Raw genomic sequence first — 54279 nt, 5'->3', positions numbered from 1 at the left:
TCATTGACGACCACCTTGACCACTGGGTGGTCCTTCAACCAGCGTTCTTCGCGTTGTGTCAGTTGCAGTTTCTGATCGGTCAGCAAGATGTCGCTGCCGGCGCTCCAGCGCTTGGCGATGCTCTCTCGCTCAGTGATGGGCACGGCGGTCAGCACCGCGTCGACGATACTCAGGAGCATGGGCTGATCGCGATGCAGGGCGAAGCTGAATCCATAAGCCTCGTGCTTGCCGAAGTTGGCCATGCGGATGTTCTTCAGGTAGCCCTTGTTGATCATGTAGTGGGTGGAAATCGTGTCGCCGAGGAACACGTCGGCCTGGTCGAACGCCACGGCGTTCAGGGCATTCTGATAGGACGGATAGGCACGGATGATCGCTTTGGGGTAAAGCTTCTGCACCTCTTCCAGCGGCAGGTAGTGGTACACCAGGCTCAGTCGCAGGCCGGCCAGGCCGTCGCTGAGGCTGCGGGTTTCGCCTTCACGGGTCACCAGTACCGGCTGGTCCACGGCATAGGGCTCTGAGAGCACGAGATCGGGATTTGCCGCCTCAAAGCCATTGGAGGAGCCCAACAAGTCGATGGCGCCTGCTTCCAGGGCCTGAATGGCGGCTTGCCGGGTGGGGTAGCGCAGTACTTTGACCGGAAGGGCCAGTGCCCTGGCCAGCAGCCCTGCGTAATCAGCCGTCAGCCCCTCGTAGTCGTGCCCGCTGGAGGTGAGGTCGAAAGGTGGGTAGTCAGGGGTGGCAGTGCCGAGTACCAGTTCGCGCTTGTTTTGCAACCACTGGCGTTGAGCCTTGTTCAGTTGCGTGTCCAGTTGAACGGAGCCGGCTCGGCTTAACAGGGTAAAGTGTTCCGGGTCCGTTTGGAGGGCGAGCACTGGAGTGCTGAAGCACAAAACGGCACTCACAATAATCAGATAGTCCTTTATACACCTGAGCATCCGCTTTCTCACACTAGCGCGTTTCGTTTTGCCATCTCGATAAGTTCTACCAAGGAATTGGCTTTCAGTTTTTGCATCAGCCTTTTTTTGTAAGTACTTACTGTCTTGTTGCTGAGAAACATGCCTTTGGCTATTTCCTTGTTGGTACGGCCTTGTGCAAAAAGTTGTAATACCATCAACTCGCGGTCGTTCACTGTCTTGAATAATTCAAGTTCTTCGCAATCCACGCCTTCGCTTCCATTGGCATTCAACGCCTGGCTGGGGAAGTAGTTGTAACCTGACAATACTGCACGAATGGCGCTCAGCAATTCGCTCAGGTCACCTTCCTTGCAGACATACCCATCGGCTCCAGAGCGCATGCAGCGTGTGGCGAACAGGGTAGGGGACTGAGCCGTCAGGATCAGGGTCTTCATGGGCGTGTTCATGGCGTTGAAGCGACAGAGCACTTCGAGACCGTCGAGTTTTGGGATGCTGATATCGAGAATGATCAGGTCCGGCAGGCACTCGCGAACCATTTGTATGGCGTCGCATCCGTTATCTGTTTCGCCTACGACCTTGTAGCCTTCGTGTTCCAGCAACATTCGTATGGCAAGTCGGATAACAGGGTGGTCATCGATAATAAAAACTGAGTTCATGATCACATTCCATGCATGTGCAAATAAAGCGGGCACATTAGCTCAGAAGAAGAGGCAGGAGCATGAACGGCAAGAGGCACAGATATAAAACAAGAAAGTTCCTACATCAAAAAAGGTGTTTGCCTACTACATGGTAAGGCTTTGGGAAGTACGGAGGCTGTATTTCCAGGGCGCAGGGGGGGATGACGGTGTCAGAGATTTTGCCTCCGTCACTGTGCCTGCTTTCAAGATGGGTCGTGTTTAAAGCCCTATATTTCAGTGGGCGAATAATGGGCGCAGTAACTGTGTGAGTTCGTGCTTGTTCAAGGGCTTGGACAAATAACCCAGCAGGGGCAGGCCGCGTTGCGCTGCCTGGTTCTGCAAGTTCGACAGTTCGGCGTTGGGCAGGCCGCTCAGAAGGATGCCTGCGGTTATCCAACCCTGTCGACTGGCGATTTCCATCAATTCCAGGCCTGACAGGTCCGGCAGGCATTGATCGCATAACATGACGTCAAAGGGGGCTGCGGCCTGGGTCATCAGGCGGATCGCCTGTTCGGCGTTTTCTGCTGGGGTCAGGTGATGAAAACCGAAGTTCTTGAGCAGGCACTGGGTGGCCAGGAGCTGGAAGGGATGGTCCTCCACCACGAGGATGTGGAGCGGGAGTCTGGGCATAGGGGGCACACGGTGAGTCAAGCATCGATGGGATGGGGCGTAGGAATTGTTCGTCAGGCCCGCCAGCAGCGTGCGCGATTATTCCTCGGGCGACTGTGCGAATTCGATCAGGCCGCTCTGTTCCCATCGTAGGGGGATTCCCTTCAGGCAACAGGCGGCTGGGTCGAGGTTGTTACTGAGGGCTGGAGCGCCCGGTCATCTCCCGTGCCATCTCGGTGGCGTAGCTGTCCGTCATCCCGGCAATAAAGTCGATCATCCGCAGGAATGACGCATGCAGTGGCCAGGCGGGATTCGGTGCGTTATTACCCAGCAGGTCGAGGATGCGCCGGTTTTTGAATGAGGGCGTACGCCCGCCATGCTGTTCCAGTGCCGCTCCGCAAAAGGCGTTGAGCAGAATTTCCAGAGTGGTATAGGCCCCGATTTCATGCAGGGTCTTGCGTTTGTCCTGGAAGATCTTCTTGCGGGCCATGTCCTTGGCGTCCAGTACGCAGCGTTTGGCCGGACCGTGCATGTGCTCCACCAGGTCCCCTGGCAGAACGCCGGCCAGCAACGCGTCCTGCTGTTCGACGAACGCACGCGCAGCCGCGTTGGTCAGGTGCTCGATGGCCTTGCCGCGCAGAATCGCCAGTTTGCGTCGACGGGAATCCTGCGCACCCAGTTGCCGATAGGTCTGTGGCAGGTCGTCGCCCACCAGGTCGAGCAACACCGACTCGACTTCGGCATAGTCCAGCAACTCCATCTCCAGGCCATCTTCCAGGTCGATCAGCGCGTAGCAGATGTCGTCGGCCGCCTCCATCAGATACACCAGCGGGTGACGCGCCCAGCGCTGGTCCTCGAGTTGCGGCAGGCCGAGCTTCTGGGCGATCTGTTCAAGGATCGGCAGCTCGCTCTGGTAACAGCCGAACTTGTGTTTCTTGTAGCCCAGGGAGTCGGCGTGGCGGGCGGTCCAGGGGTATTTCAGGTAGGTGCCGAGGGTGGCGTAGGTCAGCCGTGTGCCGCCGTCGAACTGATGGTACTCAAGCTGGGTGAGCACCCGGAAACCCTGGGCATTGCCTTCAAAGTTGAGGAAGTCATTGCGTTCGGCGCTGCTCATGTCATCCAGCCAGCCGCGTCCTGCGGCCTGTTGGAACCAATGGCGAATGGCGTCTTCGCCAGAGTGTCCGAACGGTGGGTTGCCGATGTCATGGGCCAGGCAGGCGGACTGCACCACCATGCCCAGATCGCTGGGGTCGCACCAGTCGGGCAGGGCGTCACGCAGGGTTTCGCCAACACGCATGCCCAGGGAGCGGCCCACGCAGCTGACCTCCAGGGAATGGGTCAGGCGCGTATGGATGTGGTCGTTGCTGGAGACCGGGTGCACCTGGGTCTTGCGGCCAAGACGGCGAAACGCCCCGGAAAAGATAATACGGTCATGGTCTTTGTGAAACGGGCTGCGCCCCAGCTCTTCCGGGCTGTGCAGGGGCTTTCCAAGACGTTCGCGAGTCAGCAGGGTGGGCCAATCCAAGGCGGGTACTCTCCGTGCGGTGAATGACCCCTCCAGCTTCCCGGTTCCGCCCAGTCGGGGCAAGCGAAAATCTACAGGCCGGCGGCGTCGATATCGATTAACAGCAAGCGCTGACCGTTATCGAAGAATTGTCCTGCGGTCAGGCAGTACTGGTTGGTGGTGGCGTCGCGGTAGGTCGAGGACAGGGTCAGGCGCCGCTCTTCCCAGCCTTCGGCCAGCAAATGGTAAAAGTACGGACGCCATGACCAATTGTGGCCCAGGTAGCGGCTGTCGGTCTGCCAGGCATCCTGACGCCATTCGAAGTTGGGGGTCAGTTGGGTGCCGTGGCGATCGCACTGGTAAAAGCGCAGCAGCCAGGGAAATTCCGGCAGTTGCGGCAACTGTGCCAGCGTTGCCTGGCCTTGCGCCCAGGTTTGCAGGATGTTCATCACTTCACCCAGTTGCAGGCGCAGTTGCATGATGCGCCCGCGCTCGGCGAGCTTCTGTTGTACATAGGCGGCGCGCAACTGCGCAAAGCGCGGCACGAATGCATCGGCGGCGAACCATTGCAGTTGCGCCTGGGCAAACAGATACCCCTGGACGTAACGCGAGCCGCATTCCAGCGCGAAATTCAGCTGGGCCTCGGTTTCAACGCCTTCGGCAATGATCCAGCAGCCGGTTTTTTCCGCCATTTGCGCCAATGCCCGTACCACCTCGCTGCTCGGGCCGCCGCGAGCCGCATCCTGAAACAAACGCATGTCCAGCTTGAGAATGTCCGGCTGCAACGCCAGTACCCGGTCGAGCTGGGAGTAGCCGGCTCCAAAGTCGTCGATGGCGATGCGCGCCCCGGCTTCGCGGTAGCGGGCCACCACCTCGGCCAACCGGTGAATGTCACCCCCAAGCTCGGTGATCTCGAACACGATGCGTCCGGGGTCCACGCCGTGGGTGTGTATCTGCTTGAGGCTGGGCAGGGCTTGCCCGGGGCGCAGTCGGTTGATCCAGCGCGGTGAGATATTCAGGCTCATGAACCAGTCGTGCGGCGCCTCGTGCAGGCGGCTCAAGGCGTTGTCGCGGATCTGCCGGTCGAGGCGACGCAGGGTCACGCCCGGCGTGCGCGGGTCGGCGAACAGCGGGCCCACCGAAAGCAAGCGGCCATCGGCTTGACGCAGGCGACCGAGTGCTTCGACCCCGGCGATACGGCCGGTGGCGGTGTCGATGAATGGCTGGAAGCAGGCGAGCGGGTGCCCGTCGATCACGGGGCCTCCTTAGAGAGCGGTCACGAAAAAAGGCCCAACCCTCGAAAACGAGAGCCGGGCCGATTCTGTTAGCAAGAATGCAGCCAGCCGCGCTCAACTTTTGCGCGAAGTGCCCTGCATGGCCAATTTGATCAGCGGGATCAACCCGGCACCCAGTCGTACCAGGCGCGTCAGGCTGCCAATGCTGCCCCCCTTGGCGCCCTTGCCGGTGAAGAAGCCCAGTAGGGTCACCGCGGCCACGCCCCACAGCGGCGCGTGCTTGATGCCCAGCCCGTCCTGCCAGCTCTGACCGAGGTTGCGCACCTTGTTCAGCGGCAGCATCAGCTGTTGGGATTCGTGACGGATTTCCTGGCGGTGCATCTCCATGCGCAGGCGGATCAGTGCCTTGCGCATTTCCCGGCGGGACGTGGTTTGCGGGATTTCAGTCGGGCTCATGGCAGCAAGCGCTCCCGGTCATTGGCCAGCTCTTCGAGGGTGGCGTGGAACGGCGTGGACTCATCGAATACTGCCGCCTTCAGGCGCACCCCGCAGAAGGCGGCGGCCAGGGTGTAGAACACGCAGAGGCAGATGATCCCGGTGAGTCGGTAGCCGGTATCCCAGACCAGGATCATCACCAGGGTCGACAGCCCCACCAGCAACAGCAGTGCGAACACCAGCGCCAGGCCGGCAAACAGCAGCAGGCTGACGGTGCGCGCCTTCTGTTCCTGCAATTCGATGCCAAACAGTTCGACGTGGCTGTGCAGCAGGCCCAGAACGGCTGCGCCCAGGCGCCTTGAGGTAGAGCTCGTGGACGAGCCGGTTTCGCCGATAGACATGGGTTACCGCCTTGTGGCCAGCAGGCCGATCAGAAAGCCCACGCCAGCGGCAATGCCCACCGACTGCCAGGGATTGGCCTGCACGTAGTCTTCGGTGGCGGTGACCGCCGCCTGGCCGCGCTCGCGCAAAGAGTCTTCGGTCAGCTTCAGGGTTTCGCGGGCCTTGAGCAGGCTGTCGTGGATCCGCGTACGCAGCTCATCAGCCTGGTCGCCGGCGAGGGTCGCGGTGTCGTCCAGCAACTTTTCGGTGTCACTGACCAGGGTTTGAAAATCCGCCATCAATATCTCTTGCGCCGTCTGTGCAGTTTTTCTGGCCATGGTTATCTCCGTGATTGGCTGATCGGTACGTGTGATTTCGAGTCACCGGCATCGGTGAAGGTTCAGTGCAATTGTCTGGTACAGCTTTTGCTATGACTTGGTGCGCATGCCCCAGGGCTTGCGCTGAATCTGGGCGGTTGGGGCCAAAGCCTTCAAAAACCTTACCCTAAATAACTGAAACTCGCGGAAAAACCCTTTCGGGAATGGCCGGTCGTGCTGATCGCTGCGCTAAAGCGGGTCACACCCTCTCAAGAGGGGTGGAGCTGCAAGTGCCAATTTAGTGCGCGAATCGCCGGCTTGAACCGCTTTGGTGCTTTTTGCCTTTGATGCAGGCCTGCCAACCTCCATGGAAAATTTGCAAAGTGCGGTGGACACACTCGTCCACAGCTCCAATACCCTGTTTATCCTGATCGGTGCGGTGATGGTCCTGGCCATGCACGCCGGGTTTGCCTTCCTGGAAGTCGGCACCGTGCGCCAGAAGAACCAGGTCAACGCCTTGTCGAAGATCCTCAGTGACTTCGCGATCTCCACCCTGGCTTATTTCTTTATAGGCTATTGGATCTCCTACGGTGTGAGCTTCATGCAACCGGCGGCAGTGATCAGCGCCGACCATGGTTACGGTCTGGTGAAGTTCTTCTTCCTGCTGACTTTCGCTGCGGCGATCCCGGCGATCATTTCCGGGGGCATTGCCGAGCGTGCACGCTTCGTTCCACAGCTGTGCGCCACTGCGTTGATCGTGGCGTTCATCTATCCATTCTTCGAAGGCATGGTGTGGAACGGCAACTTCGGCCTGCAAGCCTGGCTGCTCGCGACCTTTGGCGCGAGTTTCCATGACTTCGCCGGTTCGGTGGTGGTGCATGCCATGGGCGGCTGGCTGGCGCTGGCCGCGGTGTTGCTGCTGGGGCCGCGCAACGGGCGCTATCGCGAGGGGCGGCTGGTGGCGTTCGCGCCGTCGAGCATTCCGTTCCTGGCCCTGGGCTCGTGGATCCTGATCGTCGGCTGGTTCGGCTTCAACGTGATGAGCGCGCAGACCCTGAGCGGCGTCAGCGGGCTGGTGGCGGTCAACTCGCTGATGGCGATGGTGGGTGGCACGGTGGCCGCGCTGGTGATCGGCCGCAACGACCCGGGCTTCCTGCACAACGGCCCGCTGGCCGGGCTGGTGGCGATCTGCGCTGGTTCAGACCTGATGCACCCGGTAGGCGCGCTGGTCACCGGTGCGGTGGCGGGTGGTTTGTTCGTGTGGTTCTTTATCGCCGCCCAGGATCGCTGGAAAATCGACGACGTCCTGGGTGTGTGGCCCTTGCATGGGTTGTGTGGCGTATGGGGCGGCATCGCGTGCGGCATCTTTGGCCAGACCGCGCTGGGCGGGCTGGGCGGTGTGAGCCTGGTCAGCCAGTTGATCGGCACCGTCCTGGGTGTGGTGGTGGCACTGGTCGGCGGCCTGCTGGTGTACGGCGTGATCAAACGTGTGTATGGCCTGCGCCTGAGCCAGGAAGAGGAGTATTACGGCGCCGACCTGTCGATTCACAAGATTGGCGCGGTCAGCCAGGACTGATCGGAGTTTTCTGTTGTGCAGAGCAGGCCTAGAATGGGGGCCTGCTTTTAATCAGGTCTTGTTGCCATGCTTCCTGAATGCCAGCTCTTCGGCACCCTGGGTTGTCATCTTTGTGAGATCGCCGAAGGCGAAATCATGCCGCTCGTCGAACACGGGCTGCTGGTGGAGTTGATCGACATCACCGAACCCGACGACTTCACTGAAGCCTATGGCCTAAGGATTCCGGTACTTCGCCGGACGGACACCGGGGCTGAACTGGATTGGCCCTTCGACACCGCGCAGGTGGTTGCCTTCCTGGGCTGACGTTTGTTCGATGGCGGGTTTCCAAATATTGCGTTACTGTATGCCTGTACAGTGATCGAGTAGAGGGAACGCCCGTGGTGAATGTCGAACAACTGAAAAGCAGCGTCAATCGCATGCCTGTCGATGTGGTGCGCGACGCAGTGAACGAGCTGCGCCTCGATGGCCTGGTCACGGAAGGCAAGACGCCGTTCAACAAAGTGCATTTCAACACCTGCTTTGCGGAAATCGAAGCGTTGTTCCAGCGTGCCGGCTATCACAAGCAACTGGATGTGGTGGGTTATCAGGGGCTGCTCTATGCCCTCTATGATCCGGGCCGCTGGGAAGCGGTGGACGTACTGCGCTGGCTCAAGGAGTTCACCGAGGCGGCCAGTACGTCACCGGTGCTGCGTGCGGAACTGGCAAAGGCCTGAATCCGCCCTGGGATCTGTATGAAGGCTTTTCGTACCGACCCTAGGCTCAATCCCGCTCCATGCGGGATAATGCCTGCCGGTTTTTTCCAGGCGTCGAGCGTCTTCATGTCCACTTCCGGTTTTTCCGCGTCCCAGCACCAAGCCAGCACCCTTCACTTGCCGCCCGGGTCCTGGAAGACGGTATTCGATTGCCTGTGCGAGCATTTCCCGGCCATCAGCCGTGAACGCTGGCTGGACCGGATTGCCCGTGGCCGCGTGCTCGACCTCGATGGGCACCCCATCAGCCTGGACCTGGCCTACCGCGAAGGCCTGTGTATTCACTACTTTCGCGAAGTGCCGAACGAGAAGGTGATCCCGGTGGAAGAGGCCATTCTCTACGCCGATGAGCACTTGGTGGTGGCTGACAAACCGCATTTTCTGCCGGTGACGCCGGGCGGTGAGTACGTCGAACAAACCCTGCTGCGCCGATTGATCCGGCGTCTGGACAACCCTTCGCTGGTGCCGCTGCACCGCATCGATCGACACACCGCCGGGCTGGTGCTGTTCTCGGCCAACCCGTCCAGCCGCTCGGCGTATCAACGGCTGTTTCCCACGCGCCGCATCGATAAATTCTACGAAGCCATTGCCCCGGCCTTGCCCGGGTTGGCGTTCCCTTTGGTGCACACAAGCCGTCTGGTGGAGGGCGAACCGTTCTTCCGCATGCAGGAAGGCCCGGGCGTCAGCAACACCGAAACGGCGGTGGAGGTGCGCGAAAAAAACGGCGAGCTGTGGCGTTACGCGCTCTTTCCGGTAACGGGCAAGAAACACCAGCTACGCGTGCACATGACGGCGCTCGGGGCAAGTATCTGCAATGATCCGTTCTATCCCGATGTGATCAAGGACGCCGTCGACGATTACGCCAACCCGCTCAAGCTGCTGGCCCAGGGCGTGCGTTTCATCGACCCGGTCACAGGCGAGGAACGCAGCTTTCGCAGCCGGATCACCCTCGACTGGTAACCGCCAAAAACGACAAGGCCCGCGCGAGGCGGGCCTTGTGTGCAAGCGGTGAGGCTTACAGGTCTTTGACGGTGCGGACCTGATCCTTGTTGATGCGGGTCTGCTTGCCGTCCAATTGTTCGAACTCGTAGAAGCCCGAATCCTTGTCGAATTTAGGGGTGTCGACGGCCTGGATTTCGCGACCGTCATTCAGGGTGATCACTGTTGGCGAGGCGCAACCGGCGAGGGTAGCGAGGCCCAGTGCAAGCATGAGAGCGGCGATGGTCCGTTGAGTCATGGGTGTTGTCTCCGAGAGAATACTTGTAGGTGCTGACCTTGTGACGTGTGCAACGTCGGCAAAGTTCCTGAAGCGGTGCTCATTCTGACACGCCCGAGCCCGGGTGCAACAGCTCGGGTGTATTCAGGTTGGCCAGGCGCGGGTCATCGGGCGGGCATTCCAGCCCGATGCCGCCCAATTGCAGGAAAATCTTGCGCGGGCTGCGTTCGCCGGCCTGCCAGGCGTTTTCCACCGCGTCGCGCAGGTGCGTGGGGACAATACAGATCAAGGGTTCCCAGAACTGGCCGTGACGCACCATCACCGGCAGCAGGGGATTGCGTTGCGCCGTCTCACGCAGCTCGGCCAGCAGTCGCGCGTCCATGTGCGGCACATCGCACGGCAGAATCAGCAGGTGCGCATGGCGGGCTGCGGCCAATCCTGCACGGATACCCGCCAACGGGCCGGGAAAATCCGGGCTGTCGTCGCTCACCAGCTGGTCGGCAAATGCGGCGTAGCGCGCGTGATTGCGGTTGCACGAGATGATCAGGTCATCGGTGAGCGCCCGGGTCAGTTGCTGCAAGTGCGCAATCAGCGGTTGGCCACGCCACGCCAGCAGGCCTTTGTCCTGGCCGCCCATGCGTTGGCCGCGCCCACCGGAGAGCAACAGGATCGAGCACGGCAGGGGGGAAGAATCGAAGGACATGGCGGTTCCGCTGCGGCAGGCAAATAGGGGCCTGTGATATAACATCGGGCTGTTCCTACGACAACCGGACCGTGCCATGAAAGCCAAGGCTGATGCGCCCTTCGTACCCTTGAATATTGCTGTATTGACCGTGAGCGACACCCGCACCCTGGAGACCGACACCTCGGGCCAGGTCTTCGTCGACCGCCTGACCGCCGCCGGCCACCGTCTGGCCGAGCGTGTGCTGCTCAAGGACGACCTCTACAAGATCCGCGCCCAAGTGGCCCACTGGATCGCCGAAGACGTGGTGCAGGTAGTATTGATCACCGGCGGCACCGGCTTTACTGGCCGCGACAGCACACCTGAAGCCGTGAGCTGCCTGCTGGACAAACAGGTCGACGGTTTTGGCGAGCTGTTCCGCCAGATCTCCGTGGCCGATATCGGCACCTCCACCGTGCAATCCCGCGCCCTGGCCGGCCTGGCCAATGGCACGCTGGTGTGCTGCTTGCCGGGCTCCACCAATGCCGTGCGCACTGGTTGGGACGGCATCCTCGGTGAGCAACTGGACAACCGTCACCGCCCGTGCAATTTCGTCCCGCACCTCAAACAGGCAGAGCCTTGTGAATCCCGTGGGTAAGCCTGGCAAGACCGGTACGCTGATGCCGGTAGAAGACGCCCTGCAACAGCTGTTGGCCATGGCCGATGCCGCGCCGATCCGCGAACAGGCCACCTTGCCCTTGGCTGAGTGCGATGGTCGCGTGCTGGCCCAGGACCTGGTTTCCACCCTCGACCTGCCACCCTGGCCCAACAGCGCCATGGACGGCTACGCCCTGCGCCTGCCGGATTGGAACGGCGAGCCGCTGGTGGTCAGCCAGCGCATTTTTGCCGGCCAGGCGCCCCAGCCGCTGGCCGCCGGCACCTGTGCACGCATCTTCACCGGCGCGCCGGTCCCGGAAGGGGCCGACTGCGTGGAAATGCAGGAAAACGCCGTGGTCCACGCCGATGAGCGTGTGAGCTTCACCGAGCCTTTGCAGGTTGACCAGAACATCCGGCCCCAGGGCCAGGAAACCACCGTCGGTGAGTTGGTGCTGGTGGCTGGTACGCGCCTGGGGCCGATCGAACTCGGCCTGGCCGCCTCCCTCGGCCACGACCGTCTCAACGTGATACGCCGCCCGCGTGTGGCAGTGCTTTCCACCGGCGACGAACTGATCGAGCCGGGCCTGCCCCTCGGCCCCGGCCAGATCTACAACAGCAACCGCCGTGTGCTGTGCACCTGGCTTGAGCGTATGGGCTGCGAAGTGATCGACGCCGGCATCCTGCCCGACGACCTGGAACAGACCCGCGCGCGCCTGGCGGGTCTGGGGGCGGTGGACTTGATCCTGTCCACCGGTGGCGTGTCGGTGGGCGAGGCCGACTTCCTGGGGATCGCCCTGCGCGAAGAAGGTGAACTGGCGCTGTGGAAACTGGCGATCAAGCCGGGTAAACCGTTGACCTTCGGCCACTTCCGAGGCGTGCCGGTGATCGGCCTGCCGGGCAACCCGGCGTCGACGCTGGTGACGTACGCATTGCTCGCACGGCCCTATCTGCTGCGCCGCCAAGGTGTGCAGGATGTCGAGCCACTGCGCTTCGACGTGCCCGTGGGGTTCGAGTGGCCCAAGCCGGGCAACCGCCGTGAATACCTGCGCGGGCGTATCGAACAAGGCAGGGCGATCATCTACCGCAACCAGAGCTCCGGCGTGCTGCGCAGCGCGGCGTGGGCGGAAGGGTTCGTAGAGGTGTTGGAAGGTACGACGCTGGCGATGGGTGACCGGGTCAACTTCATCCCCCTGAGTGAAGTCCTCAACTGACGCTCTGCGTCATCGGCGTTCTTTGTGGGGTGGCTTTGTGTGGGAGCGGGCTTGCTCGCGAAGGCGGTGTGTCAGTCGAAACATGCATCAACTGACCCACTGCATTCGCGAGCAAGCCCGCTCCCACATGGGTTCTCTATTTTTTCCAGTCAGTGCCATCCCCTGTGGGAGTTGCCGAGCCATGGCTTGGGCTACTCAGTAATCATCGCCACGCTCGGTCACATCCCGTTCCACCGGCCCTGCGTCCGGGTCATACCCCACCGGGAACTTGCCTTTCAGGGTCCAGGCAAACGCAATGATTTCGGCAATCGTGCGGTACAACTCCTCGGGGATGCTGTCCCCCAGTTCCATGCGCGCCAGCAGCTTCACCAGCTCGGCATTCTCATAGATCGGTACTTCATTTTCCCGCGCCAGTTTCAGGATGGCTTCGGCCAGGGCGTCATCGCCCTTGGCGGTCAGGGTCGGGGCTTGCTGGCCGTCGTACTTGAGGGCAATCGCCTGGCGTGCCGGGGTTGGGTTCTTCATGCGGTTTCATCCACCCAGCGTTGCTCCAATCCGGTTTTCGGTCCGCGTGGCGGCGTGCCCAGGTGGCAATCCAGGTCGCCCACGTTGATGCCCGACGTCACCAGCCGCTCGCGCAAGTTGCCCAAGTGGCTTTCGATCAGGCTGGCGGTGAACGCCCGCGCCGCCCACAACTGGCTCGACAGCTTGCCCTGGTTCAATTGCGCCTGAACCTGCAAGGGGCCCAGCGGCTCCATGTCAAACGCCAGCTCCACCCGCCAGAGCATCTGCTTGGGGTCTTTCTTGTCCTTGCGCTCGGACGGGTCTTTGTCCGGCGCCGGCTCTTCACGCTGGAACTTGACCTGCAGGGGCACGATGTCTTGCAGGGTGCGCATGGGAATCTCCAACTGCCAGGTGGTTTGCACACGGCCATCGGCGGTGGTGCCGCTCTGCTCCAGGCTCGACAACTGATGGCTCTGCAAGCGCGAAATTGCGCCGGCGGCCAGGCGCAGCAGGTTTTCCAGGTCACCTTCGCCTTCCAGCTTGGCCATCAGCCGTTCAGGCAGCGGAAAGCTGGTGGGCAACTGCCGGGCGCTGACCTGGCCGAGGGTATTCAACGGGCTGCGCACAAAATTCGGCAGTACCTGGGCTAGGGTGTTGGCAGCCAGAATCGCGCTGATATTGGTGCTGGCGGGCAGCGCCGGCAGTAAATCGGCGACCAGGCGCAGCAGGGCGCCTTTCATGTCCAGTGGCGGTATCTGCGGGTTTTGCCCGGCCAAGAGCTTGGCTTCCAGAAAGGCCCCGCTGTTCTGGATCACCTGCGCCAGTACTTTAGGGTTGCTCACCTGGGCGAGGTCGGGCAAGGCCGCGAGCAAGCGTTCGGCGGCGGCGCGCAGGTCGGCGGAAAGGTTGCTGCCGCTGCCGGTGTCGCTGGGCGGCGGCAGGTTCTGCAGGGCAGTGAAGACCACGTCCAGCGAGCCCTGACGGCTTTGCTGGGTAGACAGTTGCTGGGCCACCGCCAGTTGATCCTTGAGCCCGCTCAAGGGCACGAAGCTCAGAGTCTGCGCGTTTTGCACCACAGCACTGAGCAAACTGCCCACCCGCAACGGTTGCGGGCTTTCCACGGTCAGGGTGGCGCCAGCCAGCACGTTGTTGAGCACGGTGACCAGCGAGCGATAGATCGCCGGTTGCGCCGTGCCCTGGGGCAGCATCTGGGTGGTCAGCACCTTGGCTTGCAGCAGCGTGCCCACCGGCATTTGGGTGGTGTCGATGCGGGTGAGGGCGGCGACATTGGCGCTCAGCGCCTGTTGCAGGCTGAGGGTAAGGTTGCCCGCCGGCGTCTGGCTTACCGCCACATTGCTGCCCAACGGCAGCGGCTGGGGGCTGCTCGCCTGCACCAGGGTCTGGCGACCGCCTTCGAGGGTCAGCTTGAGTAACAGCTGAAAGGCTTCACCGCCCTGTTTCAGGGCGATGACTTCGGCGTTCGCGGTTTTCCCGGGGTCGATCAGGCCTATCTGCGGCTCCAGCAGTTTCAGCAGCTCGCCAGTCGCAGGCGCTGGGCTGGGCCCGGCCGCCGGGGGGGGTGGAAGCGTCGGAAGGTTGATTTCACCGGTCATCGTGCACGCCGTCTCATGGGAAATTGCCCTCTTTAGAGTAGGGCATCGCATGTATAATGCGGCCCGTCTGCAAAGAGAGCGCTAAAAACCACACAACTATTTGATCCAGCTCTCTAAAATCGGTCGCCAAAGGCGTTATTGTGCTTTTCTCTTTAACGGCCGCTGCACCGCCGACTTGAACCGTAAAGGCCCGCGATCTCTTGACCAGCCCTCTTCTAGAAGCCCTAGCGCTCTCCTGTGAGCGCGACCTGCGCCTGTTGTTCGAACACCTCGACCTGCGCCTGGCGGGTGGCGACATGGTGCAGGTCAGTGGTCCCAACGGCAGCGGCAAGACCAGTTTGCTGCGTCTGCTGGCCGGCTTGATGCAACCGACGGCCGGCGACATTCGTCTCAACGGCAACCCCCTGCACGAACAACGCACCGAGCTGGCCCGCAACCTGATCTGGATCGGCCACGCCGCCGGCATCAAGGACGTGCTCACCGCCGAAGAAAACCTCAGCTGGCTCAGCGCCCTGCATCATCCGGCTTCCCGCGACGCCATCTGGCTGGCCCTGGCCGCCGTGGGCCTCAAGGGGTTCGAGGACGTTCCCTGTCACACCCTTTCCGCCGGCCAACAGCGCCGTGTGGCCCTGGCGCGCCTGTACCTGCCGGGCCCGCCGCTGTGGATTCTCGACGAACCCTTCACCGCCCTCGACAAACAGGGCGTCGCCCAGCTGGAAGACCATTTGGCCCGGCATTGCGAGCAGGGCGGTTCAGTCGTACTGACCACCCACCACACCCTGAATCGCCTGCCCGCCGGTTATCGCGAGCTGGACCTGGGACGGTGGTCGGCATGAGTGTATTTGCCCTGTTGGTCGCCCGCGAAGCGCGCTTGCTGTGCCGTCGTCCCGCCGAACTGGCCAACCCGCTGGTGTTCTTCGCGATTGTCATCGCGCTGTTCCCGCTGGCCGTCGGCCCCGAGACTAAACTGTTGCAAACCTTGTCTCCGGGGCTGCTATGGGTGGCCGCGCTTCTATCGGTGTTGCTCTCGCTGGACGGGCTGTTTCGCAGTGATTTCGAAGACGGCTCCCTGGAACAGTGGGTCCTTTCGTCGCACCCTTTGCCACTTCTGGTGCTGGCCAAGGTGCTGGCACACTGGGTTTTTTCCGGCTTGGCGCTAGTCTTGCTTTCGCCACTGCTGGCGATGATGCTGGGCTTGCCCGTCGAATGCCTGCCGGTATTGCTTCTATCCTTGTTGCTCGGTACGCCGGTGCTCAGCCTGTTGGGGGCGGTGGGCGCAGCGTTGACCGTCGGTTTGAAGCGGGGCGGCCTGTTGCTGGCCCTGCTGATTCTGCCTTTGTATATCCCGGTGTTGATCCTGGGCAGCGGTGCCTTGCAGGCCGCGCTCATGGGCATGCCGGCGAGCGGTTATCTCCTGTGGCTTGGCAGCCTGACCGCCCTGGCGGTAACCCTGACACCCTTTGCTATAGCGGCCGGCCTGAAGATCAGCGTCGGTGAATAATGAGGTCTGATCAAACGTTGTCTTGATCAGTAAAGACCCTGAGCTTCCCGCAACGATGGGAAGCCACCGTGATGGAAACAGCAATGAACTGGACCTGGTTTCACAAGCTCGGCTCGCCCAAATGGTTTTATGGCATCAGCGGCAAACTGCTGCCGTGGCTGAGCCTCTTCGCTCTCCTGCTGATCGGTATCGGCCTGGTCTGGGGCCTGGCCTTCGCACCGCCGGACTACCAGCAAGGCAACAGCTTTCGCATCATTTATATCCACGTGCCCGCCGCCATGCTGGCCCAATCCTGCTACGTGATGCTGGCCGTGTGCGGCGTCGTCGGCCTGGTGTGGAAGATGAAACTCGCGGACGTGGCCCTGCAATGCGCCGCGCCCATCGGTGCCTGGATGACCGCCGTGGCGCTGGTCACCGGTGCGATCTGGGGCAAACCCACCTGGGGCTCGTGGTGGGTGTGGGATGCGCGGCTCACGTCGATGTTGATTCTGTTGTTCCTGTACTTCGGTCTGATTGCCCTGAGCAACGCCATCAGCAATCGTGACAGCGCCGCCAAGGCCTGCGCGGTGCTGGCCATCGTTGGCGTGATCAACATTCCAATCATCAAATACTCGGTGGAGTGGTGGAACACCCTGCACCAGGGCGCCACCTTCACCCTCACCGAAAAACCGGCGATGCCCGTGGAAATGTGGGCGCCGCTGCTGCTGATGGTGCTGGGGTTCTACTGCTTCTTTGGCGCGGTGCTGCTGATGCGCATGCGCCTTGAAGTGCTCAAGCGTGAAGCCCGCGCCAGTTGGGTCAAGGCCGAAGTGCAAGCCTGCCTGGGAGCCCGTGCATGAGTTTTGCGTCCTTCAGTGATTTTCTCGCCATGGGCCACCACGGCCTTTACGTCTGGACGGCCTATGGCATCTGCCTGACCGTACTGGCCCTTAACGTCGCCGCGCCGATCCTGGCCCGCAAGCGTTACCTGCAACAAGAGGCGCGTCGTTTGCGCCGGGAGAGCGAAAAGTGAATCCGCTGCGTAGAAAGCGTCTGTTGATCATCCTGGCGATTCTGGCCGGTGTCGGCATTGCCGTCGCCCTGGCCTTGAGCGCCCTGCAGCAGAACATCAACCTGTTCTACACCCCGACCCAGATCGCCAACGGCGAAGCACCGCAGGACACGCGCATCCGCGCCGGCGGCATGGTGGAGAAGGGCTCGCTCAAGCGCTCTTCCGACTCCCTCGATGTGACCTTTGTGGTCACCGACTTCAACAAGGCCGTGACCATCACCTACCGCGGCATCCTCCCGGACCTGTTCCGCGAAGGCCAGGGCATCGTCGCCCTGGGCAAGCTCAACGCCGACGGTGTGGTGGTGGCCGACGAAGTGCTGGCCAAGCACGACGAGAAATACATGCCGCCGGAAGTGACCAAGGCCCTCAAAGACAGTGGTCAGCCCGCACCCGCCGCCCCAGCCAAGGAGGGCTAAGCCATGACATCCGTACTGTTTATTCCGGAGCTGGGCCAGTTGGCGATGATCCTCGCCCTGTGTTTCGCCGTGGTGCAGGCCGTGGTGCCGCTGCTCGGCGCCTGGCGCGGCGACCGCTTGTGGATGAGTCTCGCGCAGCCGGCGGCCTGGGGCCAGTTTGCGTTTCTGCTGTTCGCCTTCGGCTGCCTGACCTACGCCTTCATGACCGACGACTTTTCCGTCGCTTATGTCGCCAATAACTCCAACAGTGCGCTGCCGTGGTACTACAAATTCAGCGCGGTGTGGGGTGCCCACGAAGGTTCGTTGCTGCTGTGGGCGTTGATCCTCGGCGGCTGGACCTTCGCCGTGTCGGTGTTTTCGCGGCAGTTGCCACAGATCATGCTGGCCCGCGTACTGGCCGTGATGGGCATGATCAGCATCGGTTTCCTGCTGTTCCTGATCATGACCTCCAACCCGTTCAATCGCATCCTGCCGCAGATCCCGGTGGACGGCCACGACCTGAACCCGTTGCTGCAAGACATCGGCCTGATCGTGCACCCGCCGATGCTTTATATGGGCTACGTCGGTTTCTCCGTGGCCTTCGCCTTCGCCATCGCCGCCTTGCTCGGCGGGCGTCTCGATGCAGCCTGGGCGCGCTGGTCGCGGCCCTGGACCATCGTCGCCTGGGCCTTTCTCGGCATCGGCATCACCCTGGGTTCATGGTGGGCTTACTACGAACTCGGCTGGGGCGGCTGGTGGTTCTGGGACCCGGTGGAAAACGCCTCGTTCATGCCCTGGCTGGTGGGCACCGCGCTGATTCACTCCCTGGCCGTCACCGAAAAACGCGGCGTGTTCAAGAGCTGGACCGTGTTGCTGGCCATCGCGGCGTTTTCCCTCAGCTTGTTGGGGACCTTCCTGGTGCGTTCGGGTGTTTTGACGTCGGTGCACGCGTTTGCCTCCGACCCCGAGCGCGGCGTGTTCATCCTGATCTTCCTGCTGTTTGTGGTCGGTGGCTCCCTGACGCTGTTTGCGCTGCGCGCGCCGGTGGTCAAGAGCCAGGTCGGCTTCAACCTGTGGTCGCGGGAAACCCTGTTGCTGGGCAATAACCTGGTGTTGGTGGTGGCCGCCTCGATGATCCTGCTTGGCACCCTGTATCCGCTGGTGCTGGATGCGTTGAGCGGCGCCAAATTGTCCGTCGGCCCGCCGTACTTCAACGCGTTGTTCATTCCGTTGATGGGCCTGTTGATGGTGGTGATGGCGGTCGGCGTGCTAGTGCGGTGGAAAGACACCCCGGTGAAATGGCTCGCGGGCATGCTGATGCCGGTGCTGCTGGGCAGTGTGGCCATGGCGGTGATCGCCGGCATCGTTTATGGCGATTTCAACTGGGCAGTGCTGGCCACCTTCCTGCTCGCTGCCTGGGTATTGCTGGCGGGTGTGCGCGACATCGTCGACAAGACCCGCCACAAAGGCCTGATCAAGGGCCTGCCCAGCCTGACCCGCAGCTATTGGGGCATGCAGCTCGCCCACATCGGCATCGCCGTGTGCGCCCTGGGCGTGGTGCTGTCCAGCCAGAACAGCGCCGAGCGCGACCTGCGCCTGGCGCCGGGCGAATCCATGGACCTGGCCGGTTACCACTTCATTTTCGAGGGCGCCAAGCACTTCGAAGGCCCGAATTTCACGTCGGACAAAGGCACTGTTCGTGTCGTGCGCAACGGCAAGGAAGTGGCGGTGCTGCACCCGGAAAAACGCCTGTACACCGTGCAGAGTTCGATGATGACCGAAGCCGGGATTGACGCCGGTTTCACCCGTGACCTCTATGTGGCACTGGGTGAGCCTTTGGGGGACGGCGCGTGGGCGGTGCGGGTGCATGTGAAACCGTTTGTACGCTGGATCTGGTTCGGTGGTTTGCTCACCGGTTTTGGCGGCTTGCTCGCCGCGCTGGACCGGCGGTATCGGGTCAAGGTCAAGAGCCGGGTGCGTGAAGCCCTCGGCCTGCAAGGAGCGGCGGTATGAAGCGTGGGTTGATGGTGTTGCCGCTGGCGGCATTCCTGGTGGTGGCGGTGTTCCTGTATCGCGGGCTGTATCTGGACCCGGCGGAGTTGCCGTCGGCGATGATCGGCAAGCCATTCCCCGCGTTCAGCCTGCCGACGGTGCAGGGCGACAAAACCCTGACCCAGGCCGACTTGCTGGGCAAACCTGCGCTGGTCAACGTGTGGGGTACCTGGTGCATTTCCTGTCGCGTCGAACACCCGGTGCTGAACAAGCTCGCCGAGAAGGGCGTGGTGATCTACGGCATCAACTACAAGGACGACAATGCGGCGGCCTTGAAATGGCTGGCCGAATTCCACAACCCGTACCAGCTGGATATCCGTGATGAAGACGGCAACCTCGGCCTGAACCTCGGTGTGTACGGCGCCCCGGAAACCTTCTTTGTCGATGCCAAGGGCGTGATTCGCGACAAGTACGTCGGCGTGATCGACGAAGTGGTCTGGCGCGAGCAACTGGCCGCCAAGTACCAGGCTCTGGTCGATGAGGCCAAACCATGAAGCGTCTGTTAGCTGCTGCGGTGCTGGCGCTGGGCTTGGCCGGTATCGCCCACGCCGCCATCGACACCTACGAATTCGCCAACGACGCCGAGCGCGAGCGTTTCCGCGACCTGACCAAGGAGCTGCGCTGCCCCAAGTGCCAGAACCAGGACATCGCCGACTCCAATGCCCCTATCGCCGCCGACCTGCGCAAAGAGATCTTCCGCATGCTGGGGGAGGGCAAGGACAACCAGCAGATCATCGACTTCATGGTCGACCGCTACGGTGATTTCGTGCGCTACAAACCGGCCCTTACCGGCAAGACCGCGCTGCTTTGGTTCGGCCCGGCCGGGTTGTTGCTGGCCGGTGTGGTGGTGATGGCCGTGATCGTGCGCCGCCGCCGCGCCGCGCCGACTGATGGTTCCGACGCGCTCTCCCTCGATGAACGCAAACGCCTCGACCAATTGCTGGACACCAAGACTGATGATTGATTTTTGGCTTGCAGCAGGGTTGCTGCTTCTGATTGCCCTGAGTTTCCTGTTGATCCCTGTACTGCGCGACCGCCGCGCCCAACGTGAAGAGGACCGCACTGCGCTGAACGTGGCGCTGTATCAGGAGCGTGTGGCCGAGCTGCAAGTGCAGCAGGACGAAGGCGTGCTCAACGCAGCCCAACTCGACACCGGTCGCGCCGAGGCCGCCCGCGAATTGCTGGCCGACACCGAAGGTGTGGAAAAACCCCGCGACTCGCGCCTGGGCAAACCGTTGCCGTTTCTGGCGGCGTTTCTGGTGCCTGTGCTGGGGGTTGCGCTGTACCTGCATTTTGGCGCCAGCGACAAGGTCGAACTGACCCGCGAATTTTCCCGGCCGCCAGTGTCCATGGAAGACATGACCCACCGCCTGGAACGCGCCGCCGCTGCCCAGCCGGACTCGCCGGAGGGCCTGTATTTCCTCGGTCGCGCCTACATGGCTCAGGACCGCTCCGCCGATGCCGCCAAGGTGTTCGAACGCACCGTGGCGTTGGCCGGGCGCCAACCGGAATTGCTCGGCCAGTGGGCCCAGGCGCAGTACTTTGCCGACAACAAACAGTGGTCGCCCAAGGTTCAGGCGCTGACCGACGAGGCGTTGAAGCTGGACCCCAAGGAAGTCACCAGCCTTGGCTTGCTGGGTATCGCCGCCTTTGAAGACCAGCGTTATCAAGAGGCCATCGACTACTGGACCCGCCTGCTGGCCCAGCTGCCGCCGGAAGACGGTTCCCGTGCCGCCTTGCAGGGTGGCATCGACCGCGCGACCGAGAAGCTGAAAGCGGCGGGCGGCAATGTTGCGCAAAAGGCCGTGATGAAAGTCCGCGTGGACCTCGCCCCGGAGGTGAAGGCCAAGGCCCAGCCTGCCGACAGCGTGTTCATCTTCGCCCGCGCCGTCTCCGGCCCGCCGGCGCCTCTGGCGGTCAAGCGCGTGACGGTCGCCGAACTGCCGATCACCGTCGAGCTGGGCGACGGCGATGCGATGATGCCGCAGTTGAAACTGTCGAACTTCCCCGAAGTCCAACTGTTTGCGCGCATATCCCGGGCCGGTCAGCCAACCACTGGCGAGTGGATCGGCCGCAGCCAACCCTTGGCCAGCAGCACCACTGCGTTGCAGTCGCTGACCATCGACAGTCCGGACAAGTAAACCGAGGAAACGCCCATGACCGCATTTGCACGCATCACCTTGCTCAGCCTGGTACTCGGCCTGAGCGCTTGTGCGGTCCACCGGCCACCTCCCGGGCCGACCATCCCGCCGTCAGGCCCGTCGACCCAGCCGAGCACCAAACCGTCCGGCCCGGTCACCCCGGCGCCGAAACCGGTGCCGACCAAATCACCGACCTTCGCCCCACCGCCGGGCGCCGCCAGTCACTGGGACGGCAAGATGCAGGTGTACGTGCTCGACGAACAGCCCGACACCTTCTACCGCCAGCGTACCTACTACCGCTGGAGCAACGGCTGGAGCCGCTCCATCAGCCCGAACGGCCCGTGGGAAGAGACCAACGTGCAGGGCGTGCCGCCGGGGTTGAGCAAGCAGTACGCGCAATAAAAAAAGGCGACCTATTACAGGTCGCCTTTTTTGCGCCTTGAAATCCAATCTCTCAAACACTGGAGATCAAATGTGGGAGCGGTAACCATCAGGCCACGGGACACTCCCGATTCGGCGCTTCATCCGCGCGCGCAGTCGCTGACATTGCTCAAGGCAACTTCAGTACTGAGGTCGGGACGGACGGTGAAGATAATGTCGGATGGGGTATATGGGGTGTCATCCGAATTGGGTGGCGAAGGGTCAGGCGTGACTTTTTTCATAATGCAATGACTGGAATGCAGAATCCCTCAAGACAAATCAATCACTTGTAGTGAGCAGGCTTGCCCTGCGCTGGGCTGCGAAGCGGCCCCAAAACCTGGCGACGGGTTCTGCCTGAGTTAACGAGGTGGCCTTGTTGGGGCTGCTGCGCAGCCCAGCGCGGGACAAGCCCGCTCACCACAACAGCCCGCTCCACAACAGCCCTGCTCACTACAACAAACCAGCTCACCACTGGTGACTGCGGCGGCGTTGCAACCTTTCACAAAACCTTCATCCAACCGACCCCCTCCAGTCATGTGCAAGTAATAGCACTGACACCTCCCGCGCCTACTGTCGTTTGAACTCAAACGCAGCCCTCCCACGGCTGTTCAAACAAGACAGAGAAGCCCATGAATCACGCTATCCATGTCGATCACTTGAACAAGACCTTTGCGAAGAAATCCGCACTGGTCGACCTCGAACTCACCATTGCCGCGGGTGAGATGGTCGCGCTGATTGGCGCTTCCGGTTCCGGCAAGTCCACGTTGCTGCGCCACTTGGCGGGCCTGGCGTGCTGCGACAAGAGCAACGGCGGCAGCGTCAAGGTGCTGGGCCGGGAAGTGCAGGCCAGCGGGCGCTTGAACGGCAAGGTGCGGCGGTTGCGGGCGGACATCGGCTACATCTTCCAGCAGTTCAACCTGGTCAACCGCCTGAGCGTGCTCGATAACGTGCTGCTCGGCTGCCTGGGGCGCATGCCGCGCTGGCGCGGCAACCTCGGCCTGTTCAACGCCGAAGAGAAGGCGTTTGCCCTGGAGTCCCTGGCCCGTGTCGGCCTGGCGGACCTGGCCGGGCAGCGCGCTTCTACCCTGTCCGGTGGCCAGCAGCAGCGGGTGGCGATTGCCCGCGCGTTGACCCAGCGCGCCGAGGTGATCCTGGCCGATGAGCCCATCGCCTCCCTCGATCCAGAGTCGGCGCGCAAGGTCATGGAGATCCTCGCCGACATCAACCGCCGCGACGGCAAGACCGTGGTGGTGACCCTGCATCAAGTCGATTACGCCATGCGTTATTGCCCGCGCGCCGTGGCGCTCAAGGGTGGCCGCATTCATTTCGACGGGCAGGGCAGCGCCATGAGCAGCCAGTTTCTCAACGATTTGTACGGTGCCGATGTGGACACCAGCCTGATGTTTTCCGACCAGACCCGCCGCGCCGAAGCCATGCCACGGCTGGCCCTGGCGCGCGCTTGAAACCCTACTCACGACCCACAGGAAACCCTTCCATGTTGAACCGTATCGGCCACGTGTTTTTGTCTGCGGCGCTGTTGGCCAGCGCCGTGATGGGCAATGCCTTTGCTGCGGACAAAGCGATCAATTTCGGCATCATGTCCACCGAGTCCTCGCAGAACCTCAAGAGCATCTGGCAGCCGTTTCTGGATGACATGCAGAAGAAAACCGGCCTGACCGTCAACGCCACCTTCGCCTCCGACTATGCCGGCCTGATCCAGGGCATGCGCTTCAACAAGGTCGACGTGGCTTGGCTGGGCAACAAGGCGGCGATGGAAGCGGTGGACCGCTCCAACGGCGAGATCTTCGCCCAGACCGCCGCCGCCAACGGCGCCGCCGGCTACTGGAGCGTGTTGATCGTGCGCAAGGACAGCCCGATCAACAACGTCGACGACATGCTCAAGAACGCCAAGAACCTGACCTTCGGCAACGGTGACCCGAACTCCACCTCGGGCTACCTGGTGCCGGGCTACTACGTGTTCGCCAAGAACCACGTCGACGCCGCCACCGCCTTCAAACGCACCCTCAACTCCAGCCACGAGGTCAACGCCCTCAGCGTGGCCAAGGGGCAGGTGGATGTCGCCACCTTCAACACCGAAAGCTGGGACCGCCTGGAAGTCACCCAGCCGGACAAGGCCGCGATGCTCAAGGTGATCTGGAAATCGCCGCTGATCCCCGCTGACCCGATGGTGTGGAGCAAGGCACTCAGCGACAGCGAGAAGACCAAGATCCGCGATTTCTTCGCTCACTACGGCGACACCGATGAAGAGAAGGCGGTGCTGAAGAACATGCAGCTTGGCAAGTTCCTGGCGTCCAGCGATGACCAATTGTTGCCGATCCGCCAGCTGGAGCTGTTCAAGCAGCGCACCACCATCAGCGCGGATGAGCATCTGGAAGCGGCAGACAAGGCCAAGAAACTCGCCGACATCGATGCTGACCTGGCGAAGCTGCAACAGCGTATCAGCGATCTGGACAAAAAGACCGCGGCAAACGGCTAACCCCTGTGGAAGTTGGCTTTTGTGGGAGCCGGGCTTGCCCGCGATGCAGGCAACTCGGTCTGACAGTTAAACCGAGCCGATTCCATCGCGGGCAAGCCCGGCTCCCACATAAACCTTCCCCCCACACTTACCGAGAGTGATCCATGACGACTTTGCACGCTGAAGCGGTGGGTAAAAGAACCTGGCCCCAATACCTCGGCTGGGGCCTGTTCCTGGTCCTGCTGGCCTGGGCCTGGCGCGGCGCGGAAATGAACCCGCTGGCGCTGTACCGCGACTCCGGAAACATGGCGACCTTCGCCGCCGACTTCTTTCCGCCGGACTTCCACGAATGGCGCTCCTACCTCAAGGAGATGATCGTCACCGTGCAGATCGCCCTGTGGGGCACGGTGTTGGCCATCGTCTGCTCGGTGCCGCTGGGCATCTTGTGCGCCGACAACATCACCCCCTGGTGGGTCCACCAACCCCTGCGCCGGGTGATGGACGCATTCCGCTCCATCAACGAAATGGTGTTCGCGATGCTGTTCGTGGTCGCCGTCGGCCTCGGTCCCTTCGCCGGCGTCCTGGCCCTGTGGATCAGCACCACCGGTGTCCTCGCCAAGCTGTTCGCCGAAGCCGTCGAAGCCATCGACCCGGGCCCGGTCGAAGGCGTACGAGCGACCGGCGCCAGTGCCTTGCAGGAAGTGATCTACGGCGTGATCCCCCAGGTGATGCCGCTGTGGGTGAGCTATGCGCTGTACCGTTTCGAGGCCAACGTGCGCTCGGCCACCGTGGTCGGGATGGTCGGTGCCGGCGGCATCGGGGTGATCCTCTGGGAAAACATCCGCGCCTTCCAGTTCGTCCAGACCTGCGCGGTGCTGTTGGTGATCATCGTGGTGGTGAGCTGTATCGACGTGCTGTCCCAACGCCTGCGCAAGCAGTTCATCTGACGTCGGAGGGGTGCCCGCGAGGCGCTTTTTTTAAACATGCAGTTGTCTAGACAAGATGAGCCGGTGTACCGCGAACTCGCGGACATTCTGCGCCGTGAACTGAGCAACTACAGCGCCGGTGACTTCCTGCCCGGCGAGGTGCACATGGCCGAGCGCTTCGGCGTCAACCGCCACACCCTGCGCCGCGCCATCGACGAATTGGTGTTCGAAGGCAGCCTGTTGCGCCGCCAGGGCAAGGGCACCCAGGTGCTCGACCGCCCGCTGATCTACTCGATGGGTGCCGAGACGTCCTACAGCCAATCGCTGTCGGCCCAGGGCGTCGGTGTGCAGGCGGTGTTGCTCAAGCGCCGCTACTGCTACGCCAGCCGTGACGAAGCCCAGCACCTGGGCATCGCCGAAATGGCGCCGATGATCGAGCTGCAAACCCTGCGCAAGCTCGACCACCAGCCCGTCAGCCTGATCCGCCATCGCTACTGCGCCAGTCGCGCGCCGTTGCTGGCCGACTACAACGGCGGCTCGTTGCGCCACTACCTGCGTGAGCGTGACCTGCCGTTGACCCGTACCCAAAGCCTGATCGGTGCGCGTTTGCCCAACCGTGATGAAGCCGCGCTGCTGATGATGCCTCGGCACTTGCCGGCCCTCACCGTTTTTACCCTTTCCTGCGATCGCGATGGCCGCCCGGTGGAGCTGGCGCAGTCCACCAGCCGTTCGGATCGTTTCCAGTACCAAGTGGTGACTTGAAATGGAGTCCTCGATGAGCTTGTCCCCGCGTCAACACTGGATCGGCGTGCTTGCCCGCGCCCGGCTCAGTGAGCTGCAACCTCACGAAGCTGCGTTGAAAGACGCGGCTTACCAACTGATCCGCGCCCCGGAAATCGGCATGACCCTGGTGCGTGGCCGCATGGGCGGCAACGGGGCGCCGTTCAACGTCGGCGAAATGAGCGTGACCCGCTGCGTGGTGCGCCTGGCCGATGGCCGCACCGGTTACAGCTATCTGGCCGGGCGGGACAAGGCCCACGCCGAGCTGGCCGCCTTGGCCGACGCCCACCTGCAAGGCACGCAGCCGAGCCTTTGGCTCAGCGATTTGATCACCGCGCTGGCCAAGGCCCAGGCCGCCCGCCGCGCGGAAAAAGAAGCCGACACCGCTGCCACCAAGGTCGAGTTCTTCACGTTGGTGCGAGGAGAAAACTGATGAATGCGCAACTGTTGCAACCGGCCTTCGTCGACCCGGTGCTGGACGCCCAGCGTGGTTTTCGCGCTGCGCTCAATGCCCTGGCCGAGCCGGGCCTGATCCAGTATCTGCCCTCGGCCCCGCGCCTCGACGGCCTGGCCCCCGCCACCTATGCGCTGTGCCTGGCGCTGCTGGATGTGGACACGCCGCTATGGCTGGCGCCGGGCTTCGACACCCCGCTGATTCGCGCCAACCTGGCGTTCCACTGTGGTTGCCCGTTCACGGAAAACCGTGAAGACGCCGTATTCGCCCTGCTCGGTGAACACGACCTGCTCGACCTCGGCGGCTTCGACCACGGCAACGACCGCTACCCCGATCAGTCCTGCACCCTGCTTGTGCAACTCACCGACCTGGAATCCGGGCGCGGCCTGCTCTGGCGCGGCCCGGGCATCAAGGCCCAGCGCCAAGTGCACTTGCCGGTGCCGCAGGCGTTCTGGCTGGAGCGCCAGCGTCGCGAAGCCTTCCCCCGTGGCCTGGACCTGTTGTTTGCCGCCGGCCATCACCTGATCGGCCTGCCGCGCAGCAGCCGCATTGCAGAGGAGCGTGCCTGATGTACGTAGCCGTCAAGGGTGGCGAACAGGCCATCGACAATGCTCACCGCCTGCTGGCGAAAAAGCGCCGGGGCGATACCGCGATTCCGGAACTCAGCGTCACGCAGATCCGCGAGCAACTGCCTTTGGCCGTGGCGCGGGTGATGACAGAAGGCTCGCTGTTCGACGAAGAACTCGCCGCACTGGCCATCAAGCAAGCGGCGGGGGACCTGGTGGAAGCGATCTTCCTGCTGCGCGCTTACCGCACCACGCTGCCGCGCTTCAGCCCGAGCCTGCCGATCGACACCGCGCAGATGTCGTTGAGCCGGCGCCTGTCGGCCACATTCAAGGACGTGCCCGGCGGCCAGTTGCTTGGCCCGACGTTCGACTACACCCATCGCCTGCTGGATTTTTCGCTGCTGGCCGAAGGTGAATACCCCGGCCCGCAGACCACGCCCGAAGCGAATCTGGAGGCCTGCCCGCGTGTGCTGGGCCTGCTCGCCAAAGAGGGGCTGATCAAAAACGAAGCCGACGACAACGCCCGCGTCGCCGACATCACCCGCGACCCGCTGGAACACCCGGCCAGTCGCGCCGAGCGCCTGCAAGCGCTGGCCCGTGGCGACGAAGGTTTTCTGTTGGCGCTGGGCTATTCGACCCAACGTGGCTATGGCCGCAACCACCCGTTTGCCGGTGAGATCCGCATCGGTGACGTGGAGGTGTGGATCGACCCCGAAGAGCTGGGCTTCCCCATCTGCCTGGGCAGCATCGAAGTGACCGAGTGCGAGATGGTCAACCAGTTCGTGGGCTCGGCCACCGAGCTGGCGCAGTTCACCCGTGGCTACGGCCTGGCGTTCGGGCATGCCGAGCGCAAGGCCATGGGCATGGCGCTGGTGGACCGCTCGTTGCGTGCCGGGGAATACAACGAAGAGGTGGTGTCGCCGGCGCAGCGCGAGGAGTTCGTGCTGGCCCATTGCGACAACGTCGAGGCTGCGGGTTTTGTCTCGCACCTCAAATTACCGCACTACGTGGACTTCCAGTCCGAGCTGGAACTGATCCGCAAACTGCGCCAACCGGCCGAGGGCACCCGCCATGAATGACCTGACCCAGACACCGGTGCGTGACCCGGCGTACAACTTTGCCTACCTCGACGAGCAGACCAAACGCATGATCCGCCGCGCCTTGCTCAAGGCCGTGGCGATTCCCGGTTACCAGGTGCCGTTCGGTGGTCGCGAGATGCCGCTGCCTTACGGTTGGGGCACCGGCGGCATGCAATTGACCGCCGCGATTCTGGGCGCCGACGACGTGCTCAAGGTCATCGACCAGGGCGCCGACGACACCACCAACGCGGTGTCGATCCGCCGCTTCTTTGCGCGCACCGCGGGCGTTGCCACCACCGAAGCCACGCCGGAGGCGACGGTGATCCAGACCCGCCACCGTATCCCGGAAACGCCGTTGCAGGCCGGGCAGATCATGGTCTACCAAGTGCCGATTCCCGAGCCGCTGCGCTTTATCGAACCGTCGGAAACCGAGACCCGCACCATGCACGCCCTCAACGATTACGGGGTGATGCACGTCAAGCTCTACGAAGACATCGCCACCTTCGGCCATATCGCCACCAGCTACGCCTACCCGGTGATGGTCGATGAGCGCTACGTGATGGACCCGTCGCCGATCCCCAAATTCGACAACCCGAAACTCGACATGAGCCCGGCGTTGATGCTGTTCGGCGCCGGTCGCGAGAAGCGCCTGTATGCGGTGCCGCCGTACACCGAAGTCACCAGTCTCGACTTTGAAGACCACCCGTTCGAGGTGCAGAAGTGGGAACACACCTGCGCTATCTGCGGCAGCCATGAATCGTTCCTCGATGAGCTGATTCTCGACGATGCGGGAACCCAGAGCTTCGTGTGTTCCGACACCTGGTATTGCGCCCAACGGGTTCTGGAGAACAACCAATGAACCAGGTTCTTTTGAAGCAAAAAGCCGGCGCACCGCTACTGCAAGTGCGTGACCTCTCGCTGTTGTACGGCCCGGAGAAGGGCTGCCAAGGCGTCAGCTTCGACCTGTACCCCGGCGAAGTGCTGGGCATCGTCGGCGAGTCCGGCTCGGGTAAATCCACGTTGCTCTCGCTGTTGAGCGGGCGCCTGCCGCCGCAAGCCGGCAGCATCGGCTACCGCAGCCGGGACGGTGAGTGGCTGGACTTGTACAGCGCCAGCGAAGCCGAACGCCGCACCTTGTTGCGCACCGAATGGGGCTTCGTCGAGCAGAACCCCCGTGATGGTTTGCGTATGGGCGTGTCGGCGGGCGCCAACATCGGCGAGCGCCTGATGGCCCAGGGCGTACGCAATTACCAGCAATTGCGCGGTGCCGGGCTGGACTGGCTGGCCCAGGTGGAAATCGACCCGCAGCGCATCGACGACTTGCCGCGCACGTTCTCGGGCGGTATGCAGCAGCGTCTGCAAATCGCCCGCAACCTGGTCTCCAGCCCACGCCTGGTATTCATGGACGAACCCACCGGCGGCCTGGATGTGTCGGTGCAGGCGCGCTTGCTCGACCTGCTGCGCGGCCTGGTGCGTGAGCTGGACCTGGCGGTGGTGATCGTCACCCACGACCTGGCCGTGGCGCGCCTGCTGGCTGACCGCCTGATGGTGATGCGACGTTCGCGCGTGGTGGAAACCGGGCTCACCGACCAGATCCTCGACGATCCACAGCACCCTTACTCTCAACTGCTGGTGTCTTCGGTATTGCAGCCATGACAAATGCCTTGATCGAGGTCCGTGACCTCTCGAAAACCTTCACCCTGCACCAGCAGAACGGCGTGGTACTCAACGTGCTGCGCGGGGTGGATTTCAGCGTGCAGGGCGGTGAATGCCTGGTGCTGCACGGCCAGTCCGGCGCGGGCAAAAGCACCTTGCTGCGCACCCTGTACGGCAACTACCTGCCGGCGGGCGGCAGCATGCGTGTGCAGCATGCCGGCGAATGGCTGGAACTGGTGGGCGCCGAGCCCCGGGACATTCTGCAGGTACGCCAACAGACGCTGGGTTATGTCAGCCAGTTTCTGCGGGTGATCCCCCGCGTGGCATGCCTGGACGTGGTGATGGAGCCGGCGCTGGCCCGTGGCTGGTCCCGGGCCAACGCGCAGTCGCGTGCCGAGCATCTGTTGACCCGTCTCAACATTCCGCAACGCCTGTGGCAATTGGCGCCGGGCACTTTCTCCGGCGGCGAGCAACAGCGCGTCAACATCGCCCGCGGTTTCATGGTGGCCTGGCCGGTGATGCTGCTCGACGAACCCACCGCCTCCCTGGACGACCATAACCGCCAGGTGGTGCTGGAACTGATCAATGAAGCCAAGGCCGCCGGTGCTGCGCTGATCGGCATCTTCCATGACCGCGCCGCCCGTGAAGCGGTCGCCGACCGCCATTTCGACATGACCCCATCGCCTGTTGCCCTAGAGGAATACGCCCATGCCCGCTGAACAGATCCTCAGTAATGCTCAGATTGTCACGGCCGATCGTGTATTCCTGGGCTCGGTGGTGTTGCGCGACGGCAAGATCGTCGACCTCGCCGAGGGCCGCAGCCAATTGCCCCAGGCCCAGGACCTGGGCGGTGATTTCCTGTTGCCGGGGTTGGTGGAATTGCACACCGACAACCTGGAAAAACACATGACCCCACGCCCCGGCGTGGACTGGCCGTCGACGTCGGCGGTGCTCAGCCACGATGCGCAGATCATCGCCGCAGGTATCACCACCGTGTTCGACGCGGTATCCATCGGCGACGTGAACCCCAAGGGCAACCGCATGAAGAAGCTGCCGGCGATGCTCGATGCCATCGCCCAGGCAGAAGGCGCCGGCTTGACCCGTGCCGAGCACCACCTGCACCTGCGCTGCGAGTTGTGCCACCCGGATACCCTCAGTGTGTTCCGCGACCTGGTGGAAAACCCGTTGGTGCGGCTGGTGTCGGTGATGGACCATTCGCCGGGCCAGCGCCAGTTCGTACTCGAATCCAAGTACCGTGAGTACTACATGGGCAAGTACCACCTGAACGACGAAACCATGGATGCGTTCATCGTGCTGCAAAAGGCCAATTCCCTGGCGTACAGCGACCGCTACCGCGCGGCCATCGTCGAGCATTGCCTGGCGCGCGGGCTGTCGGTGGCCAGCCACGACGATGCGACGCTGGCCCATGTGGAAGAGTCGGCCCGCTACGGCATGACCATCGCCGAATTCCCCACCACGCTGGAGGCGGCGAAGGGTTGCCACGCGCTGGACATGAAAGTGCTGATGGGCGCGCCGAACGTGGTGCGCGGCGGGTCGCACTCGGGTAATGTGGCCGCCGCCGGCCTGGCGGCCGAGGGCTTGCTGGATATACTTTCCAGCGACTACTACCCGGCCAGCCTGTTGCAGGCGGCGTTCGTGCTGGCCGACCAGCAGGATGGCGGCGACCTGGCGCGGGCAGTCAAGATGATCAGCCTGGCGCCGGCACACGCCGCCGGCTTGAGTGATCGCGGTGAAATTGCCGTGGGCCTGCGGGCGGACCTGGTACAAGCCAGGCGTCGCGAAGGGCTGCCGGTGGTGCAACAAGTCTGGCGACAAGCGAAGAGGGTGTTTTGATGGCGGGCAGGTTGATCTATCTCATCGGGCCATCGGGTTCGGGCAAGGACAGCCTGCTGGATGCCGCACGCCCGCGCTTGGCCGAGCGCGGTTGCCGCATGGTGCGCCGCGTCATCACCCGCTCGGCGGAAGCGGTGGGCGAGGCGGCCCAGGGGGTGAGCGCGGAACAATTCGCGGTGATGCAGGCCGAGGGTGCGTTTGCCCTCAGCTGGCATGCCAACGGGTTGTCCTACGGGATCCCCCGCGAGATCGACGACTGGCTGGCGGCGGGAGAGGACGTGCTGGTCAACGGCTCCCGCGCGCACCTGGCCCAGACCCGCGAGCGTTATCCGAATGCGCTGGTGCTGTTGCTGACGGTGGATCAAGCCGTGCTGCGCCAGCGCCTGATCGCGCGGGGGCGTGAGTCGCTGGCGGACATCGACGCGCGGCTGGCGCGCAATGCGCGCTTCACCGCCGAACTGATCGCCGGCAATGGCGCGGGGCTGTTCGTACTGGACAATTCCGGGCCGCTGGCGCACACCGTCGAGCGCCTGCTGTGCTGCCTTGAACACGGGCAATCGGCGTGCGCCTGACGCTGCTCGGCACCGGTGACGCGCGGCAAGTCCCGGTGTATGGCTGCGACTGTGCAGCCTGTGCCCTGGCGCGCAGCGATGATCGCTTGCGTCGCCGCCCGTGCAGTGCGTTGATCGAATGCGGCGACCAGCGCTGGCTCATCGACAGCGGCCTGCCCGACCTCACCGAACGCTTCCCGCCGCGCAGCTTCAACGGGATTTTCCAGACCCATTACCACGCCGATCACGCCCAAGGGTTGTTGCACCTGCGCTGGGGGCAGGGACTGGTGATTCCGGTGCACGGCCCGGCGGACCCTGAGGGTTTGTCCGACCTCTACAAACACCCGGGCATCCTGGATTTCAGCCGGCCCTTCGGCGAATTTGAAACACGGCAGTTTGGCGAGCTGAGCGTCACGGCGCTGCCGTTGCAGCATTCCAAACCGACCCTGGGTTACCTGCTGGAAGGTGAGGGGCGACGCATCGCCTACCTCACCGACACAGTCGGCCTGCCACCTGACACCCTGGCCTGGTTGCAGCGCGAACCGCTGGACGTGCTGGTGCTGGATTGCTCCATGCCGCCCCAGCCGCAGGCGCCACGCAACCACAATGACCTGACCCTGGCGTTGCAGAGCATCGAGCAAACGGGCGCAACCCTGGGCGTGCTGACCCATGTGGGGCATACGCTGGATGCATGGTTGTTGCAGCATCGGCGCGAATTGCCCGGGCATGTGACGGTCGGTTGGGATGGCCGCGTGATTTAGCCGCGTTCCGGAAGTTTGATCGCTCCCACGCTCCGCGTGGGAGCGCCGCCATGGACGCTCCGCGTCCGCTTTTAAAGTCGTGACGCGAAGCGTCACAGGATGCGTTTCCACGCAGAGCGTGGGAACGATCGGCCAACATCCCGAAAAACAACCGTCGATCAGAGTCACGCATGCTGTGCTTGAGTAAATATAACTCTAGGGTTACTTTTCTCCGAGCCGAGCCAAGGAGGCATGGGTGCAAAGCAGGTTATTGATCAAGGAGCTTCAAGAGGCGGGTTGGGTGCTGGATCGTGTTACGGGCAGCCATCATCTTTTCACTCACCGCTATAGCCCTTACACGATTGCGGTGCCGCACCCCAGGAAGGACCTGCCGTTGGGCACTGTCCGAAGCATCAGAAAACGCGCCGGGCTGTTTGAGTTTCAAGGAGAGCATTCATGCAATACCCAATCTGTATCGAATGGGGTGATGACTTCACCGCCACCGGCATTCAGATCCCTGATATTCCGGGTGCGGTCACCGCCGGGGACAGTTTTGAAGAGGCTTACAAGGCTGCGGTGGAGGTCGCGCACATCATGCTGCAAGAGATTGCCGCAGAGGGCAGGCCGATACCTATGCCCACGTCGGTGGCCAATCACCATGTGCACGAGGATTACGCCGGTATGGGCTGGGGCATGCTGGAGTTGGACATCTCGCCCTATCTGGGCAAAACCGAGAAGGTCAACGTGACCTTGCCCGGTTATGTCATCCAGCGCATCGACCGGTATGTGCGGGAGCACAAGGTCAAAAGCCGCTCGTCATTTCTGGCGGATGCGGCGTTGGAGAAGTTGGTACGTTCTTAAGCGGTAGCGGCTACAGCCTGGCGCGACGCGCTCAGAAACCGCAACAACGCCACCAACGGAAATGCACTGCCCACCGCCATCACTGCCAGCCAGCCGCCGTGTTCGTACACGCTGCTGGCGATGGCCGAGCCGAAGGCGCCGCCCACGAAAATGCTGGTCATGTACAGCGCATTCAGGCGGCTGCGGCTGTTGGCATCCAGTGCGTAGATGGCGCGTTGGCCCAGCACCATGTTCATCTGCACGCAGAAGTCCAGCACCACGCCGGTCACCGCCAGGCCGATCACGCTGTACAGCGGGTGCACGAAGGCCGGCAGAAAGCTGAGTGCGGCAAACAGCATGGCCAGCAGCGACGCGCGGTGAGTATGGCCGGCATCGGCCAGGCGACCGGCGATGGGCGCGGCGATGGCGCCCAAAGCCCCCACCAGGGCAAACAGGGCGATCTGGCTTTGGCTCAGGCCGTGGTTACGCGCCAGTTCCAGGGGCGCGGCGGTCCAGAACAGGCTGAAGGTGGCGAACATGCCGCCCTGGTAAAACGCACGCTGGCGCAGCACCGGTTGCTTGCGCAACAGGGTGCCCAGGGAACGCAGCAATTGGCCATAGCTGGCGCTGTGGTCGGGCTGGCGCTTGGGGATGGTGATCAGCAGCACCACGCTGATGAACGCCATCAACCCTGCGGCGGCCATGAACATCGCACGCCAGCCGAAGTGATCCGCCACCACGCTGGACACTGGCCGTGCCAGCAGAATGCCCAGCAACAGGCCACCCATGATGCTGCCGACCACGCGGCCACGGGACTCTGCAGGCGCCAGGTGCGCGGCCAGCGGGATCAGGATCTGCACCGACACCGAACTGAAGCCGATCAACAGCGACACCAGCAGGAACAGGTTCGGCTGCTCGGTGAAGGCCGCGCCCAACAGGCTGGCGATGGCGAGCACGGTGGTGCTGATCATCAGCTTGCGGTTTTCCAGCAGGTCGCCCAGGGGCACCAGGAAAAACAGGCCAAGGGCATAGCCGATTTGTGTGAGGGACACGATCAGGCTGGCCAGCGCCGGCGTCAGGCCGACATCCGGGGCGATCAGTTCGATGATCGGCTGCGCGTAGTAGATGTTGGCAACGATGGCGCCGCAGCAGAACGCAAACAGCATCACCATGCTCCGGGTCATGGTGGTTGTAGCGTGGGAATGAGCGTTCATGGTGTTCTCATAAAGGCGAAGGAAAGTGGTGTGCGAGCGTAAAGACAACACCGTAGCCAGAGTAGGCCGCTGGCAGTGATATCACTCATGCCTGGTATTGATGAGTGAATCGTTAACTTTCTGCGCGAAGGCTGATGATACATTCAGACACAACTGTCGAAACAGGAAATCCACTGCGATGAAGATCACATTGAACAAGATGCTCCTGGCTTCAACCCTGGCCGCCGCGATGGCGATGGGCCTGGCCAACGCCGCCGAAGCCCCGCGTGTGGGCGTGCGCGGGGCCATCACCGAGGTGGACGGGGATGCGATTCACGTCAAGGTCAACAGTGGCGAAGAGGTCACCGTACACCTGACCCAGGACACCCAAGTGCGCGCCGTTACCCTGGCCAAAATCGATGAAATCAAGCCTGGCAGCTACATCGGCTCTGCCGCGATGCCCAATGCGGACGGCACCCTGACCGCGCTGGAAGTGCACGTGTTTCCACCGGCCATGGCGGGCACGGGCGACGGGCACCGCGCGTTCGACCTGAAAGAAGGCAGCAGCATGACCAACGGCACTGTCGGCGATCTGGTGGTGAGCAACGGACGCACCTTGACCGTGAAGTACAAGGGAGGGGAGCAGAAGATCGTCGTGCCGGAGGACGTGCCGATCGTCAACCTGGAACCGGGTGATCGCAGCTTGCTCAAGGCGGGGGTGAAGGTGGTGCTGTTTGCGGCGAAGGGCGCGGATGGGACGATTACGGCCCAGGCCATATCGGCGGGCAAGGATGGCGTGACGCCACCGATGTAGCTGACGAACACAAAAAATGTGGGAGCTGGCTTGTTGGGTCGCCGCGTCGCTGCGAAGACGGCGGCACAACTGACGGAGCTGTCGACTGTCCCAGCGCTTTCGCAGCCTCGCCGGGGCTCGACAGCTCCCACAGGTGACTTGCAGTGGCTGGGAAAACGCTGTCAGCAGGGCCATCGCGCCGGGCACTTTCTTGCCAACAACAGAGATTCAATGTGGGAGCAGGCAAGCCAGCTCCCACAAGGGACGGTATTACTGACCGTTGTAGATCTGGTCGAAAACGCCACCATCATTGAAGTGAGTCTTCTGCACGGTGCGCCAGTCACCGAAGGTCTTCTCCACCGACAGGAACTCGACTTTCGGGAAACGATCGGTGTACTTGGCCAGTACCTTCGCATCACGCGGGCGCAGGTAGTTGTTGGCGGCGATTTCCTGGCCTTCCGGCGACCACAGATATTTCAGGTAGTCTTCGGCGGCAGCGGCGGTGCCTTTCTTCTCGACGACTTTATCGACCACCGATACAGGCGGCTCGGCTTCGGCGGACACGCTTGGGTAGATCACTTCGAACTGATCGCGGCCGAATTCACGGGCGATCATTTCCGCTTCGTTTTCGAAGGTCACCAGCACGTCGCCGATCTGGTTGGTCATGAACGTGGTGGTGGCGGCACGGCCACCGGTGTCGAGTACCGGCGCTTGTTTGAACAGCTTGCCGACAAAGGCCTTGGCCTTGTTTTCGTCACCGCCGTTCTTCAGCACATAACCCCAGGCGGACAGATAGGTATAACGGCCATTGCCCGAGGTTTTCGGGTTCGGCACGATCACTTGCACGCCGTCTTTCAACAGGTCCGGCCAGTCCTTGAGGGCTTTGGGGTTGCCCTTGCGCACGATGAACACGGTGGCGGAAGTGAACGGCGCGCTGTTGTTCGGCAGGCGAGTGACCCAGTTGTCCGGCACCAGTTTGCCGTTGTCGGCCAGGGCGTTGATGTCGGTGGCCATGTTCATGGTGATCACGTCAGCCGGCAGGCCGTCGATCACCGAGCGCGCTTGCTTGCTGGAGCCGCCGAAGGACATCTGCAAGGTCAGTTTGTCGTTCGGGTGCTCGGCTTCCCAGTGTTTCTGGAAGGCGGCGTTGTAGTCCTTGTAGAAGTCGCGCATCACGTCGTAAGAGACGTTGAGCAGGGTGACAGGGGCCGCTTGCACGGCGCCCGCCAGGGCAAGGCCGGCGGCCAGGAGAGAGGCGCTAACGAGTTTTTTCACTGCTCATTCCTTGTTGTTCGAGAAGGGGATCGATTGAGTGGGGGCATTTTGCCAGCGACTATAGCGGGCGGCGCATAGACGTTTAAAGATTAAAACGCACTTTGCTTATTCCAATTTACGGAAGAGGGCATTGCCACAGCGAGCGCAGAACGCTGCGTTGGCTTCATGGCTGTCCTTCTTGCACACCGGGCAGTCGTGCTTGAGTTGTTCGCCACGCATGGCGCTCGCCAGTTCAGCGGTAAAAATTCCGGTGGGTACGGCAATGATCGAATAACCGGTGATCATCACCAGCGACGAAATCACCTGGCCCAGCGGGGTCTTGGGGACGATATCGCCGAAGCCGACGGTGGTCAGGGTCACGATGGCCCAGTAGATGCCTTTGGGAATGCTGGTAAAGCCGTGTTCCGGACCTTCGATCACGTACATCAAGGTGCCGAACACTGTGACCAGGGTGCACACGCTCACCAGGAACACCACGATCTTCTGCTTGCTGCCGCGCAGCGCCGCCATCAGGTAATTGGCCTGCTTGAGGTACGGGCTGAGCTTGAGCACACGGAAGATGCGCAGCATGCGGATGATGCGGATGATCAACAGGTACTGCGCGTCGCTGTAGTAGAGCGCGAGGATGCCGGGCACGATGGCCAGCAAATCCACCAGCCCGTAAAAACTGAAGGCATAGCGTAGCGGTTTGGGCGAGCAGTACAGCCGCAGCCCGTATTCGATCAGGAAGACGAGGGTGAAGCCCCACTCGATGTAGGCCAGTACATCGGCGTAGTTCTGGTGGATTTCGTCGATGCTGTCGAGCATCACGATCACCAGACTGGCAAGGATGATCAGCAGCAGGATGCCGTCAAAGCGTCGCCCGGCGCGGGTGTCGCTCTGGAAAATCATCACGTAGAGCCGCTGGCGCCAGTCGTTGCTGCTGTCCATAAATCCCGCCTGAATCGAATTTCGAGCAAGCCTAGGGGGATTCGAACGGGCTGTCCATGTGGGGTTTGCGCAGCACCCGCGCGCCTGCGCGCAACAGCCAGCAGGCGAGGATAAACGGCGCGGTCAGCGCAGGCAGGTGCAGGGCGGCAAAGCCTGGGGTGAGAAGGATTGCCAGCAGAATACCCGGCAAGGGCAACCAGGGCTGGCGACGTGACTGGCTCAACGCCAGGGCTGCGAGTGCCGGGTTGTAGCTGTGCAGGCCGAGCAGTGCGCTGGCAGGTTCGTCCAGCCACAGGGCGACCAGCACGCCAACACTTGCACCGACCAACGCCCACACGGCGGCTCGGCGATTGGCCAGGAACAGGCCGAATGCAATCAGGGCGCCGGCCAAGGGTTGGTCCAGCAACATGACTTGCGCAAGCCCGGTGAAGGGCGCGGCAACCACCGCCAGGACGTCTGGTTCGGCGAGGGCAAATGCGCTGGGCGCGGCGGGCCCCAGCAACAGCCAGCCCAGCCCGACAAAGGGCGCGGTATAGGCAGGCAGGTCATCCGGCTGGGCCGCATGCTTCAGCCATTGCCGCGTCAGCATCGCCGAAAGCCCGCCACACGCCAGGATCAACGGCGGCAACAGTGCCGACCAGGCGAAGTGCTGACTGATCAGCAAACCCAGCAACACCCCGTTGTAGCTGTACAGTCCCGCCTGACGCTCGCCCTTGGGATAACCCCGGCGCTGGGCCGTGAGCAAGCCCGCCACGCCGCCGAGCAACGCACCGCCGAGCAACGCCGGTGCGCCGATCAGAATGGCCAGCAGGCACAGCAGGCCACACAACGGCTGGCGCTGGAGGAAGATCTGACTGAAGCCGTTGAGCAGGGCTTCGGCCCAGTCGGGGCAGGTTGGATTGTGCATTTGGGTTAGTCAGGTAGACCGAGTTGCCCTTATCGCAGGCAAGCCAGCTCCCACCTTTTGATGCGTGAATACAGTCAAATGTGGGAGCGGGCTTGCCCGCGAAGAGGCCCGAACAGACGCTAGATCAACGTCTCGATACGCAGCGAATTGGTCGACCCCGGCTGCCCGAACGGCACCCCGGCGGTAATCACCAACGTATCCCCACGCTCCGCCATGCCTTGGGCCTGGGCGATTTCCAGTGCGGTGGAACACACCTCATCCACCTGGCGCAGTCGGTCGTTGACCACCGAGTGCACGCCCCACGCCACGCTCAAGCGCCGCGCCGTGGACAGGTTCGGCGTGAGGTTGAGGATCGGGGCCACAGGCCGTTCACGCGCGGCACGCAGGCTGGAACTGCCCGATTCGCTGTAGTTCACCAGCACCGCCACCGGCAGGATGCTGCTGATGCGGCGGATCGCACAGCTGATGGCGTCCGACACCGTGGCCTCGGCCTTGGGGCGGCTGACGTCGAGCTGCGTCTGGTAGTCCGGGCCGTTTTCCACCTGGCGGATGATCTTGCTCATCATCTGCACGGCTTCCAGCGGGTACTCGCCCGAAGCGGTTTCCGCCGACAGCATCACCGCATCCGCGCCTTCGGCTACCGCATTGGCCACATCCGTGACCTCGGCGCGGGTCGGCGCCGGCGAGAAGCGCATGGACTCGAGCATCTGCGTCGCCACCACCACAGGTTTGCCCAGTTGGCGGCAGGTGCCGATGATGTCTTTCTGGATTTGCGGCACGCTTTCCGCCGGCACCTCTACACCCAGATCCCCTCTGGCCACCATGATCGCGTCGCTCAGTTCGGCGATTTCCTGCAGGCGCTGCACCGCCGAGGGTTTTTCGATCTTGGCCATCAGGAACGCCCGGTCCCCGATCAGGCTACGGGCCTCGCGGATGTCTTCCGGGCGTTGCACGAACGACAGTGCCACCCAATCCACGCCCAGTTCCAGACCGAAGCTCAAGTCGCGCCGGTCCTTGGCGGTCAGTGGGCTCAGTTCCAGCAGCGCTTGTGGGACGTTCACGCCTTTGCGATCAGACAGTTCGCCGCCATTGAGCACTGTGGTGTCGATGGCATCGGCGTGTTTGGTGATGACCCGCAGGCGCAGCTTGCCGTCGTCCAGCAGCAGGTCCATGCCCGGTTGCAGCGCCGCGATGATTTCCGGGTGGGGCAGGTTGACCCGGCACTGATCGCCCGGCGTCGCGTCCAGGTCCAGGCGCAGCGCCTGGCCGCGCACCAGTTGCACCTTGCCTTCGCCGAACCGTCCGATCCGCAGCTTGGGCCCTTGCAGGTCCATGAGGATACCCAGCGGGTAATTCAGCTCGCGCTCCACCTGGCGGATCCACTGATAGCGCTGCGCATGGTCGGCGTGGTCGCCATGGCTGAAGTTGAGGCGAAAGATGTTCACCCCGGCCTCCACCAGCTCGCGAATGTCATCGATACCGTCGGTGGCCGGGCCCAGGGTGGCGAGGATTTTGACCTTCTTGTCAGGCGTCATGGGAGGAACTCTCGAGGATCAGAATGGCGCGGAAGTCATTGACGTTGGTACGGGTCGGTTCGGTGATGATCAAACCGTCGAGGGCGGCGAAGTAGCCGTAGCCGTTGTTGTTATCCAGCTCGTCACTGGCCGACAGGCCCAGGGCTTCGGCACGGCGGTAGCTGCACGGGGTCATGATGGCGCCGGCGTTGTCTTCGGAGCCGTCGATGCCGTCGGTGTCACCGGCCAGGGCGTACACGCCGGGCAGGCCCTTGAGGCTGTCGGTGAGGCTCAGCAGGAATTCGGCATTGCGCCCGCCACGGCCATCGCCGCGTACGGTCACGGTGGTTTCGCCGCCGGAGAGGATCACGCACGGTGCGGCCAACGGTTGACCGTGCTGCACGATTTGCCGGGCGATGCCGGCGTGTACCTTGGCCACGTCCCGTGCTTCGCCTTCCAGGTCGCCGAGGATCAGCGGGCTGAAACCGGCCTGGCGGACTTTGACCGCTACCGCTTCGAGGGACTGCTGGGGGCGGGCGATCAATTGGAAGTGGCTGCGGGCAAGCACCGGGTCGCCGGGTTTGACGGTCTCCGACGCCGGGTTCTGCAACCAGTTGCGCACCGAGGCGGGCGCGTCGATGTGGTAGCGCTTGAGAATCGCCAGCGCCTGTTGCGAGGTGCTGGGGTCGCCGACGGTGGGACCGGAGGCAATCACCGTGGCCTGGTCGCCCGGTACGTCGGAAATCGCGTAGGTGTAGACCGTGGCGGGCCATGCGGCTTTCGCCAATCGACCGCCTTTGATGGCCGAGAGGTGCTTGCGCACGCAATTCATCTCGCCAATGGTGGCGCCGGATTTGAGCAGGGCCTTGTTGATGGCCTGCTTGTCGGCCAGGGTGATGCCTGCGGCGGGCAGGGCCAGCAAGGCCGAGCCGCCGCCGGAGAGCAGGAAGATCACGCGGTCGTCTTCGCTGAGGTTGCTGATCAGTTCCAGCACGCGCTGGGCCACGGCCAGGCCGGCGGCGTCGGGCACGGGGTGGGCGGCTTCGACCACTTCGATTTTCTTGCATGGCGCGCCGTGGCCGTAGCGGGTGACAACCAGACCGGTGACTTCGCCCTGCCAAACGTTTTCCACCACCAGCGCCATGGCGGCGGCGGCCTTGCCGGCGCCGATCACGATCACACGGCCGCCGCGGTCGGCGGGCAGGTAGGGTTCAAGGACTTGCCGGGGGTGGGCAGCGTCGATGGCTGTGGCAAACAGCTCGCGAAGCAGGTGTTGCGGATCGACCGACATAAGCGGGCTCCCGGAGATTTTTTGTTATTAGAGGTGCTTCAATTTCAGGAACTGGAATGCGATCAACTGTGGGAGCGGGCTTGCTCGCGAATGCGGACTGACATCCAACATCCATGTTGATGGATACATCGCTTTCGCGAGCAAGCCCGCTCCCACATTCGACCGCATTTCAAATGCTGGGAGCGGCGTGTATTACTTCTCGCGAATCGAGAAGTTCGCCATGTGCTCCAGCCCCTTGATCAGCGCTGAGTGGTCCCAGTTGCCGCCACCCAGTGCGTTGCAGGTGCTGAAGACTTGCTGGGTGCCGGCGGTGTTCGGCAGGTTGATCCCCAGTTCCTTGGCCCCGGCCAGTGCCAGGTTGAGGTCTTTCTGGTGCAGGTTGATGCGGAAGCCCGGGTCGAAGGTGCCCTTGATCATGCGCTCGCCGTGCACTTCGAGGATCTTCGAGGAGGCAAAACCGCCCATCAGCGCTTCACGCACCTTGGCCGGGTCGGCGCCGTTTTTCGAGGCGAACAGCAGCGCTTCGGCCACCGCCTGGATGTTCAGCGCCACGATGATCTGGTTGGCCACCTTGGCGGTTTGGCCATCGCCATTGCTGCCGACCAGGGTGATGTTCTTGCCCATGCTCTGGAACAACGGCAGTGCGCGCTCGAAGGTCTGCGGCTCGCCGCCGACCATGATGCTCAGGGTGCCGGCCTTGGCGCCGACTTCGCCGCCGGACACCGGTGCGTCCAGGTACTGCGCGCCGGTCTCGTTGATTTTCGCGGCGAACGCCTTGGTGGCGGTGGGCGAGATCGAGCTCATGTCGATCACCACTTTGTTCGGCGACAGGCCGGCCGCCACGCCGTCCTTGCGGAACAGCACTTCATCGACCTGCGGCGTGTCGGGCACCATCACGATGATGAATTCGGCTTCCTGGGCAACCTGCTGAGGGTTGGCCAGGGCCACGGCACCGGCGTCGATCAACGCCTGTGGCGCCTTGCTGTGGTGTTCGGACAGAAACAGTTGATGACCTGCCTTTTGCAGGTTCGCAGCCATGGGTTCGCCCATGATGCCGGTGCCGATGAATCCGATTTTAGCCATGATCAAAATCCTCTTGTTATTGGATGGGCAGGCCTGCCCCGGGCCTGCCAAGACACAGAAGATCTACTGTGGGAGCTGGCTTGCCTGCGATTACGGTGTTCAGGCAATCCATCTGTAACTGAAGGACCGCTATCGCAGGCAAGCCAGCTCCCACATTTAGTTCTGTGTTTGTTCTGTCAGATTGCGTTATGGGTTTTAAGCCAGCCCAAACCCGCCTCGGTGGTGGTCAACGGCTTGTATTCGCAGCCGACCCAGCCCGTATAGCCGATGCGGTCCAGGTGTTCGAACAGGAAGCGGTAGTTGATCTCACCGGTGCCCGGCTCGTTGCGCCCGGGGTTGTCCGCCAACTGGATGTGGTTGATGTCATCCAGGTGCGTGGCCATGGTGCGGGCCAGGTCGCCTTCCATGATTTGCATGTGGTAGATGTCGTATTGCAGGAACAGGTTGGCGCTGCCCACCTGCTCGCGAATCGACAGGGCTTGCGCGGTGTTGTTCAGGTAGAAGCCCGGGATGTCGCGGGTGTTGATCATCTCCATCACCAGCTTGATGCCCGCCGCTTGCAGTTTTTCGGCGGCGTACTGGAGGTTGGCGACGAAGGTCTTTTCAACGGTCGCGTCGTCCACGCCTTGGGGCCGAATACCCGCCAGGCAGTTGACCTGGGTATTGCCCAGTACCTGGGCGTAGGCGATGGCCAGCTTGACCCCGGCGCGGAATTCCTCGACCCGGTCCGGGTGGCAGGCCAGGCCGCGCTCGCCCTTGGCCCAGTCGCCGGCCGGCAGGTTGAACAGCACCTGTGTCAGACCGTGGGCGTCGAGTTGTGCCTTGATTTCGGCGGAGCTGAATTCATAGGGGAACAGGTACTCGACGCCTTGGAAGCCCGCGTCGGCGGCCGCTTTGAAGCGAGCAAGGAAGTCCTGTTCGGTAAACAGCATGGACAGGTTGGCGGCAAAACGCGGCATAGGGTTCTCCTTAATCGAGCAGGGAAATGGCGGTCGGCGCGTCGTTGCCGACCAGGGCCAGATCTTCGAATTCGTTGACGGCGTTGATCTCGGTGCCCATGGAAATATTGGTCACGCGCTCCAGAATAATCTCAACGATCACCGGAACCTTGAATTCTTCGATCATTTCCTCGGCGCGGCGCAGGGCCGGCGCGATCTGGCCTGGCTCGAACACGCGCAGGGCCTTGCATCCCAGACCTTCGGCGACGGCGACGTGGTCCACGCCATAACCATTGAGTTCCGGCGCATTGAGGTTGTCGAAAGACAGCTGCACGCAGTAGTCCATCTCAAACCCGCGCTGGGCCTGGCGGATCAGGCCCAGGTAGGAGTTGTTCACCACCACGTGGATGTACGGCAGCTTGAACTGCGCACCCACGGCCAGCTCTTCGATCATGAACTGGAAGTCATAGTCGCCGGACAATGCCACCACCTTGCGGCTCGGGTCGGCCTTGACCACACCGAGCGCGGCGGGAATGGTCCAGCCCAACGGACCGGCCTGGCCGCAGTTGATCCAGTGGCGTGGCTTGTACACGTGCAGAAATTGCGCGCCGGCGATCTGCGACAGACCGATGGTGCTGACGTAGCAGGTGTCTTTGCCGAACACCTGGTTCATTTCTTCGTACACCCGCTGAGGCTTGACCGGCACCGCATCAAAGTGGGTCTTGCGCTGCAGGGTGGCTTTACGTTGCTGGCAATCACTGAGCCAGGCGCTGCGATCCTTGAGCTTGCCGGCGGCTTTCCACTCGCGAGCGACTTCAATGAACATCGTCAGCGCCGAGCCGGCGTCGGAGACGATGCCCAGGTCCGGCGTGAACACGCGGCCAATCTGCGTCGGCTCGATGTCGACGTGAATGAACTTGCGACCTTCGGTGTAGACGTCGACCGAGCCGGTGTGACGGTTGGCCCACCGGTTGCCGACACCCAGCACCACATCGGATTTGAGCAGGGTGGCGTTGCCATAACGGTGCGAGGTCTGCAGGCCGACCATGCCCACCATCAACGGGTGGTCATCGGGGATGGTGCCCCAGCCCATCAGGGTCGGGATGACCGGGATGCCGGTGAGTTCAGCAAACTCAACGAGCAGTTCGCTGGCATCGGCGTTGATCACGCCGCCGCCGCTCACCAACAACGGACGTTCGGCCTGGTCGAGCAGGGCCAGGGCTTTCTCCACTTGCACACGGGTCGCCAGCGGCTTGGCCAGGGGCAGAGGCTGGTAGGCGTCGATGTCGAATTCGATCTCGGCCATCTGCACGTCGAACGGCAGGTCGATCAGCACCGGGCCCGGGCGGCCGGAGCGCATTTCATAAAAGGCTTTCTGGAAGGCGTAGGGCACCTGGCCGGGTTCCAGGACGGTGGTTGCCCACTTGGTCACCGGTTTGACGATGCTGGTGATGTCGACAGCCTGGAAGTCTTCTTTGTGCATGCGGGCACGCGGCGCTTGGCCGGTGATGCACAGGATCGGGATCGAATCCGCCGAGGCGCTGTACAGGCCGGTGACCATGTCGGTGCCTGCCGGGCCCGACGTGCCGATGCACACGCCAATGTTGCCGGCCTTGGTGCGGGTGTAGCCCTCGGCCATATGGGAGGCGCCTTCAACATGGCGAGCAAGGACGTGATCGATGCCACCCACCTTCTGCAAGGCCGAATACAGCGGGTTGATCGCGGCGCCCGGGATACCGAAGGCGGTGTCCACGCCTTCACGGCGCATCACCAGAACGGCGGCTTCGATTGCTCTCATTTTGCTCATGATTTTGGTGCCTCTTGCGTTTTGTAATTGTATACAAGTGGTGATGGTTCGAAGTGTATTCACGGCGAGCTGCGCAGGTCAATTCATTTTATTCGTTGATCCTGACGCTCGTCGGATGGCATTTTTTCGACGTATGGAGGGTTTGTGCGAAAATATTGTATACAAAAATAAATTTCATTGTGTTCTATTTGTTTGATCGAGCATCTGATCAAACAGACCTCCACCGCTTTCCCAATAACAAAAGAAGGACGGCACCATGAGCGCTTTAACCTTGAAAATTGCTACCCAGTTGGCGAGTCAGGCCCTGACCGCGGGCCGCGCCATTTCGGCTGCGCCGCTGACCATCGCGGTACTCGACAGCGGCGGCCACCTGGTGACCTTGCAGCGCGAAGACGGCGCGAGCCTGCTGCGCCCGCAGATCGCCATCGGCAAAGCCTGGGGCGCGATTGCCATGGGCAAGGGCTCGCGCTTGCTGGCACTCGACGCGCAGCAACGGCCAGCGTTTATCGCGGCGTTGAACAGCTTGGGGCAGGGCAGTGTGGTGCCGGCGCCGGGCGGGGTGTTGATCCGCGATCAGTTGGGGGCAGTGCTGGGTGCGATCGGCATCAGCGGGGATACGTCGGACATCGACGAGCAGTGTGCGATTACGGCGATCGAGGGGGTGGGGTTGATGGCGGATGCGGGGGTGTCAGCCTGATTGTAATGTGACTGGAAGGGCCTCTTCGCAGGCAAGCCAGCTCCCACATTGGCCAGTGTGAACTCCAACAATCTCTGTGGGAGCTGGCTTGCCTGCGATGGCGACGACTCGGTGTCAAGTCAAAGCCAAATGGCATCCCACAGCGGATAGTCGCCATATCGTTTTACCAATCCAGCTCTTAGGGGATTGGCCACGATATACCGGGCGATCCCTTCAAGGCTTTCTTCACGGCGCAGCGCATGGTCGTGAAAGCCGGGTTGCCAGAGTCGACCTTGGCGCCCGGCGACGGCATTCACTGCGCGAGTACTTTTGGACTTCACTTGGCGCATCAAATCGGCAAGTGACCCTTTGTCCAACGAGATGAGCCAATGGAAGTGATCGGGCATGACGACCCAGGCCAGTGAGGTCGCCAGACCTTGGTTTTGGGCAATCCGGAATTGTTGAACCACCAACCGGCCCAGCTTGAAGTCTTGAAAAACAGGTTCGCGATTCAGGGTGTTGGTCGTCAATGAATAGATGCGTTTGGGCTCGTCATGGCGGCCAATGCGCAGGCGCTTTGAAGCAGGGAGATCAGGCATTCCATGGCCTCTCTTCAGTGGGGTTCTAAGAGGCTAGATATCAGTAGCCAAGCTTGGCGGGCAGGCTTTTGGCTGGATGTGTCCGGGAGAACGCTATCGCGGGCAAGCCCGCTCCCACAGTGGGCCTTGCGGTGTTTATACAATTTGTGTGCGACGCAGAACAATGTGGGAGCTGGCTTGCCTGCGATAGCCGCACCTCGGCCTTTCAGTCCGGCTCACACCCCTTGAGCACCAACCGAATTATCGTCTGCGTCGCCGCTTCATAATCCGCCTCGTCCAGCCTGGCCTTGCCGGTCACCGCCGTAATCTGCCAGTCGAAGTCCGCATAGGTCTGCGTGGCCGCCCAGATGCTGAACATCAGGTGGTTGGGATCGATGGCGGCGATCAGGCCGCGATCGACCCAGCTTTGGATGCAGTCGATGTTGTGCTTGGCCTGGGCGTTGAGTTGTTCGACCTGGTCAGCGCTGAGGTGCGGCGCGCCGTGCATGATTTCGCTGGCGAAGACCTTGGAGGCGAACGGCAGGTCGCGGGAGATGCGGATTTTCGAACGGATGTAGTTGCTCAATACTTCCTTGGGGTCGCCGTCGGGGTTGAACGGCGTGGAGGCGGCCAGGATCGGCTCGATGATGCTCTCGAGCACCTCGCGGTAGAGGTTGTCCTTGGACTTGAAGTAGTAATAGACGTTGGGCTTGGGCAGCCCGGCCTTGGCCGCGATGTCGCTGGTTTTGGTCGCGGCGAAGCCCTTGTCGGCAAACTCCTCGCTGGCCGCCCGCAGGATCATTTGTTTGTTGCGCTCGCGAATGGTGCTCATAAACCCAGTGTTTCCTTGCCAGGACTGGCGGTCGAGCATGGTAGCACCGGCCATCCGCAAGCCTCAACAATGTGCCCGCAGCGCTTTGCGCCGCGCTATGCTCGATTTATCCCCCTCTTATGGAAGAACGATTCATGGCAGGTAGCAGCTTGTTGGTATTGATCGACGATATCGCCGCAGTACTCGATGACGTTGCCCTGATGACCAAGATGGCGGCCAAGAAAACGGCCGGCGTGCTGGGCGATGACCTGGCGCTGAATGCGCAACAGGTCAGTGGCGTGCGCGCAGAACGGGAAATTCCCGTGGTATGGGCCGTGGCGAAGGGCTCTTTCGTCAACAAGTTGATCCTGGTACCGGCGGCGCTATTGATCAGCGCGTTCGCACCCTGGGCCGTGACGCCGCTGTTGATGCTCGGCGGCGCGTACCTGTGTTTCGAAGGGTTCGAAAAGCTGGCGCATAAATTCCTGCACCGTCAGGACGAGGACCAGGCCGAGCATGCACTGTTGGTCGAAGCCGTCGCCGACCCGACCATCGATCTGGTGGCCTTTGAGAAAGACAAGATCAAAGGTGCGATCCGCACCGACTTCATTCTCTCCGCCGAAATCATCGCCATCACCCTGGGGACCGTGGCCGATGCGCCGCTCATGCAGCAGGTGATCGTGCTATCCGGTATCGCCATCGTCATGACCGTGGGCGTCTATGGCCTGGTGGCCGGCATCGTCAAACTGGACGACCTGGGCCTGTGGCTGACCCGGAAGCCTGGCCAGGCGGCGCGCAGCATCGGTGGGGCCATTCTGCGTGCAGCCCCGTACATGATGAAAAGCCTGTCGGTGATCGGCACGGCGGCGATGTTTCTGGTAGGCGGCGGGATTCTCACCCATGGCGTGCCGGTGGTGCATCACTGGATCGAGACGGTCAGCCAGAGTGTGGGCGGGGTGGCGTGGTTGGTGCCGGTATTGCTCAATGGTGTGGCGGGAGTTATTGCGGGGGCGGCGGTGTTGGCGTTGGTCAGTGTCGTCGGCAAGGTGTGGAACGCGTTGAAGACTTGAGGCGGGCGACAATTAAAAAGGCCATTCAATCGAATGGCCTTTTTTGTGGGCGTTTACTCGGCAATCTGCAATTTGCGTGATTCGGTATAGATGTAGCGCACCTTCTCGTACTCGAACGGCGAGTTCATCTGGCCGTAGCGGAAGCTGGTCTGGTAGCGCTTGTCCACCGCGCGCAGGGCCCAGACTTCCGGATGGTTGGAGCTGACTTCCGCGACGTTGAGGAAGTTGATCTGGTTTTCGGCGCCGTAGTCGACGATCAGGCCAGTGGTGTCGCGCAGGTTCGAGGGGCCGAAGATCGGCAGTACCAGGTAGGCACCACCGGGGACGCCGTAGAAGCCCAGGGTCTGGCCGAAGTCTTCGCTCTGGCGTGGCAGGCCCATGGCGGTGGCCGGGTCCCACAGGCCGGCGATGCCGATGGTGGTGTTGAGCAGCAGGCGCCCGGTGGTTTCAAGGGAGCGGTGGCCCTTGAGTTGCAGCAGGCTGTTCAACAGGTTGGGCACGTCGCCGAGGTTGTTGAAGAAGTTGCTCACACCGGTACGCAGGAAGCTTGGCGTGACGTAACGGTAACCGTCGACCACCGGCAGGAACACCCATTGGTCGAAGCGATAGTTGAAGTGGTAGACGCGGCGGTTCCACGATTCCAGCGGGTCGTACACGTTCAGTGCGGTGAGCGAGGATCGCTCGAACTCACGCTGGTCCAGCCCCGGGTTGAATTTGAGTTTGCTCAGTGGCTCCTTGAAGCCATCGGCATCGACCTGGACCGGATCATGGGCCTTGCTGTTGTCGGCGTTGGCCACGCCTGCGCAGAGGAGCGCGGCGAGCAGCAGAAGATATTTAGCCACGGAAGAACTCCAGCATGGCGTCGGCGTTGACGCGGTAATTGAGGTTGCCGCAGTGGCCGCCCAACGGGTAGACGGTCAAGCGATCGCCGAAGGTTTTACGCAGGAAACCCAGGTCGCCAGGGCCGAGGATCACGTCGTCGGCGTTGTGCATGACGGCGATTTTCGGGCTGTCGCGCAGGTAGTCCTTGAGGGCGTACAGGCTGACCTGGTCCACCAGTTGCAACAGGCTGCCGCCGTCGGAGCGTGCCCGCCACATCGGGATCACCTGCTCGGTGAGGTAGCAGTCGAAGTCGCACTGCAGCGCACGTTTGAGGAACGGTGTGAGGCTGGTGCTTTCGGTGATCGGGTATTTCGGCGGGATGATCAGGCCACGACGGTTGATCAGGTCCGAGGTGAAGGCGATATCGGCCGCCGAGAAGCGAAACGAGGTGCCGATCAGCATGGCCATCTGTTCGTTGGACAGGTGCTGCTTGGACTGCTGGAAGTCATAGAGCAGGGCGTCGTTGAGGTCGATGTAGCCTTTTTGCTGGAAGTAGCGGGTCAGTTTGTTCAACACCAGTTCATAGAAAGTGGTGGTGTTGTTGATGCCTTTGACCTCGGTCTGTACCAGCTTGTCGAGGTTGGTGATCGAGGTGTAGAGGTTGACCGGCGGGTTCAGCAACAACACTTTCTTGAAGTTGAAGCTGCGGCGGGTCTCGTCCAGTTTGCTGACGAATGCCGCGTCCAGGCCGCCCAGGCTGTAGCCGGTGAGGTAGAAGTCGGTGATCGGCAACGAGGCGTTCTGCGCGCGCACCGCTTGCATCACGCGGTACATGTCTTCGGCGTCTTCCTGGGTGATGCCCGGGGTGGCGAAGCGTGACGCGGCGCTGATGAAGTCGAAACTGGTCGGCGAGGACAACTGCACCACGTGGTAGCCGGCCTGGTAATACAGCTTTTTCAGGTATTCGTTGATGCTGCTGTCGAACCGCGCGCCGGTGCCCGCGATCAGGAAGATCAGCGGCGCGGCGTGGTCCTGTTTGGCGATTCGGTAGGTGAGTTTTTTCACCGCCCAGAAGTTGTCCGGCAGGCTGAATTCACGCTCGGGGCGCATCGTCAGGGTGTAGTCGGACTGATTGATGTCGTCATCGCTCGGCAGCTTGGGCCGAAGGTCGGGCGGGGTGGTGGCGATGGTCGCTTCGAACGGGTTGGTCAGCGGGAAGCCATAGCTGGCTTGGTCGATGTCGACGGCCAGTGCTGACGCACTCAGAAATAGGCTGCCCAACAGGGCGGCACAGCGCAAGGAACGGAGCATGACTTAATCCCCAGGGGAAACGTGCTGAATGAAGTTCGCAGGCTATGACCGTCGCGTTATCGCCGAAGTGCCATCACTCGGCACGAAAAGTCGGAAAATAACGTCGGAATCGGGGTAATAGTAGCCAGACGATACACTTTGCCATGCTTTGATGAACACTAATTGTGTGTATGCGCCTTGCCAACGGCCGCCGGGGCATTAAGCTGAGCGCCGTTTTTGCCTATCGGAGTTCCCCATGTCCCGTCGTTTGCCGCTGATTCTGCTGCTGATTGCCCTGCCGCTCTGGCTGGCTGCCAGTTATGGTGCGCGCTATGGCTTTATGGAGGATGGCCGTTGGGTGGGTATCTGCGCCGATGAAGCCAGCCGCTGGGAATGCCAGTTGCGCTCGAACCTGGGGCTGATGATTCACTTCAAGGTGATGGGCTGGGCGGCGCTGATCACGGCGGTGCTGGCGTTTTTCGTGCCGGGCCGCGCCGGATGGGGCTTGGCGGTGCTGGGGATGCTGTTCGGGCTGCCGGCGCTGGCGCTGTACAACACCAGTTTTGCGGTGTTTGCGGTGGTGATTGCGGGGTTGCGTTTGGTCAGGGAGCGTCGGGTGGCCTGATAGGGCCTTATCGCAGGCAAGTCGAAGCGTCGAACCGCAGCTCCCACACTTGACCGCATTCCAAGGGATGTACTCGGTCAAGTGTGGGAGCCGGCTTGCCTGCGATAGCGGTTTTAAGCTTTGCGCACCCGCAAGCAACGCCACAACGCTGCAACCATCAGCACGCTGACAATCGCCCAGCCCCACGCCTGCTGGTTCCACAGCCCCTCACGGTACAACTGCGGTGCAATGCCCGCTCCGATGATGAAGGCCAGCAGAGCGATTTCCCGGCGCGGTCCAGTCACAGGACGCACCAGATACACAAGGGCCGGAAGCACCAGTGCTGCACTCGGGAAGCTGCGGTAGCGTGGGTCGAACACCAACGCCAGCATCATCACCGCGCCGGCAAAACCGGCAATTGCCACCAGCCAGCCTGCGTGTCGCTCCAGCCAATCGAACATCCGCTCACGCCAACCTTGGCGTGCGCTCAGGGCCAGTGCCGCATGGGCCAGCACCAGCACGTTCAATAGCACCAGCAGGCCTGCCCACAGCCATTCATCGTTGAAGCGTGCCGTCACGCGGGTCAGCTCGGCCCAGGTGCCAATCGAGCAAGCCGCCACCGCCCCCAGCAGCGGCAGGGCAATCGCGGCGCGGGTGCTGCGCACACGACCACCCAGCACCAGAGTGCCCAACAGGATAAGCCCACCCACGCCCAGCCACAGCGGCCAGTAGGGCACATTGGTCACGGGCCCTGCGAGGATGCCCTTGTCCTGGCGATCGGCATCGAACAGGCCCCAGTAGCCGCCGACGGCGCCTTCGCTGGCGCGTTTCCAGGGTTGATCAAAGGCTTCGATCAGGTTGTAGCGCCAGCCATTGGCTTCGGCCATGGCCACGAAGCCGCGCATGAACCTGGCTTCGTTGACCCGGCTCGGCACCGCCGTTTCCCGCTGACGACCTTCGCTGGGCCAGCCGGTTTCACCGATCAGGATGTCCTTGGGGGCAAACTTGTTGCCGAAGGTCTGGCGCACATCGCCCACGTGCTTGAGGGCCTGATCGATACCGGAGGGATCATCCTCCCAGTAGGGCAGCAGGTGAATGGTGAGGAAGTCCACTGCCGGAGCGATTTCCGGGTGTTGTAGCCAGAATTCCCACACGTCCGCGTAGGTGACGGGTTGTTTGATCCGGCTTTTGACCTTGTGGATCAGCTTCACCAATTGGCTGGCGGTCACTTCCTTGCGCAGCAGGGCTTCGTTGCCGACGATCACCGAGGTCACCACATCCGGATTGGCGTTGGCCGAGGCAATCAGCTCGTCGATCTCCTTTTCGGTGGCCGCCGGGTCGCTGCTGACCCAGGCGCCGGCCATCACTTTGAGCCCATGCTTGCGCGCCATGTCCGGCAGGGCTTCCAGGCCGGTCATGGAGTAGGTGCGAATGCATTCGAAGCGGGTAGCCAGCAAGGCCAGGTCGGCGTCCATGCGCGCGGGGCGCAGGGCGAAGGGCTGGTCGAACGGCGATTGGTCTTTGTCGAAAGGGGTGTAGGACGCGCATTGCATCTTGTGGCTGGCGCTGGCGACGTCCGGCAACACGACGGGCCGGCCGAGGCCGTACCAGTAACCGACGAGGGCCAGCAGGCCGAGGACAAAGGCGAGGAAATAGGGCAGGGCAGGGAAGCGGGCATTCGCGAGCATGGTCGGCTTATCTGGAAGAGCAAAGGCGCGCATCTTACCCGGATTTGCCCCGTCCCAGTGGGACCGCATAATTTTGACATGCAAAGTTCGGGCGGGATTTTGACGCCATATCCTACAAAACGTCCTACTGGCGTTGTGATGTCGTTTCTTGCTTACCTGAGGTCGCAGGCAGAGCAGGTTCCAAGCCCCGTCAGGTTGATGATCAAAGGGTCAGCACTCCACTGATGCCTCAGCAGCCGGATCGATGCGCGTGAAGGGGGCGCGGTGCACCACATAACAACAGGTTGACGTCGCTCGGCATCCGTCGGGCGCAGCACTTTCGGGGAAGTACTATGAAGATGCGACGACTCTTGGGCGCAGCTGCCACTCTGGTAGTTGCGATGGGCTCCACACTGGCCAGCGCCGACAGCAAAACCCTGAGCATCGGTTACGTGGACGGTTGGTCCGACAGCGTGGCGACTACCCACGTGGCCGCCGAGGTAATCAAGGAAAAGCTCGGCTACGACGTGAAACTGCAAGCGGTGGCCACCGGGATCATGTGGCAGGGCGTTGCCACCGGCAAACTCGACGCCATGCTTTCCGCGTGGTTGCCGGTGACCCACGGTGAATACTGGGCCAAGAACAAGGACAAGGTGGTCGACTACGGCCCCAACTTCAAGGACGCGAAGATCGGCCTGATCGTGCCGGAGTACGTGAAAGCCAAGTCCATCGAAGACCTCAAGACCGACACCACCTTCAAGAACAAGATCGTCGGCATCGATGCCGGTTCGGGTGTGATGCTCAAGACCGATGAAGCCATCAAGCAGTACGGCCTCGACTACAAACTGCAAGCCAGCTCGGGCGCGGCGATGATCGCCGAATTGACCCGCGCCGAAGACAAACAGGAATCCATTGCGGTGACCGGTTGGGTGCCGCACTGGATGTTCGCCAAATGGAAACTGCGTTTCCTCGACGATCCAAAAGGGGTTTATGGTGCTGCTGAAACCGTCAACAGCATCGGCAGCAAGGGCCTGGAGAAGAAAGCGCCGGAAGTCGCGGCCTTCCTGAAGAAATTCCAGTGGGCCTCCAAGGATGAAATCGGCGAAGTCATGCTGGCGATTCAAGAAGGCGCCAAGCCTGACGCCGCAGCCAAGGACTGGGTTGCCAAGCACCCTGAGCGTGTCGCCGAGTGGACCGGTAAATAACCGTTAATCTGTAGAAATTACGCCGCAGACCCAATGTGGGAGCGGGCTTGCCCGCGAAAGCAGTGTGCCAGTCGATGCATAAGC

General features: G+C 62.3%; 61 protein-coding genes and 1 pseudogene (1 of these 62 only partly in view). 36 read left to right on the top strand and 26 right to left on the bottom strand.

Annotated elements, in window-relative coordinates; translation table 11 throughout:
- The 8 genes from ACW9IB_RS17220 to ACW9IB_RS17185 form a co-directional block, all read right to left on the bottom strand.
- Positions 1-935, bottom strand: the 5' end (the start) of a protein-coding gene (locus ACW9IB_RS17220; RefSeq protein ID WP_457414600.1) for a transporter substrate-binding domain-containing protein. Its footprint begins 2698 nt before the window's first position; 935 of the gene's 3633 nt are visible here — the first part of the coding sequence; its start codon is at positions 933-935; the stop codon falls past the left edge of the window.
- 8 nt (positions 936-943) lie between these two features.
- Positions 944-1570, bottom strand: a complete 627-nt coding sequence (locus tag ACW9IB_RS17215) for a response regulator (RefSeq protein WP_457367652.1) — start codon at positions 1568-1570, stop codon at positions 944-946.
- Positions 1571-1825: 255 nt separating this feature from the next.
- Positions 1826-2221, bottom strand: a complete 396-nt coding sequence (locus ACW9IB_RS17210; protein ID WP_457367651.1) for a response regulator — start codon at positions 2219-2221, stop codon at positions 1826-1828.
- A gap of 172 nt (positions 2222-2393) precedes the next feature.
- Positions 2394-3725, bottom strand: a complete 1332-nt coding sequence (locus ACW9IB_RS17205; protein ID WP_457414598.1) for a deoxyguanosinetriphosphate triphosphohydrolase — start codon at positions 3723-3725, stop codon at positions 2394-2396.
- A 71-nt stretch (positions 3726-3796) separates the two neighbouring features.
- Entirely contained in the window at positions 3797-4960 is a 1164-nt protein-coding gene (locus tag ACW9IB_RS17200; protein ID WP_457367649.1) for an EAL domain-containing protein, read from the bottom strand.
- 93 nt (positions 4961-5053) lie between these two features.
- The gene (locus ACW9IB_RS17195; protein WP_457367648.1) at positions 5054-5395 is read right to left on the bottom strand and encodes a hypothetical protein; all 342 of its coding nucleotides are present in this window, start codon (positions 5393-5395) and stop codon (positions 5054-5056) included.
- Positions 5392-5775, bottom strand: coding sequence for a phage holin family protein (locus ACW9IB_RS17190; protein ID WP_457367647.1), 384 nt, complete (start codon positions 5773-5775; stop codon positions 5392-5394). Before ACW9IB_RS17190 ends, ACW9IB_RS17195 begins: the two co-directional genes overlap by 4 nt.
- Before the next feature lie 3 nt (positions 5776-5778).
- The gene (locus ACW9IB_RS17185; RefSeq protein ID WP_457367646.1) at positions 5779-6093 is read right to left on the bottom strand and encodes a DUF883 family protein; all 315 of its coding nucleotides are present in this window, start codon (positions 6091-6093) and stop codon (positions 5779-5781) included.
- A 346-nt stretch (positions 6094-6439) separates the two neighbouring features.
- Here ACW9IB_RS17185 and ACW9IB_RS17180 point away from each other — a divergent pair, with 346 nt between their 5' ends.
- From ACW9IB_RS17180 to ACW9IB_RS17165, 4 genes are all read left to right on the top strand, one after another.
- The gene (locus tag ACW9IB_RS17180) at positions 6440-7648 is read left to right on the top strand and encodes an ammonium transporter (RefSeq protein ID WP_457367645.1); all 1209 of its coding nucleotides are present in this window, start codon (positions 6440-6442) and stop codon (positions 7646-7648) included.
- 66 nt (positions 7649-7714) lie between these two features.
- Positions 7715-7951, top strand: a complete 237-nt coding sequence (locus ACW9IB_RS17175; RefSeq protein WP_457414596.1) for a glutaredoxin family protein — start codon at positions 7715-7717, stop codon at positions 7949-7951.
- Positions 7952-8025: 74 nt separating this feature from the next.
- The gene (locus tag ACW9IB_RS17170) at positions 8026-8361 is read left to right on the top strand and encodes a transcriptional regulator (RefSeq protein ID WP_457367643.1); all 336 of its coding nucleotides are present in this window, start codon (positions 8026-8028) and stop codon (positions 8359-8361) included.
- A gap of 105 nt (positions 8362-8466) precedes the next feature.
- A complete protein-coding gene (locus ACW9IB_RS17165; protein ID WP_457367642.1) occupies positions 8467-9357 on the top strand; it encodes a pseudouridine synthase in 891 nt (296 codons plus the stop codon).
- 55 nt (positions 9358-9412) lie between these two features.
- Here the strand turns inward: ACW9IB_RS17165 and ACW9IB_RS17160 are convergent, their stop codons facing one another.
- A complete protein-coding gene (locus ACW9IB_RS17160) occupies positions 9413-9634 on the bottom strand; it encodes a YgdI/YgdR family lipoprotein (protein ID WP_016978480.1) in 222 nt (73 codons plus the stop codon).
- Between the two features lie 79 nt (positions 9635-9713).
- Positions 9714-10316 (bottom strand): molybdenum cofactor guanylyltransferase MobA, encoded by a 603-nt coding sequence (gene mobA / locus ACW9IB_RS17155; RefSeq protein WP_457414595.1) that lies wholly within the window; start codon positions 10314-10316, stop codon positions 9714-9716.
- Between the two features lie 76 nt (positions 10317-10392).
- Here mobA and moaB point away from each other — a divergent pair, with 76 nt between their 5' ends.
- Positions 10393-10932 (top strand): molybdenum cofactor biosynthesis protein B, encoded by a 540-nt coding sequence (gene moaB / locus ACW9IB_RS17150; RefSeq protein ID WP_457367640.1) that lies wholly within the window; start codon positions 10393-10395, stop codon positions 10930-10932.
- On the top strand, positions 10916-12142 hold the full coding sequence (locus tag ACW9IB_RS17145) for a molybdopterin molybdotransferase MoeA (protein WP_457414594.1): 1227 nt from the start codon (positions 10916-10918) through the stop codon (positions 12140-12142). The genes moaB and ACW9IB_RS17145 overlap by 17 nt, the downstream gene beginning before the upstream one ends.
- A gap of 195 nt (positions 12143-12337) precedes the next feature.
- On the opposite strand, the gene ACW9IB_RS17140 is transcribed toward ACW9IB_RS17145, so the two are convergent.
- Together ACW9IB_RS17140 and fliK are read right to left on the bottom strand one after the other, a co-directional pair.
- Positions 12338-12667, bottom strand: a complete 330-nt coding sequence (locus ACW9IB_RS17140; RefSeq protein ID WP_457414592.1) for an EscU/YscU/HrcU family type III secretion system export apparatus switch protein — start codon at positions 12665-12667, stop codon at positions 12338-12340.
- Complete coding sequence (gene fliK, locus ACW9IB_RS17135; RefSeq protein WP_457414591.1) at positions 12664-14259, bottom strand: flagellar hook-length control protein FliK; 1596 nt, start codon at positions 14257-14259, stop codon at positions 12664-12666. Before fliK ends, ACW9IB_RS17140 begins: the two co-directional genes overlap by 4 nt.
- A gap of 200 nt (positions 14260-14459) precedes the next feature.
- Here fliK and ccmA point away from each other — a divergent pair, with 200 nt between their 5' ends.
- The 25 genes and pseudogenes from ccmA (at position 14460) to ACW9IB_RS17010 (ending at position 33762) form a co-directional block, all read left to right on the top strand.
- Positions 14460-15095, top strand: coding sequence for a cytochrome c biogenesis heme-transporting ATPase CcmA (ccmA, locus tag ACW9IB_RS17130; RefSeq protein WP_457414590.1), 636 nt, complete (start codon positions 14460-14462; stop codon positions 15093-15095).
- Entirely contained in the window at positions 15092-15760 is a 669-nt protein-coding gene (gene ccmB / locus ACW9IB_RS17125; protein ID WP_457367636.1) for a heme exporter protein CcmB, read from the top strand. Before ccmA ends, ccmB begins: the two co-directional genes overlap by 4 nt.
- A gap of 83 nt (positions 15761-15843) precedes the next feature.
- Positions 15844-16599, top strand: coding sequence for a heme ABC transporter permease (locus ACW9IB_RS17120; protein WP_457414589.1), 756 nt, complete (start codon positions 15844-15846; stop codon positions 16597-16599).
- Positions 16596-16772, top strand: coding sequence for a heme exporter protein CcmD (gene ccmD / locus ACW9IB_RS17115; RefSeq protein WP_457367634.1), 177 nt, complete (start codon positions 16596-16598; stop codon positions 16770-16772). Before ACW9IB_RS17120 ends, ccmD begins: the two co-directional genes overlap by 4 nt.
- Positions 16769-17227 (top strand): cytochrome c maturation protein CcmE, encoded by a 459-nt coding sequence (gene ccmE / locus ACW9IB_RS17110; protein ID WP_457367633.1) that lies wholly within the window; start codon positions 16769-16771, stop codon positions 17225-17227. The genes ccmD and ccmE overlap by 4 nt, the downstream gene beginning before the upstream one ends.
- Before the next feature lie 3 nt (positions 17228-17230).
- On the top strand, positions 17231-19219 hold the full coding sequence (locus ACW9IB_RS17105) for a heme lyase CcmF/NrfE family subunit (protein WP_457414587.1): 1989 nt from the start codon (positions 17231-17233) through the stop codon (positions 19217-19219).
- On the top strand, positions 19216-19752 hold the full coding sequence (locus ACW9IB_RS17100; RefSeq protein ID WP_457367631.1) for a DsbE family thiol:disulfide interchange protein: 537 nt from the start codon (positions 19216-19218) through the stop codon (positions 19750-19752). The genes ACW9IB_RS17105 and ACW9IB_RS17100 overlap by 4 nt, the downstream gene beginning before the upstream one ends.
- Positions 19749-20222, top strand: a complete 474-nt coding sequence (locus tag ACW9IB_RS17095; RefSeq protein WP_457367630.1) for a cytochrome c-type biogenesis protein — start codon at positions 19749-19751, stop codon at positions 20220-20222. Before ACW9IB_RS17100 ends, ACW9IB_RS17095 begins: the two co-directional genes overlap by 4 nt.
- A complete protein-coding gene (gene ccmI / locus ACW9IB_RS17090) occupies positions 20215-21399 on the top strand; it encodes a c-type cytochrome biogenesis protein CcmI (protein WP_457414585.1) in 1185 nt (394 codons plus the stop codon). The genes ACW9IB_RS17095 and ccmI overlap by 8 nt, the downstream gene beginning before the upstream one ends.
- Positions 21400-21414: 15 nt before the next feature.
- Positions 21415-21801, top strand: coding sequence for a hypothetical protein (locus ACW9IB_RS17085; RefSeq protein WP_457414583.1), 387 nt, complete (start codon positions 21415-21417; stop codon positions 21799-21801).
- A 647-nt stretch (positions 21802-22448) separates the two neighbouring features.
- Positions 22449-23282 (top strand): phosphonate ABC transporter ATP-binding protein, encoded by an 834-nt coding sequence (gene phnC, locus ACW9IB_RS17080; RefSeq protein ID WP_457367627.1) that lies wholly within the window; start codon positions 22449-22451, stop codon positions 23280-23282.
- A gap of 32 nt (positions 23283-23314) precedes the next feature.
- On the top strand, positions 23315-24316 hold the full coding sequence (gene phnD / locus ACW9IB_RS17075) for a phosphonate ABC transporter substrate-binding protein (protein ID WP_457414582.1): 1002 nt from the start codon (positions 23315-23317) through the stop codon (positions 24314-24316).
- A 143-nt stretch (positions 24317-24459) separates the two neighbouring features.
- Positions 24460-25242 carry a phosphonate ABC transporter, permease protein PhnE gene (gene phnE, locus ACW9IB_RS17070; protein WP_457414581.1) on the top strand — a complete coding sequence of 261 codons (783 nt, stop codon included), beginning with the start codon at positions 24460-24462 and terminating at the stop codon, positions 25240-25242.
- Between the two features lie 36 nt (positions 25243-25278).
- A complete protein-coding gene (gene phnF / locus ACW9IB_RS17065; RefSeq protein ID WP_457367624.1) occupies positions 25279-25983 on the top strand; it encodes a phosphonate metabolism transcriptional regulator PhnF in 705 nt (234 codons plus the stop codon).
- 13 nt (positions 25984-25996) lie between these two features.
- Positions 25997-26434 (top strand): phosphonate C-P lyase system protein PhnG, encoded by a 438-nt coding sequence (gene phnG, locus ACW9IB_RS17060; RefSeq protein WP_457414579.1) that lies wholly within the window; start codon positions 25997-25999, stop codon positions 26432-26434.
- Positions 26434-27024: a phosphonate C-P lyase system protein PhnH gene (gene phnH / locus ACW9IB_RS17055; RefSeq protein WP_457414577.1), complete on the top strand. Its 591-nt coding sequence runs from the start codon at positions 26434-26436 to the stop codon at positions 27022-27024. Before phnG ends, phnH begins: the two co-directional genes overlap by 1 nt.
- Complete coding sequence (locus ACW9IB_RS17050) at positions 27024-28100, top strand: carbon-phosphorus lyase complex subunit PhnI (RefSeq protein WP_457367621.1); 1077 nt, start codon at positions 27024-27026, stop codon at positions 28098-28100. Before phnH ends, ACW9IB_RS17050 begins: the two co-directional genes overlap by 1 nt.
- Positions 28093-28959 (top strand): alpha-D-ribose 1-methylphosphonate 5-phosphate C-P-lyase PhnJ, encoded by an 867-nt coding sequence (locus ACW9IB_RS17045; RefSeq protein ID WP_457414576.1) that lies wholly within the window; start codon positions 28093-28095, stop codon positions 28957-28959. Before ACW9IB_RS17050 ends, ACW9IB_RS17045 begins: the two co-directional genes overlap by 8 nt.
- Entirely contained in the window at positions 28956-29756 is an 801-nt protein-coding gene (gene phnK / locus ACW9IB_RS17040) for a phosphonate C-P lyase system protein PhnK (RefSeq protein WP_457414574.1), read from the top strand. Before ACW9IB_RS17045 ends, phnK begins: the two co-directional genes overlap by 4 nt.
- Positions 29753-30475, top strand: a complete 723-nt coding sequence (phnL, locus tag ACW9IB_RS17035; protein WP_457414573.1) for a phosphonate C-P lyase system protein PhnL — start codon at positions 29753-29755, stop codon at positions 30473-30475. The genes phnK and phnL overlap by 4 nt, the downstream gene beginning before the upstream one ends.
- The gene (locus ACW9IB_RS17030) at positions 30465-31610 is read left to right on the top strand and encodes an alpha-D-ribose 1-methylphosphonate 5-triphosphate diphosphatase (protein ID WP_457367617.1); all 1146 of its coding nucleotides are present in this window, start codon (positions 30465-30467) and stop codon (positions 31608-31610) included. Before phnL ends, ACW9IB_RS17030 begins: the two co-directional genes overlap by 11 nt.
- Positions 31610-32182 (top strand): phosphonate metabolism protein/1,5-bisphosphokinase (PRPP-forming) PhnN, encoded by a 573-nt coding sequence (phnN, locus tag ACW9IB_RS17025; RefSeq protein WP_457414571.1) that lies wholly within the window; start codon positions 31610-31612, stop codon positions 32180-32182. The genes ACW9IB_RS17030 and phnN overlap by 1 nt, the downstream gene beginning before the upstream one ends.
- Positions 32173-32922 carry a phosphonate metabolism protein PhnP gene (gene phnP / locus ACW9IB_RS17020; protein ID WP_457414570.1) on the top strand — a complete coding sequence of 250 codons (750 nt, stop codon included), beginning with the start codon at positions 32173-32175 and terminating at the stop codon, positions 32920-32922. Before phnN ends, phnP begins: the two co-directional genes overlap by 10 nt.
- Before the next feature lie 235 nt (positions 32923-33157).
- Positions 33158-33337: pseudogene (locus ACW9IB_RS17015) on the top strand (type II toxin-antitoxin system HicA family toxin); the annotation flags it as partial.
- A 20-nt stretch (positions 33338-33357) separates the two neighbouring features.
- Positions 33358-33762: a type II toxin-antitoxin system HicB family antitoxin gene (locus tag ACW9IB_RS17010; protein ID WP_457367613.1), complete on the top strand. Its 405-nt coding sequence runs from the start codon at positions 33358-33360 to the stop codon at positions 33760-33762.
- Here the strand turns inward: ACW9IB_RS17010 and ACW9IB_RS17005 are convergent.
- Positions 33759-34955 carry an MFS transporter gene (locus tag ACW9IB_RS17005; protein WP_457367612.1) on the bottom strand — a complete coding sequence of 399 codons (1197 nt, stop codon included), beginning with the start codon at positions 34953-34955 and terminating at the stop codon, positions 33759-33761. The two genes, ACW9IB_RS17010 and ACW9IB_RS17005, sit on opposite strands and share 4 nt — an antisense overlap.
- 178 nt (positions 34956-35133) lie before the next feature.
- Between ACW9IB_RS17005 and ACW9IB_RS17000 the strand changes: the two genes are divergently transcribed.
- Positions 35134-35748 (top strand): DUF5666 domain-containing protein, encoded by a 615-nt coding sequence (locus tag ACW9IB_RS17000; RefSeq protein ID WP_457414568.1) that lies wholly within the window; start codon positions 35134-35136, stop codon positions 35746-35748.
- A gap of 249 nt (positions 35749-35997) precedes the next feature.
- On the opposite strand, the gene ACW9IB_RS16995 is transcribed toward ACW9IB_RS17000, so the two are convergent.
- From ACW9IB_RS16995 to gcl, 8 genes are all read right to left on the bottom strand, one after another.
- Entirely contained in the window at positions 35998-37002 is a 1005-nt protein-coding gene (locus ACW9IB_RS16995) for a sulfate ABC transporter substrate-binding protein (protein WP_457367610.1), read from the bottom strand.
- A 105-nt stretch (positions 37003-37107) separates the two neighbouring features.
- Positions 37108-37932: an ion transporter gene (locus ACW9IB_RS16990; protein WP_457367609.1), complete on the bottom strand. Its 825-nt coding sequence runs from the start codon at positions 37930-37932 to the stop codon at positions 37108-37110.
- Positions 37933-37963: 31 nt separating this feature from the next.
- Complete coding sequence (locus ACW9IB_RS16985) at positions 37964-38839, bottom strand: urea transporter (protein ID WP_457414567.1); 876 nt, start codon at positions 38837-38839, stop codon at positions 37964-37966.
- Positions 38840-38958: 119 nt separating this feature from the next.
- Positions 38959-40374: a pyruvate kinase gene (pyk, locus tag ACW9IB_RS16980; RefSeq protein ID WP_457367607.1), complete on the bottom strand. Its 1416-nt coding sequence runs from the start codon at positions 40372-40374 to the stop codon at positions 38959-38961.
- Complete coding sequence (locus ACW9IB_RS16975; RefSeq protein ID WP_457414566.1) at positions 40364-41644, bottom strand: glycerate kinase type-2 family protein; 1281 nt, start codon at positions 41642-41644, stop codon at positions 40364-40366. The genes pyk and ACW9IB_RS16975 overlap by 11 nt, the downstream gene beginning before the upstream one ends.
- A 192-nt stretch (positions 41645-41836) precedes the next feature.
- Positions 41837-42727, bottom strand: coding sequence for a 2-hydroxy-3-oxopropionate reductase (locus ACW9IB_RS16970; protein WP_457414564.1), 891 nt, complete (start codon positions 42725-42727; stop codon positions 41837-41839).
- A gap of 176 nt (positions 42728-42903) precedes the next feature.
- On the bottom strand, positions 42904-43686 hold the full coding sequence (gene hyi, locus ACW9IB_RS16965) for a hydroxypyruvate isomerase (RefSeq protein ID WP_457367604.1): 783 nt from the start codon (positions 43684-43686) through the stop codon (positions 42904-42906).
- 10 nt (positions 43687-43696) lie between these two features.
- Positions 43697-45472 carry a glyoxylate carboligase gene (gene gcl, locus ACW9IB_RS16960; protein WP_457414562.1) on the bottom strand — a complete coding sequence of 592 codons (1776 nt, stop codon included), beginning with the start codon at positions 45470-45472 and terminating at the stop codon, positions 43697-43699.
- Between the two features lie 256 nt (positions 45473-45728).
- Here gcl and ACW9IB_RS16955 point away from each other — a divergent pair, with 256 nt between their 5' ends.
- Positions 45729-46169: a GlcG/HbpS family heme-binding protein gene (locus tag ACW9IB_RS16955; RefSeq protein WP_457414561.1), complete on the top strand. Its 441-nt coding sequence runs from the start codon at positions 45729-45731 to the stop codon at positions 46167-46169.
- Between the two features lie 119 nt (positions 46170-46288).
- On the opposite strand, the gene ACW9IB_RS16950 is transcribed toward ACW9IB_RS16955, so the two are convergent.
- Together ACW9IB_RS16950 and ACW9IB_RS16945 are read right to left on the bottom strand one after the other, a co-directional pair.
- Positions 46289-46747 (bottom strand): REP-associated tyrosine transposase, encoded by a 459-nt coding sequence (locus ACW9IB_RS16950; protein ID WP_457414559.1) that lies wholly within the window; start codon positions 46745-46747, stop codon positions 46289-46291.
- Between the two features lie 205 nt (positions 46748-46952).
- The gene (locus ACW9IB_RS16945) at positions 46953-47558 is read right to left on the bottom strand and encodes a TetR/AcrR family transcriptional regulator (RefSeq protein WP_457414557.1); all 606 of its coding nucleotides are present in this window, start codon (positions 47556-47558) and stop codon (positions 46953-46955) included.
- 134 nt (positions 47559-47692) lie between these two features.
- Between ACW9IB_RS16945 and ACW9IB_RS16940 the strand changes: the two genes are divergently transcribed.
- Positions 47693-48607 (top strand): DUF808 domain-containing protein, encoded by a 915-nt coding sequence (locus ACW9IB_RS16940; RefSeq protein ID WP_457414556.1) that lies wholly within the window; start codon positions 47693-47695, stop codon positions 48605-48607.
- A 53-nt stretch (positions 48608-48660) separates the two neighbouring features.
- Here the strand turns inward: ACW9IB_RS16940 and ACW9IB_RS16935 are convergent, their stop codons facing one another.
- The gene (locus tag ACW9IB_RS16935) at positions 48661-49449 is read right to left on the bottom strand and encodes an MlaA family lipoprotein (protein ID WP_457367598.1); all 789 of its coding nucleotides are present in this window, start codon (positions 49447-49449) and stop codon (positions 48661-48663) included.
- Entirely contained in the window at positions 49442-50740 is a 1299-nt protein-coding gene (locus ACW9IB_RS16930) for a serine/threonine protein kinase (protein WP_457367597.1), read from the bottom strand. The genes ACW9IB_RS16935 and ACW9IB_RS16930 overlap by 8 nt, the downstream gene beginning before the upstream one ends.
- A gap of 235 nt (positions 50741-50975) precedes the next feature.
- Between ACW9IB_RS16930 and ACW9IB_RS16925 the strand changes: the two genes are divergently transcribed.
- Positions 50976-51344, top strand: coding sequence for a hypothetical protein (locus tag ACW9IB_RS16925; protein WP_457367596.1), 369 nt, complete (start codon positions 50976-50978; stop codon positions 51342-51344).
- Between the two features lie 113 nt (positions 51345-51457).
- Here ACW9IB_RS16925 and ACW9IB_RS16920 read toward each other — a convergent pair whose 3' ends face one another.
- Positions 51458-53011: a glycoside hydrolase family 17 protein gene (locus ACW9IB_RS16920; protein WP_457414555.1), complete on the bottom strand. Its 1554-nt coding sequence runs from the start codon at positions 53009-53011 to the stop codon at positions 51458-51460.
- 332 nt (positions 53012-53343) lie between these two features.
- Between ACW9IB_RS16920 and ACW9IB_RS16915 the strand changes: the two genes are divergently transcribed.
- Positions 53344-54195: a glycine betaine ABC transporter substrate-binding protein gene (locus ACW9IB_RS16915; protein WP_457414554.1), complete on the top strand. Its 852-nt coding sequence runs from the start codon at positions 53344-53346 to the stop codon at positions 54193-54195.
- Positions 54196-54279 lie beyond the last annotated feature (84 nt).

This window comes from Pseudomonas sp. SDO524_S393 (assembly GCF_054071875.1).
Note: the sequence above shows the minus strand (reverse complement) of the source record. Positions and strands in the feature narration are given on the sequence as shown.

What these genes read in the sequence shown, in the direction of transcription:
- ACW9IB_RS17215 (WP_457367652.1), bottom strand. Translation starts at nt 1,570, where the DNA reads ATGAACTCAGTTTTTATTATCGATGACCACCCTGTTATCCGACTTGCC.
- ACW9IB_RS17210 (WP_457367651.1), bottom strand. Translation starts at nt 2,221, where the DNA reads ATGCCCAGACTCCCGCTCCACATCCTCGTGGTGGAGGACCATCCCTTC.
- ACW9IB_RS17195 (WP_457367648.1), bottom strand. Translation starts at nt 5,395, where the DNA reads ATGAGCCCGACTGAAATCCCGCAAACCACGTCCCGCCGGGAAATGCGC.
- ACW9IB_RS17190 (WP_457367647.1), bottom strand. Translation starts at nt 5,775, where the DNA reads ATGTCTATCGGCGAAACCGGCTCGTCCACGAGCTCTACCTCAAGGCGC.
- ACW9IB_RS17185 (WP_457367646.1), bottom strand. Translation starts at nt 6,093, where the DNA reads ATGGCCAGAAAAACTGCACAGACGGCGCAAGAGATATTGATGGCGGAT.
- ACW9IB_RS17180 (WP_457367645.1), top strand. Translation starts at nt 6,440, where the DNA reads ATGGAAAATTTGCAAAGTGCGGTGGACACACTCGTCCACAGCTCCAAT.
- ACW9IB_RS17175 (WP_457414596.1), top strand. Translation starts at nt 7,715, where the DNA reads ATGCTTCCTGAATGCCAGCTCTTCGGCACCCTGGGTTGTCATCTTTGT.
- ACW9IB_RS17165 (WP_457367642.1), top strand. Translation starts at nt 8,467, where the DNA reads ATGTCCACTTCCGGTTTTTCCGCGTCCCAGCACCAAGCCAGCACCCTT.
- ACW9IB_RS17160 (WP_016978480.1), bottom strand. Translation starts at nt 9,634, where the DNA reads ATGACTCAACGGACCATCGCCGCTCTCATGCTTGCACTGGGCCTCGCT.
- mobA (WP_457414595.1), bottom strand. Translation starts at nt 10,316, where the DNA reads ATGTCCTTCGATTCTTCCCCCCTGCCGTGCTCGATCCTGTTGCTCTCC.
- moaB (WP_457367640.1), top strand. Translation starts at nt 10,393, where the DNA reads ATGAAAGCCAAGGCTGATGCGCCCTTCGTACCCTTGAATATTGCTGTA.
- ACW9IB_RS17140 (WP_457414592.1), bottom strand. Translation starts at nt 12,667, where the DNA reads ATGAAGAACCCAACCCCGGCACGCCAGGCGATTGCCCTCAAGTACGAC.
- fliK (WP_457414591.1), bottom strand. Translation starts at nt 14,259, where the DNA reads ATGACCGGTGAAATCAACCTTCCGACGCTTCCACCCCCCCCGGCGGCC.
- ccmB (WP_457367636.1), top strand. Translation starts at nt 15,092, where the DNA reads ATGAGTGTATTTGCCCTGTTGGTCGCCCGCGAAGCGCGCTTGCTGTGC.
- ACW9IB_RS17120 (WP_457414589.1), top strand. Translation starts at nt 15,844, where the DNA reads ATGAACTGGACCTGGTTTCACAAGCTCGGCTCGCCCAAATGGTTTTAT.
- ccmD (WP_457367634.1), top strand. Translation starts at nt 16,596, where the DNA reads ATGAGTTTTGCGTCCTTCAGTGATTTTCTCGCCATGGGCCACCACGGC.
- ACW9IB_RS17105 (WP_457414587.1), top strand. Translation starts at nt 17,231, where the DNA reads ATGACATCCGTACTGTTTATTCCGGAGCTGGGCCAGTTGGCGATGATC.
- ACW9IB_RS17100 (WP_457367631.1), top strand. Translation starts at nt 19,216, where the DNA reads ATGAAGCGTGGGTTGATGGTGTTGCCGCTGGCGGCATTCCTGGTGGTG.
- ACW9IB_RS17095 (WP_457367630.1), top strand. Translation starts at nt 19,749, where the DNA reads ATGAAGCGTCTGTTAGCTGCTGCGGTGCTGGCGCTGGGCTTGGCCGGT.
- ccmI (WP_457414585.1), top strand. Translation starts at nt 20,215, where the DNA reads ATGATTGATTTTTGGCTTGCAGCAGGGTTGCTGCTTCTGATTGCCCTG.
- ACW9IB_RS17085 (WP_457414583.1), top strand. Translation starts at nt 21,415, where the DNA reads ATGACCGCATTTGCACGCATCACCTTGCTCAGCCTGGTACTCGGCCTG.
- phnC (WP_457367627.1), top strand. Translation starts at nt 22,449, where the DNA reads ATGAATCACGCTATCCATGTCGATCACTTGAACAAGACCTTTGCGAAG.
- phnD (WP_457414582.1), top strand. Translation starts at nt 23,315, where the DNA reads ATGTTGAACCGTATCGGCCACGTGTTTTTGTCTGCGGCGCTGTTGGCC.
- phnE (WP_457414581.1), top strand. Translation starts at nt 24,460, where the DNA reads ATGACGACTTTGCACGCTGAAGCGGTGGGTAAAAGAACCTGGCCCCAA.
- phnF (WP_457367624.1), top strand. Translation starts at nt 25,279, where the DNA reads ATGCAGTTGTCTAGACAAGATGAGCCGGTGTACCGCGAACTCGCGGAC.
- phnG (WP_457414579.1), top strand. Translation starts at nt 25,997, where the DNA reads ATGAGCTTGTCCCCGCGTCAACACTGGATCGGCGTGCTTGCCCGCGCC.
- phnH (WP_457414577.1), top strand. Translation starts at nt 26,434, where the DNA reads ATGAATGCGCAACTGTTGCAACCGGCCTTCGTCGACCCGGTGCTGGAC.
- ACW9IB_RS17050 (WP_457367621.1), top strand. Translation starts at nt 27,024, where the DNA reads ATGTACGTAGCCGTCAAGGGTGGCGAACAGGCCATCGACAATGCTCAC.
- ACW9IB_RS17045 (WP_457414576.1), top strand. Translation starts at nt 28,093, where the DNA reads ATGAATGACCTGACCCAGACACCGGTGCGTGACCCGGCGTACAACTTT.
- phnK (WP_457414574.1), top strand. Translation starts at nt 28,956, where the DNA reads ATGAACCAGGTTCTTTTGAAGCAAAAAGCCGGCGCACCGCTACTGCAA.
- phnL (WP_457414573.1), top strand. Translation starts at nt 29,753, where the DNA reads ATGACAAATGCCTTGATCGAGGTCCGTGACCTCTCGAAAACCTTCACC.
- ACW9IB_RS17030 (WP_457367617.1), top strand. Translation starts at nt 30,465, where the DNA reads ATGCCCGCTGAACAGATCCTCAGTAATGCTCAGATTGTCACGGCCGAT.
- phnN (WP_457414571.1), top strand. Translation starts at nt 31,610, where the DNA reads ATGGCGGGCAGGTTGATCTATCTCATCGGGCCATCGGGTTCGGGCAAG.
- ACW9IB_RS17010 (WP_457367613.1), top strand. Translation starts at nt 33,358, where the DNA reads ATGCAATACCCAATCTGTATCGAATGGGGTGATGACTTCACCGCCACC.
- ACW9IB_RS17005 (WP_457367612.1), bottom strand. Translation starts at nt 34,955, where the DNA reads ATGAACGCTCATTCCCACGCTACAACCACCATGACCCGGAGCATGGTG.
- ACW9IB_RS17000 (WP_457414568.1), top strand. Translation starts at nt 35,134, where the DNA reads ATGAAGATCACATTGAACAAGATGCTCCTGGCTTCAACCCTGGCCGCC.
- ACW9IB_RS16990 (WP_457367609.1), bottom strand. Translation starts at nt 37,932, where the DNA reads ATGGACAGCAGCAACGACTGGCGCCAGCGGCTCTACGTGATGATTTTC.
- ACW9IB_RS16985 (WP_457414567.1), bottom strand. Translation starts at nt 38,839, where the DNA reads ATGCACAATCCAACCTGCCCCGACTGGGCCGAAGCCCTGCTCAACGGC.
- pyk (WP_457367607.1), bottom strand. Translation starts at nt 40,374, where the DNA reads ATGACGCCTGACAAGAAGGTCAAAATCCTCGCCACCCTGGGCCCGGCC.
- ACW9IB_RS16975 (WP_457414566.1), bottom strand. Translation starts at nt 41,644, where the DNA reads ATGTCGGTCGATCCGCAACACCTGCTTCGCGAGCTGTTTGCCACAGCC.
- ACW9IB_RS16970 (WP_457414564.1), bottom strand. Translation starts at nt 42,727, where the DNA reads ATGGCTAAAATCGGATTCATCGGCACCGGCATCATGGGCGAACCCATG.
- hyi (WP_457367604.1), bottom strand. Translation starts at nt 43,686, where the DNA reads ATGCCGCGTTTTGCCGCCAACCTGTCCATGCTGTTTACCGAACAGGAC.
- gcl (WP_457414562.1), bottom strand. Translation starts at nt 45,472, where the DNA reads ATGAGCAAAATGAGAGCAATCGAAGCCGCCGTTCTGGTGATGCGCCGT.
- ACW9IB_RS16955 (WP_457414561.1), top strand. Translation starts at nt 45,729, where the DNA reads ATGAGCGCTTTAACCTTGAAAATTGCTACCCAGTTGGCGAGTCAGGCC.
- ACW9IB_RS16950 (WP_457414559.1), bottom strand. Translation starts at nt 46,747, where the DNA reads ATGCCTGATCTCCCTGCTTCAAAGCGCCTGCGCATTGGCCGCCATGAC.
- ACW9IB_RS16945 (WP_457414557.1), bottom strand. Translation starts at nt 47,558, where the DNA reads ATGAGCACCATTCGCGAGCGCAACAAACAAATGATCCTGCGGGCGGCC.
- ACW9IB_RS16940 (WP_457414556.1), top strand. Translation starts at nt 47,693, where the DNA reads ATGGCAGGTAGCAGCTTGTTGGTATTGATCGACGATATCGCCGCAGTA.
- ACW9IB_RS16930 (WP_457367597.1), bottom strand. Translation starts at nt 50,740, where the DNA reads ATGCTCCGTTCCTTGCGCTGTGCCGCCCTGTTGGGCAGCCTATTTCTG.
- ACW9IB_RS16925 (WP_457367596.1), top strand. Translation starts at nt 50,976, where the DNA reads ATGTCCCGTCGTTTGCCGCTGATTCTGCTGCTGATTGCCCTGCCGCTC.
- ACW9IB_RS16920 (WP_457414555.1), bottom strand. Translation starts at nt 53,011, where the DNA reads ATGCTCGCGAATGCCCGCTTCCCTGCCCTGCCCTATTTCCTCGCCTTT.
- ACW9IB_RS16915 (WP_457414554.1), top strand. Translation starts at nt 53,344, where the DNA reads ATGAAGATGCGACGACTCTTGGGCGCAGCTGCCACTCTGGTAGTTGCG.